The following is a 57671-nucleotide window of genomic DNA, read 5'->3' as shown; positions in this document are numbered from 1 at the left end:
TCCTGCTGCTGGGCCGCCTGCCCCAGATTGCCGACAGCGTGCAATGGGGCGACTGGCGCTTCGAGATCGTCGACATGGACGGCAAGCGCATCGACAAGGTGCTGGCCCAGCGCCTGCCGCCGCAGGAAGGCCCCGAGGAAGAAACCACCGGCTGATGACCGAAGCCGGCCCTGCCGGCGACTTCGGTTCAGGTTGACTGCCGCTGCCGGATTCCGGCGGTGGCGTCAATCGCGGATCACGCCCAACTGCTGCCGCATTGACCCACATCAAACGCAGGTTGCGAACCAGTCACCTTGGCGCAATTTGCGATATCTCACCCTTCCCCTTGGCTTATGATCAGGCTTCGCAGCCCGCATACGGCTGTGGCCGCATGGTGTTGCCATGCTGGCGAACCCTACGGCACCGCGCCCGCGGACTGCCGAAGGACCATAACTAGTACGGGGAGACGCGGGCGTAGCAAGGGCCATAGTCTGGCTGTCCGCAAGACCATCCATGCATCCTGATGCCGACGACATCGCCGCGCCCCCTGCCTGGGGCGCGAGCGGCGCGATGCAGCCGTCCGCCCTGGTGTCCGCGCTGACGGCACGCCGCGCCCGCGCCGGGCAGCCGGCGGCCATCCTTGCCATCCGCCTGGACCGCTTTGCCAGTGCCTGCGAAACCCTCGGGCCCCGGCGCGCGGCCAGGCTGCATGCCATCGTCCAGGCCCGCATTGCCTGCCTGCTGCCGCCGGGCGCCATCATGCACTGGATGGCGGCAGCGGACCTGGCGGTCATCACCGCGCTGCCCGACGGCGTGCCCGACCCTGGCCCGGCAGCCAGCCGCCTGGCCGACGACCTGTCGCGGCCGTTTGCGCTGGATGGCTTCGAACTGTTTATTTCCTGCAGCATCGGCGTGGCCACGGACGATCCGGACATCCCGGCCGAGCGCAGCCTGCAGCAGGCCTTCGACGCCATGCTGCGGGTCAACCGCCAGGGCGGCGATGGCCTCGCGCGCGCCGACAAGCCCGTCGCCCCGCCCGCCGCCCCGTTGCTGGCGGCGCTGCCCGACGCGCTGGAACGCGGCGAACTGAGCCTGCAGCTGCAGCCGCGCGCCGACTTTGCCGGCGCCGCGGTCAGCGGCTACACCGTGCGGCTGCGCTGGCAACACCCGGTTCTCGGCCGCGTGGCGCCGCAGGATTTCCTGCCCGCGGTGGAGTCGCTGGGACTGGTCGGCCGGATCGGCAACTGGCTGCTGGAAAGCGTGCTGCCGCTGGTGCGTGCCGCCGAGGCGATCGCCCCGTTTCAGTTCACGCTGCTGGCCTCGAGCGCACAGCTGCACCGCCCGCAGATGGTGGAAGCCCTGGCCCAGGCACTCGATGCGGGCGGCATTGCGCCGCAGCGGCTGTGTATCGAGTTGCCGGCCAGCACGGTGCCGACCGACGCCGACATCATCGCCCGCTTTGCCGCGCTGCGCCGGCGCGGCCTGCAACTGGCGCTGGGCGATTTCGACGACAGCCCCGCCTGCCGCCAGGCGCTGGCGGCGCTGCACCCGGACAGCGTCACACTGGACGCGCGGGGACTGGGCCATGCGCGCCAGGCCGGCGACCGTGCCGAAAGCCTGCGCGAGGCCTGCCGGCTGGCCCGGCGCGCGCGGGTGTCGGTCTGCGCCAAGGGCATCGAGACCCGCCAGCAGCTGGAAGCGGTGCGCGGCTGGGGCTGCCAGAGCGTCCAGGGCTACCTGCTGGCGCAGCCGTTCCCTGCCGTATGGCTGCTGCAGACCCATGCGGCGATCCAGCAGCGCGCCCGGGAACTGCTGGCGCCACCCGCCTGACCGTTTCGGCGATGCGCCGGGGTCGGACCGTTGCCCCGGTTGCACGATTTACAAATTGGCACATACCAGATTTCAACGCCGCTCACAGCGGCGGTAAAATCTGCGCAAATCCCTAAATCGACGAATCTCTCGATTCTCAAACATCTCAAAAGGAGCCCGGCGTGAAGAAAGGTTGGATCTGGTGCGTTTTGTTTGCCACCCTGTTGGCTGGCTGCAACACGATGGCGGGGCTCGGCCAGGACATTCAGCGCGGTGGCCAGAAGCTCGAAAGCTCGGCGGACCGTCACAAGTAAGCCGCCAGCCCAGTCCGACGCGGCCCGGTCCGCGTCGATATGAAAACGGCACGCCGCAGGGCGTGCCGTTTCTCTTTGTGCCGGCGGTGCTCAGCCCTTGTTACGCAGCGCCCTGGCCTGCTCGGCCAGCGTGCGGATGCGGCCCCAGTCGCCACTGGCGACGGCATCCTTGGGCACCACCCACGAACCGCCCACGCACACCACGTTGGGCAGCGCCAGGTAGGTCGGGGCCAGTGCCGCGTCGATGCCGCCGGTCGGGCAGAAGCGCAGTTGCGGCAGCGGCCCGCCCAGCGACTTCAGCATCGGCACCCCGCCCGCGGCCTGCGCCGGGAAGAACTTGAGGAAGGTGAAGCCGGCTTCGAGCGCCGCCATGGCCTCGCTGGCAGTGGCCACGCCCGGCAGCAGCGAGATACCCGCGCCCTGTGCGCCCTCGGCCAGCGCCGGGGTCAGGCCGGGCGAAACCGCAAACTGCGCGCCCGCATCGCGTACGGCATGCAACTGCTCGACGTTCAGTACCGTGCCGGCACCGACGCAGGCCTGGGGCAGCGCGGCTGCCACCGCCCTGATTGCTTCCAGCGCCACCGGGGTGCGCAGCGTGATCTCGAGCAGCGGCAAGCCGCCGGTAACCAGCGCCTCGCTGACGTGCAAGGCCTCGTCGACCGAGTGGAATTCCAGCACCGGGATCACCGGCACATCGGCAAGGCGTTGAAGCAGCGGGGAAGTCTGGTTTTGCATGGCTGTCTCGGAGTGGATGGGTTTGAGGAAAACAGGGATTCAACGCGACCGGGTCACGCGATGACCGACACCGACTGCGCCAGCCGGGCCAGCACGGTCTGTGCATCGGGGATCGGCGCCACGGCGCCATAGCCGGTGGTCGACAGGGCCGCGGCCACATTGGCATAGCGCGCCGCCTCGAACGGATCGGCGCCCGCGGCCAGGCGCGCGACAAAGCTGCCGCCGAAGCAGTCGCCCGCACCGGTGGCATCCACCGGCTTGACCGGGTACGGCGGCACCAGCGCGCGCGATTCCGGCGTGGCCACGTAGGAGCCCTCCTCGCCCAGCTTCAGCGCAACCAGGCTGATGCCGCATTCGAGCAGGTAGTCGGCGATGGCGTCGCGGTCGTCCAGGCCGGTCAGCACGGTGATGTCGTCCCAGCTCGGCAGGCACACGTCGGTCATCCTGAAGGCCTCGCGCATGATGCCGCGCGCGCGCGCCAGCGACCACAGGCGCAGCCGCAGGTTGGTGTCCAGCGTGACCTTGGTGCCGGCCTTGCGCGCATGCTCCATCGCGTCCAGGCCGGCATCGCAGGCGTTGGTGCTGATGGCCAGGCTGATGCCCGACAGGTGCAGGTAGCGCGCCGCCGCGATCGCGCCCAGCGGCAGCAGCTCATGCTGGTAGCGGCTGGCGGCGGAACCTTCGCGCAGGTAGTCGAAGCGGTGGCCGTGGTTGTCGTGCGAGACAAAGTAGACGCCGGTGGGCGCGCCCGCGTCGATGTGCACGTGGCGGGTATCGACCCGCTCCTGCGTCCACAGCGCGCGCAGCCGTTCGCCGAAGGTGTCGGCCCCTACCGCGCAGATATAGCCGGTGCTGGCACCCTGGCGCGCGGCGGCAATGCAGAAGTTGGAAGTGTCGCCGCCAAAGCCCTGCAGGTAGCGCGACGGATCGTCGGGCTGCTGGTTGAACTCCACCAGCGGCTCGCCATAGGCCAGGATATCGATGCTCATAAGGCCGCCTGCCTCAGAAGAAGGTTTGGACGATGTCAATCACGCGCATGTCGCGGTCCAGCACCGGGATATGGCGCCACTTGTCGAAGGTCAGGCACGGGTGCGAGATATCGAAGGCGATCATGTCGCCGACCTGCACGTCGTCGCCCGGCTTGACCTGCAGATAGGCGTGCTGGTCCATCATGCCGGTGACCTCCCAGTGCGCGGGCACGTCGACCGGCGCCTCGGTGCCGGGGCGGTACAGGCGCGCCGGGATCGGCATGCCGGCGTCGAAGGCCGCATCGCGCTTGCCCATGCCGATGATGACGCGGTCCGGCTCGGGGATCGACTGCACATAAGCCCACAGCTGCAGTGCCGGCAGCAGGCCCTCGCGCATCTTCTGCGCGACTGGGTTGCTGGCCAGGATGCGCTGCTGCGCGGCGCGGTAGATGCCCACGTCGTGCGTCAGGTAGCAGCCCGGGCGCAGCACGATGTCGATCGGCGCGCCAATCTCGGTGCGCGCGAATTCCTCGGCCACCACGTCATACCAGGCCGAGCCCGCGCCCGACATCACCACCGGGCTGCGGCCGAAGCGGCCTTCCTGTGCCAGTTGCCGCGTCACGGCCACCGTGCGCTGCAGGAATTTGCGGATTTCGGCCTCTTCCTTGAGCACGCCCTCGTAGATTTCCACGCCGGCCAGCGACAGCGCATCCGGCCAGCGCGCCAGCGCCTCCAGCACGGCCTGCTGCTGCGCGTCGTCGCGCACGCCGGTGCGCCCACCCTCCACGCCCAGCTCCAGCAGCACCTGCAGCTTCTGCCCGCGTTCCTGGAAGAACTTGCCGAGCTGGTCGACCAGCGCGGCCGAGTCCACCAGCGAGAAGAATTCGAAATCCGGATCGCGCAGCAGGTCCGCGATGATTTCCATATTGCGGCGGCCCACCAGCTGGTTAGCCATCAGCACGCGCTTGACGCCGTGTGCATGCGCGGCGGCGGTCTGGTGCGCCGTGGCCAGGGTGATGCCCCACGCGCCGGCGCCGAGCTGGCGCGCAAACAGCTTGGGCGCCATGGTGGTCTTGCCATGCGGCGCAAGCTGCACGCCGTATTCGTTCATGAAGCGGCGCATCCATTCCAGGTTGTGCGCAAGCCGGTCTTCATAGAGCACCGCGGCCGGCAGGCTCAGTTCTTCCCGCAACAGGTTCCAGCCGGTCTGGCCGGCCGCATCCGGGGCGATGGGGGCTTCCATCCGGCCCAGCGCCTTGTTGAGCGGATCGATCACGCCGGCCTGATACTTTATTTCACGCATGCTTGTCATCATCCTGAAAAAATCTGATTGACGTAATGATAGCCCTGAAAATAAGATATTTCATCCTTGTTATAAAGTAACACGCAGAGGCCCGGAAGGGCTAGCCGGGACGACGCGACGGCCTTACTCCACGGGGCGCCAGTCACTGTTATAGCCCCTGCCCGCGGCCACTGCAGCTTCCGTCACATTTCGATCCGATCCGCCTTTCTGACCCGACCTGCCCACCCATGAACGCGCCCTTCGACATCCTGACCCGCATCGCCGAGCGCGGCCCCGCGCTGCGCCTGGCCGAGCAGAAGGTGGCGCAGGTGGTGCTGGAAGACCTGGCCGGCGCGGCCGCCGCCAGCATCAATGAGCTGGCGCGCAAGGCCGGCGTCAGCGAGGCCAGCGTGACGCGCTTTGCCAAGGCCATCGGCTGCCGCGACGTGCGCGACCTGAAGCTGCGCCTGGCCCAGGCCACTGCGGTGGGCGCGCGCTTCCTGCAGCCCGGCGCGGTCCCGGCCGGTGAAGCCGCCCCGGCCACGCTGGCCGACAGCATCCACGCGGACATTCTGACCGCGCTGGAAGTCAACCGCAGCCTGATGGACACGCAGCGCATTGAAGAAGCCGCGCGCCTGTTGCTTGGCGCACGCATGGTCTACGCTTTTGGCATGGGCGGCGGCTCGTCGTTCATGGCCGACGAGGCGCGCCATCGCCTGGCGCGCCTGGGCCAGCCGGTGGCGAGCTACCAGGACGCCCTGCTGCAGAAGATGGTGGCGGCCACGCTGGGCCGCGACGACGTGGTGCTGGCCTTCTCGGCCAGCGGCCGCGTGCCGGAGATGCTGGCCAGCTGCGATATCGCGCGCGAGTACGGTGCCCGCCTGGTGGCCGTGACCGCGCTGGGCTCGCCGCTGGCAGCGCGTGCCGACGTGCTGCTGCCGGTGCGCACGCTGGAGACGGATTTCATTTTCAAGCCGTCGGCATCGCGCTACGCCATGCTGATGGTGCTGGACGTGCTGGCCACGCAATGCGCGCTGTTGCAGCCGGACCAGAGCAAGGAGCGCCTGCGCCGGCTCAAGTACGTGCTGGACACCCACCGCGGCGAAAGCGGCACCGCCAAGGGCCCCGACAGCCGCCAGCCGCTGGGAGACTGACCATGCCACACCTGTTCGATACCCTGATCCGCTGCGTCACGCTGATCGACGGCTCCGGTGCCGCCGCGCGCCTGGCCGACGTGGCGCTGCGCGACGGCCGCATTGCCCGCATCGACGAGCCCGGCGCGATCGACCCCGATGCCGCCGCGCATGTGGTTGAAGGCGACGGCCTGGTGCTCGCGCCCGGCTTTATCGACGTGCATACGCACGACGACACCAACGTAGTGCGCCAGCCCGAGATGACGCCCAAGCTGTCGCAGGGCGTGACCACGGTGGTAGTCGGCAACTGCGGCATCAGCGCCGCACCGGTGACGCTGGCGGGCGAGCCGCCCGACCCGATGAACCTGCTCGGCAATGCCGACGCCTTCCGCTACCCGGACTTCAAGAGCTATGTCGATGCGGTGGCAGCCGCGCAGCCCGCGGTCAATGTCGCCGCGCTGGTCGGCCATACCGCGCTGCGCAGCAACCATATGGATCGCTTCGACCGCGCCGCCACGCCGGAAGAAATCGCGGCGATGCGCGCGCAGCTGGAAGAAGCGCTGCAGCACGGCGCGCTGGGCCTGTCCACGGGCCTGGCCTACGCCAATGCCTTCAGCGCACCGACCGACGAAGTGCTGGCACTGGCCGAACCGCTGGCCAGGGCCGGCGCGCTCTACGCCACCCACCTGCGCAGCGAGTTTGCCGAGATCCTCGACGCCATGGACGAGGCCTTCCGCATCGGCCGCCACGCGCGCGTGCCGGTGGTGATCTCGCACCTGAAATGCGCGGGCGTGGCCAACTGGGGCCGCAGCACCGAGGTGCTGGACGCGCTCGACGGCGCGCAGCGCTGGCAGCCGGTGGGCTGCGACTGCTACCCCTACACCGCCAGTTCGTCCACGCTGGACCTGAAGCAGGTCACCAGCGACTTCGACATCATGGTGACCTGGTCCGAAGGCGCGCCCGAGATGGGCGGCCGCCTGCTGGCCGATATCGCCGCCGAATGGCAGGTCGACCTGCACGAGGCCGCGCGCCGGCTGATGCCCGCGGGCGCTGTCTACCACTGCATGGAAGACGCCGACGTCGACCGCATCCTGAGCCATCCGGCCACGGTGGTCGGCTCGGACGGCCTGCCCAACGACCCGCTGCCGCATCCGCGCCTGTGGGGCGCGTTCCCGCGCGTGCTGGGCCACTACGCCCGCGACCGCGAGCTGTTCCCGCTGACGGTGGCCGTCAACAAGATGACCGGCATGTCCGCCGAGCGCTTCGGGCTGCACGAGCGTGGCTTCGTGCGCGAAGGCTACTGGGCCGACCTGGTGCTGTTCAACGCCGCCACCATCCGCGACGCGGCCAGCTTTACCGATCCCATGCAACCGGCCGAGGGCATTGCCGCGGTCTGGGTCAATGGCGAGCTGTCATGGCAGCAGCGCCAGACCACCGGCGTGCGCGCCGGCCGTTTCCTGCCGCGTGGTTCGCGGCCCGAGTTCGGCGCAGCCTGACCGGCGCGCCGCCCTCACTTCATTCCCATACCCAACATATCCCAGGAGTACCCATGGACATCAAACGATTCGGCGTCGAAGGCGGCACCGGTACCGGCGGCCAGCACATGCCCTTTGCCCGCGCGGTCGCGGCCGACGGCTGGCTCTATGTCTCCGGCCAGGTGCCGATGGTCAACGGCGAGGTCATCGACGGCGGCATCGTGCCCCAGACCCACCAGGCCATCAAGAACGTGCTGGCCATCCTGGCCGAGGCCGGCTACGGCCCCGAGCACGTGGTGCGCTGCGGCGTGTGGCTGGACGACACGCGCGACTTTGCCTCGTTCAACAAGATCTTCAAGGAATACTTCGGCGCCAACCCGCCCGCGCGCGCCTGCGTGCAGTCGAGCATGGTGGTGGACTGCAAGGTCGAAGTGGACTGCATCGCCTACAAGAAGCCGGTGGCCTGAGCCTGCTGCCAGCGGATTGCCTGCCCCCCTCTCCCAACCGCGGGAGAGGGGGAAAACTAAAAACTAACCCCTGCCGCCACAAGCGGCCTTTTTTCCACAGAAGGAGACAATATGGGTGCCGTCACCGGAACCACGCTCTTGGTGTATGCGCTGATCGCAGTGATCGCACTGGTAGTGCTGATCGCGCGCTTCAAGCTCAACCCCTTCATCACCCTGGTGGTCGTCTCGGTCCTGCTCGGCTTTGCCGTGGGCATGCCGATGGGCGACATCATCAAGTCGTTCGAAGCCGGCGTCGGCGGCACCCTCGGCCATATCGCGCTGGTGATCGGCCTGGGCACCATGCTCGGCAAGATGATGGCCGAATCCGGCGGTGCCGAGCGCATCGCGCGCACGCTGATCGATTTCTTCGGCGAGAAGAACGTGCATTGGGCGATGGTCACCATCGCCTTTATCGTCGGCCTGCCGGTGTTCTTCGAAGTGGGCTTCGTGCTGCTGGTGCCGATCGCCTTCAACGTGGCCAAGCGTACCGGCACGTCGATGGTGCTGGTCGGCATCCCGATGGTGGCCGGCCTGTCGGTGGTGCACGGCCTGATCCCGCCGCACCCGGCCGCGCTGCTGGCGGTGACCGCCTATGGCGCCGATATCGGCAAGACCATCATGTACGCGCTGATCGTGGGCGTCCCGACCGCGGCCATTGCCGGCCCGCTGTTCGCCAAGCTGATGGACCGCTATGTGAAGCTGCCTGACGTCAACCCGCTGGCCGTGCAGTTCACGGAAGAAGACGAAGGCGTCAAGGAATCGCACCAGCTGCCGGGCTTTGGCATCACGGTGTTCACCATCCTGCTGCCCGTGATCCTGATGCTGATCGGCAGCTGGGCCGACCTCATCACCACGCCGAAGACCTTTGCCAACGACTTTCTCAAGCTGATCGGCAACTCGGTGATGGCGCTGCTGATCGCCGCGCTGGTGAGCTTCTACACCTTTGGCAAGGCGCGCGGCTTTAACCGCGAAATGATCCTCAAGTTCACCAACGAGTGCGTGGCACCCACGGCCATCATCACGCTGGTGGTTGGCGCGGGCGGCGGCTTCGGGCGCATCCTGCGCGACTCGGGCGTCTCCAACGCCATCGTGGACGTAGCCACCAACGCGCATGTCTCGGTGCTGCTGCTGGGCTGGCTGGTCGCGGTGATGATCCGCATCGCCACCGGCTCCGCCACCGTGGCCATGACCACCGCCGCCGGCATCGTCGCGCCGATCGCCGCCAGCGTGCCGGGCACGCGTCCGGAACTGCTGGTGCTGACCACCGGCGCCGGCTCGCTGATCCTGTCGCACGTGAACGACGGCGGCTTCTGGCTGGTCAAGGAGTACTTCAACATGACCGTGACCCAGACCTTCAAGACCTGGTCGGTCTGCGAAACCATCATCTCGGTGGTGGCACTGCTGCTGACGCTGGGCCTGGCCACGCTGGTCTGAGCGCTCCCGCCCGCGCCCCCGCCCCGGGGGCGCGCCGGGCGGCCCCGGCATCCCGGTATCAGCCGGGATTGCCTTGCCTGCACCGCCCCCCTACACTGCCTTCTCGATGCGGCCGCCAGCGCCGCGCGCCAACCGAGGAGACCCGCCCATGACCATCGCCCCGCTGCTGCGCGCCATCGCGGCCTGCAGCCTGCTTGCCCTGCTGCCTGCCGCCCAGGGCGCCGAACCGGTCAGGATCGGCCTGATCGCGCCCTTCTCGGGCAGCTTTGCCGACTACGGCAAGCAGATGGAAGGCGGCGTCAAGGCCTGGCAGAAGCTGCACGGCGACACCGTGGCCGGGCGCAAGGTGGAGATCATCATGAAGGACACCACCGGCCCGGCGCCGGACGTGGCCAAGCGCCTGGCGCAGGAACTGGTGGTGCGCGACAAGGTGGACATGCTGGCGGGCTTCGGCCTCACGCCCGAGGCCCTGGCGGTGGCGCCCATCGCCGAGCAGGCGAAAAAGCCGATGGTGATCTTCAACGCCGCCTCGTCGATCATCACCACCAAGTCGAACTACATCGCACGCGTGTCGATGACACTGCCGCAGATCTCCGCGCCGATGGCCACCTGGGCGGTCAGGAACAATGTGCGCAAGGTGGTCACGCTGGTGGCCGACTACGCCCCCGGCATCGATGCTGAAACCGCCTTCAAGACCAACTTCATCGGCGGTGGCGGACAGGTGATCGAATCGATCCGGGTGCCGCTGCGCAACCCGGAATTCGCCCCCTTCATCCAGCGCATCAAGGACGCCAAACCCGAGGCAGTTTTCCTGTTCCTGCCAGCCGGCGAACAGGGCGTGGCCTTCATGAAAGGCTTCCGCGAACGCGGCCTGGCCCAGGCCGGCATCCGCGTGATCGCCACCGGCGACCTGACCGACGACCACGTGCTGCCGGCGATGGGCGATGCCACGCTGGGCGTGATCACCTCGTTCCACTACTCGATGGCGCACGACTCGCCCGAGAACAAGGCGTTTTTAAAGGCGTTTGCCGAAGCCAATCCCGGCGCCGGCCGTCCCAACTTCATGGCCGTGGCCGCCTTCGACGGCATGGGTGCGATCTATGAGGCCCTGAAGAAGACCGGCGGCGCCACCGACGGCGACAAGATCATCGGCGCGCTCAAGGGCATGAAGATCAAGAGCCCGCGCGGGCCCATCACCATTGATCCGGCGACGCGGGACGTGGTGCAGACGGTCTATATCCGCAAGGTCGAGAAGGTCAACGGTGAGTTGTACAACGTTGAGTTCGACAAGTTTGCGGAGGTGAAGGATTCCGGAAAATAAGCCTTGCCGCAGGAGGCCCGGGGCTGAAGCGCCGCAGCATCCGGCCGGCTGTGCCCGCGGCATCGGAAACCGCTGTTCGTATTCGTCGAACACCCGGTCGTTCTCGCGGATCTTCGAGCCACGCTTGCTTGGGTCGCCGTCCAGACCGGTGGCGGATTTGAACTGCTGGAAAGTCGTGCGGATTCTCATGTCCACCCCGTAAGCGCGTCGCTTGCCGTGCGGAATTGCCGCCGGCCAGCTCCTGGAAAATGACTGCCGTATCGGTGGAGTAAAGCATCGCCGTTCGCGAGCGTCCATCCCGGATATCAGGCAATTTTTCAAGAGTCGGCGGTATCGGGGCCCCTTTCATGGCGTCAAACTTCGCCGGCTCCTCGAAATGCGACGTCTCTCATCGATTCCCCGGCACCGACAGCAAATACTGGTGACGTCATCGAATCACCGATGATCGGGTGTGGAAGGCCCGGATGTCTGACGAGGACAGGCGTTGCGCTCGCAGCATGCAACGCCTGTGTGCTCGCATGCTTCCATGGCGGGCCGGGCGAGGCAGCCGCAAGGCTGGCCGGTTCCCCACCTTAGACCGGTCTTTCCACCGCTAACTTCACCAAGAACAAATCTGCTCACCGCGAGCCGGTGAGCGGCTAGACTTGTTTCCCGCAGGGGTCACGGTGCCCCCGCTTGGCCCTCGCGGCATTTTGCCGCGGGACGTTCCGACCTTTCGCGCTACAGACGTATTCTTCTGTGCGGCAACGATTGCGCGCCGGAACTTACCCAGAGCCACGTGGAGCTCATCCCAGGATGTGCCGCCGCCTTCCGCGCGATTCCTTGCAGGTAGCTGGAAGAGGACGGTCACACCCTTGACCGAAACCGGTGTCGATTTCAGCCTTGGAATGCACTCCTTGTAGCCCTGCGACCGCCGGGCAATTACGCCCGCAGCCGCTTTATGCACGCTTAGCCCGCGTGGCTTCGCGTATTTGATCTGCCCGGCCAGCGAGGTGAAGGCCGGATTCACCTTGATCAACTCCACCCCGCGTCGGTGGCACTTCGACGCGAGCAACTGTTGATACTTTGCATAGGACAGGCCTGACAGCGCCCGCGCTTGCGCCGGGCTCATCGTCGACATGTCCTTTTTCTTGTCGGTGAAGTCGAGGTCTTCGGCCGCAATGGGCTTTCCCGCTTGCAGCGCATGCTCGACCACGCCCTCCAGGGCATCCGACAGCAGGGCCGCGCGCTGGCCCGTGCTCTTGTCCTCCAGCGGCAGCTCGACCCGCCAAGACTGGATCATGTTGCCGCCGGGGTCGGTCTCCGTGACAGCCAGATGGTCCGCATTGAAGTCAATCCCGATCGCACCAAACTTGGCGCTGAGCGTGGAGATGGGCGCGGCCGGGCGGGCGAACGACACCATCAGCCGATAGCCCTTGTGGTCCTTGTGGATCAGCCACGAAAGCGGCTTGCCCTCACGCAGGGCCCAGCGCAGCGCGGGCTCATCGTACGGGAAGGAAAGGCCGCCGAGCACCAGATACTTGTCCTTGCCCGTGGGCTTCTCCACGGGACTACCATCGCATTCAGACTTTTCTTTGCCCGCAGCAATCACCGCATCGGGCAGTCGAATCCGAAGCGCGAGCAGTCCATCCTCGCCCACCGAGAGCGTGCAAGATTGATTGCCGCCAGTCTCGTCGCCGGAGCCGAGGAAGAAGCATTGGTGATCCCGCGCCGCGCGCCAGTCGGCCAGCCACTCGGCGCGATTCCTGTAGCCGTTCTCCGCTAGATTAAACTGCTTCTGGAAAAGCTTTCGAGAACCAAAGCAGATGCCCGGGACATTGGCTTCTAGGCGCCGCTGAAGTTCCGCGATCTTGCCCTCCAGGCGCTTGACCTTCAGTTGCAACTTGCGCTGCTGCGCTGTCCAACGTCGGAATACCTTCGTGGTAACGGCAATCCGCTTCGCGTCGAGATCCGCGAACTTCTTGTCAAAACCTGCGACTCGCTTCTTCAGCTTTTTGAGCGCAGAATTTCTGTCCTTGACGTTTTGCTTGAGCAACTCGCACACGCTGTCGATGGAGCCTTGCAGATCGTTCGCAAGACCGTTGAAGTATCGAGCGGTGATGCCGTGGGCCTTGCAGAACTCAGTCTTGTGATTCTTCACCTTGCCGCCCTTGGCGGCCACCACCGCATACAGCTTGCGCAACTGCATCCCGTAATGACCGACGAGCCTGGCCAGCACGAGGGCTGCCTCAGGCGTGATGGTCGGCCGGGTCTGGGTAGTGAGTTGCACGAAGTGAGCAATGGGGTAAAGGTGACCGCAATTATGCCTATGACGCAAGTGCGCGCAAGTTTTTACGACTGCGTGAGCCGTATCACCTTGACGAGAACACGGTGAGGATCTCAACGAGGTCTGCCGTGAGTTGTTGCTCTTGCGGGATATCTTCGTCCGCATCCAGAATCACGACCTCGACGCCGCGTATCGCGCAGATGCGGAACAGCAACTCCGAGCCAAAGCGCAGCAGACGGTCCTTGGTCACCAGCACGAGGCGCCGTCACGGTGATGAAGGATCTCGGTCAGCAGCTTCAGTAGACCCTTCTTCTTGTCGTTGAGGCCTGAACCTAGATCGGTGATGACTTCGACGCCGTCCCATTTCTGGGCCTCGCAATGTCGCCGTAGGCAGATGCAGTAGCGGCTCGCAGGTGTGGCGGTGAACGATCCGTCGCACCCGCGAACAACCTTGCAAGGATGCTATTTTTGATGCAATATGACATCCAATATGAAGCAAGGAGCATGGTATGCGCACGACCGTCACGATCGACGACGCCCTGTATGAACAAGCACTAGAGGTAGCTGACCCTGGCATGGACAAATCTGACCTCTTTCGTGAGGCAATCAAGACTTTCGTTCGGGTACAAGCAGCCAAGCGCCTCGCGGCACTGGGTGGCGCCGCCCCCGCCATGGAAGATGTGCCACGTCGCCGCAAGGAACCTGAAGCCAAATGAGCGTGCTCGTCGACACCTCTGTGTGGGTAGATCATTTCAAGAACCGCAATGACGCACTGGTCAGCTTGCTCGTGTCGGATCAAGCACTGACCCACCCCATGGTCCTGGTTGAATTAGCTTGCGGGACGCCGCCGGCACCGCGTGCCCGGACACTCGGCGACATCCGCTTGTTGCAGCCTGCAAGGCAGGCGAGCCTGGCAGAGGTCATAGCGTTCATCGAGCAAGAGAAACTGTATGGACTGGGCTGCGGCCTGGTGGATGTCTCATTGCTGGCTTCCACTTTGATCACGCCAGGCGCACTGCTATGGACACTGGACCAGCGTCTCAACGACTTGTCAGCGCGTTTTGGTGTGGCACATCGATCCAAGCTTCACTAGGTCACGCGGCCACGTCACGCCCCGCCCACGCTCACCAGCGCATCCAGCCGCGCCTTGTCCGCCAGCAGCGCAGCGCTGTCCGAGGCATGCACCACCTTCCCCCGGTCCAGCACCATCGCGCGCTGCGTCATCGCCAGCGCCAGCCGCGCATGCTGTTCCACCACGATCACCGCCATGCCAGACTGGCCGATCAGTTGCCGGATCACCCGCTGCAGTTCCTGCACGATGATCGGCGCGAGGCCTTCCATCGGTTCGTCCAGCAGCAACAGCGCGGGGTTGAGCACCAGCGCGCGGGCGATCGCCAGCATCTGCTGTTCGCCTCCGGATAGCTGGTTGCCCAGGTTGCGGCGGCGCTCCTGCAGGCGCGGAAAGACCTCGTACACGCGCGCGGCGTTCCAGTGCCCGGGCCGGGCCACCGCGCTCAGGTGTTCTTCCACCGTCAGCGACGGGAACATCCAGCGCTCCTGCGGCACCCAGCCGATACCGGCCTGGGCGCGCTGGTGCGGCGCCAGCCGGGCCAGGTCCCGCCCCTGCCAGCGCAGCGTGCCACCGCGCAGCCGCGTCATGCCCATCAGCGTGGCCAGCAGCGTGGTCTTGCCCACGCCGTTGCGCCCCAGCAGCGCCAGGCTGTCGCCGGCGTCCAGTGCCAGGTCAATGCCGTCCAGCACCACGGCATCGCCATAGCCCGCGCACAGCCCCTGTACGCACAGCAGCTCAGTCATGCGCGGCCTCCCCGAGATAGACTTCCTTCACGCGCGCATCGGCGGCGATCTCGACGGGCGTGCCTTCGGTCAGCACCTTGCCGCCGACCAGCACCGTGATGCGCTCGGCAAAGCGGAACACCAGGTCCATGTCGTGCTCGATAAACAGGATGGTGATGTCGCGCGGCAGCGCGGCGATGACTTCGAACAGCTCGGCGCTGTGCGCGGCCGGGATGCCTGCGGCGGGCTCGTCGAGCAGAAGGATCGACGGCCGGGTTGCCAGCGCCAGTGCGATCTCCAGCAGCCGCTGCTTGCCGTAGGGCAGCTGGCGGGTCTCGGTATCGGCCTCGGCGTCGAGCCGCAGGCTGGCCAGCACGGCCATGGCTTCGTCGGCCAGCGCACGCTGCGAGGCCACGGTGCGCGACCAGACCCGCACGGCGCCGGTACGCTCGGCCACGGCCAGCACCACGGATTCCAGCACCGTCAGGCCGGGAAACAGCGTGTTGATCTGGAACGTGCGCGTCATGCCCAGACGCACCCGCGCATGCTGCGGCAGCCGCGTGATGTCCTGCTCCCCCAGCCAGATCCGGCCCGCCGTGGGCGCGATGGCCCCGGTCAGCAGGTTGATGAAGGTGGTCTTGCCGGCGCCGTTCGGGCCGATCAGCGCCTGGCGCGCGCCCGGTGCGAAGCTCAGCGAGATCTCGCTGTTGGCGGCAAACGCGCCCCAGTGGCGCGACAGGCCTTCGGTACGCAGCAGTTGCGTCATGGCGTCTCCCCGTGCCTGCGTCGTGACGCAAGCCAGTTGCGTACCGTATCCACCGCGCCCATCACGCCGCCACGCGCGAACAGCACCATCACCACCAGCAGCAAACCGATCCAGAACTGCCAGTACACCGGGTTGATGCCGGCCAGCACGTCCTGCGCGATCATGAATAGCGCCGCGCCGGCGAGTGCGCCATACAGGCGTCCGGCCCCGCCCAGCACCAGCATCACCAGCAGTTCCGCCGAACGCGGGAAGCCCAGCACATCCAGCCCGACGAACTGCGTGGTCTGCGCCAGCAGCCCGCCCGCCACGCCCGCCACCGCCGCCGACACCGTAAACACCGCACCCAGCCTGCGCGGCACATTGGCGCCCAGCGCCGGCATGCGCCGCGCGCCTTCGCGGATACCGCGCAGCGACAGCCCGAACGGCGACTGCGTCAGCCGCCTGAGCAGTACGAACAGCACGAAAGTCACGGCCAGGCTGTACAGGTAGGCGGTCTTGCCAAAGAGGTCGAATTCGAACACGCCCAGCAGCTTGTCCATGGCCACGCCGGACAGACCGTCCACGCCGCCGGTCAGGAAGGCTGCCTTGTTGGCGGCCTCGAACAGCATCAGCCCGATGCCCAGCGTGACCATCAGCCGTGTCAGGTCGCCACCACGCACCACCAGGAAGCCCGACAGCCAGCCCGCCAGTCCCGCGACAGCGGCGGCGGCAACCAGCCCGGACAGCGGCTCGCCCCAGCCATGCGCGGCGAGCAGCCCCGCCGTATAGGCGCCCAGCCCGAAGAACGCCGCATGGCCCAGCGAAACAATGCCGGCATAGCCAAGGATCAGGTCCAGCGACAGCGCGAACAGCCCGGTGATCAGCACCTGGCTGCCCAGGATCAGGTAGTCCGGCAACAGGAAGAACACCGCCACCGGCGCCAGCCAGAAGACAAGCTCGGCAAGGTGCCAGCGCCCGTCAGGCAGCGGGTGCCGCGTGCCGGCCTGGGACGCCGACGCACGCATCGACCGGATCAGCGCCTTCATGCCCGCCTCCCGTACAGCCCGGCCGGAAACAGCACCAGCAGCACCACCATCATCGCGTAGATAACGAACGCTCCCACCGCGGGCACGTAGTACTTGCCGGCCACGTCGGCAATGCCCAGCACCAGCGCCGCCAGCAACGGCCCGCGGATGGTGCCGGCACCGCCCACCGCCACCACCAGCAGGAAATACACCATGTACTTGAGCGGGAAGGACGGATCGAGACCCAGCACATCGATCCCCAGGCCGCCACCCAGCCCCGCCAGGCCAGAGCCCAGCGCAAAGGTCAGGCTGAACACGCGGCTGACGTTGATACCCAGCCCCCGTGCCGCCTGCTGGTTGTCCACGGCCGCGCGCACCTGCGCGCCGAAGCGCGTGCGCGACACCAGCCAGCCCAGCGCCAGCGTGATCACGATCACCACGCCGACCAGGAAGAGCCGGTAGGCGCCAAGTTCCAGCGTGCCCACCCGCACCTGCCCGCGCAGCATCTCCGGCAACTCCACCGGCTGCTGGCCGGGGCCGAACACGTAGGTGGCGCCGGCCATCGCCATGAAGGTCAGGCCGATGGAAAACAGCACCTGGTCCAGGTGGCTGGCCTGGTAGAGCCGGCGGTACAGCGTGCGCTCCAGCAGCCAGCCCACCGCGGCCGCGCCCGCGAACGCCACCGGCAGCGCCAGCAGGAACGGCACGCCCGCACGGTTCATCAGCACCACCGCGACATAGCCGCCCAGCATGGCAAAGGCGCCATGTGCGAGATTGACGAAGTTCATCAGGCCCAGGGTCACGGACAGGCCTACGCTGATCAGGAACAACAGGCTGCCGTAGGCCACGCCGTCGAACAACACGCCAAGAAGACTCGCCATGCGCGCAGAGGCTCCGGGTAAGAGATGGAAACAGCGGTGATGAAAACAGCGCCGGCAAGGCATTCCCGGCGCCCCGCAGTGTCGCACGCTGTGTACCATGATGCACGGCGCGGCTTTGTGCGCTGGCATCAACGCAACGGTTTACAAGGCCCCGCACACGGCCTAAGGTCAACCAGTCAGTGACTTGCCGGGAACCACCCCATGTCGATCGACCGCCGCTCATTCCTCAGCCTGGCCGCCGGACTGGCGGCCACCGGCCTCGGCCCGGTGCTGCCGGCCCATGCCGCCACCGTCGCCGCACCCATGCGCCGCAACATCCCTGGCACCACCGACGCCCTGCCCGTGATCGGCATGGGCACCGCCGACACCTTTAATGTCGGCACCAGCGCCGATGAACGCAAGCCGCTGGCCGAGGTGCTGGGGCTGCTGCTGCAGACCGAGGGTTCGGTCATCGATACCGCGCCCAGCTACGGCAGCGCCGAAGCCGTAACGGGCGATTTGCTGAGCGCGGCCAATGCCCGCAACCGGGTGTTCCTGGCTACCAAGATCTCGGCCCGGTCCGGCGCACCGGCGCAGGCGCAATGGGCGCACTCGCTCGCCGACCTGCACGTTGACAAGATCGACCTGCTGCAGGTGCATAACCTGATCGACTGGCAGGTCAACCTGCGCTGGCTGCGCGAACTGAAGGAACAGGGCCGCATCCGCTACCTGGGCATCACCCATTACCGCGAGGACGCGCACGAGGCGCTGGAGAAGATCGTGCGCAGCGAGCGCGTGGACTTTGTCCAGGTCAACTACTCCGTGGCCGAGCGCAATGCCGAACGCACGCTGCTGCCGCTGTGCGAAGCGCGCGGCGTGGCGGTGCTGGTCAACCGGCCGTTCCAGGACGGGCGCCTGTTCCGTGTGGTCAAGGACCACCCGCTGCCGGAGTGGGCCGGCGATATCGACTGCGGTTCGTGGGGGCAGCTGTTCCTGAAGTTCATCGTCAGCCATCCCGCCGTGACGGCGGCGATCCCGGCTACCTCCAAACCGCGCAACATGGCCGACAACCTGGGGGCCGGGCTGGGCCGCATGCCTGACCCGGGCCAGCGCGAGCGTATCGCCGCGCTGCTGCGCTGAGCGCTATCGATCGTGGACGATCCCGCGCGCGATGCGCCTGGCAGCGGACTGGCCCGGTTGCGGCGCGGCTTAGGCATCCGCCCCGGCGAGGCCGGCGCCGTGGTGGCCGGCTTCCTGTTCTTCTTCTGCCTGTTCGCCAGCTATTTCATGCTGCGCCCGGTGCGCGAGACCATGGGCATTGCCGGCGGCGTGAAGAACCTGCAGTGGCTGTTCACCGCCACCTTTGTCGTGATGCTGGCCGCGATCCCGGTGTACGGCGCGGTCTGCGCCTGGCTGCCGCGGCGCCGCTTCGTGCCCTGGGTGTACGCCTTCTTTATCGCCAACCTGCTGGGCTTTGCGCTGGCCACGCGCGCCCTGCCCGACAACATCTGGCTGGCGCGCGTGTTCTACGTCTGGCTGTCGGTGTTCAACCTGTTCGTGGTATCGGTGGCATGGAGCCTGATGGCCGATGTATTCCGGCCCGAGCAGGCGCGCCGGCTGTTCGCGCTGCTGGCAGCCGGCGCCAGCGCGGGCGGGCTGACCGGGCCGGTGCTGGGCGGCTGGCTGGTGCCGCGGATCGGCCTGACCGGGTTGATGCTCCTGTCAGCCGCGCTGCTGGCCGCAACACTGCCGGGCGTCGGCTGGCTGTTTGGCTGGCGCCGCCGCGCCGGCGCAGGCGCGGTGCAGGCGGGCGAAGCCGCCGCCGGCGCGTTGCAGGATCCTGCCAACCCGATCGGCGGCGCGCTGCTGGCCGGGCTGTCGCTGCTGCTGCGCTCACGCTACCTGCTTGGCATCGGCCTGTTCGTGATCCTGCTGGCCACGGCCAGCACCTTCCTGTATTTCGAGCAGGCGCGACTGGTGGCCGAGGCTTTCCCGGAGCGCACCCGCCAGACCCAGGTCTTCAGCGCGCTGGACGCCGCCGTACAGGCGCTGACCATCCTGGTCCAGCTCTTCTTCACCGGCCGCATGGCGCGCCGCTATGGCGTCGCGGTGCTGCTGACCGCCGTGCCACTGGCAGTCGCCGCGGGCTTCCTTGTGCTGGCCCTGCTGCCCACCTTCGGCGTGCTTGCCGGCGTGATGATCCTGCGCCGAGTCGGCGAATACGCGCTGCTGCGCCCGGGGCGCGAGATGCTGTTCACCGTGGTCGACCCCGAGACCAAGTACAAGGCCAAGAACGTGATCGACACCGCCGTCTACCGTGCGGGCGATGCGGTCAGCGCCTGGGTCAAGACGGGGATCGATGCCTTGTCGGGCCATCCCGCCACGGTGGCGCTGGCGGGGGCTGTACTGGCGCTGGTGTGGGCGGGGCTGGGATGGTGGCTGGGGCGGCGCCATGAGGGGCAGTTGGGGCCGTCAGCCGGCCCGCCGCCGGGCCGGGCAACTGCCGCCTAGCAGCGCTGTGCCCTGCGTGCAGCCAGTAAGCGGCCCGGGAGCCCAGGCGCTTCGCCGGTTCAGTGGCGCGACTTGTTCGCGACCGGCAGCATCTCGCCGGAATTCGCCAGCGAGGATTCGATGCGACGGATCTCGCGGCGCAGCTTTTCAAGCTGGGCGCGGGCGGCACGGCTATCGAGCTCGGCAGTCTGCACCTCGGCACGCGACGTCTTCTGGTCTTCCACCATGCGCAGGCGCTGCGCCTGCACCAGGCGCATGTCATTGTTGAGCGCTTCGGCGCGCACCTGTGCATCCTCGATGGCACGCTCATACTGGCGTATCTGGGTTGCCAGCAATTGCCGCCGGATGGTGTCGCCGGCAATGGCGCCATTCTGCTTGCTGGCATTGCGATAGGCTGCATCGGCTGCGCCAAGGTTATCGAACCGCAGGACGCGCCATATCTTGTTCTGGTAAAGCAGCGTTACATAGCAGAGCACTTTGTCGTCGGCCAGCAGCAGCGCCGTGCCGTAGTCGCCGTCGACACTGGCGCGCAGCTCCCTGACTGAGGCATCCTCGATGCGCCGCTGCAGTTCCGCGATGAGACTCTGCGACGACGGATCCACTGCAGGGCCGGCATCGGCGATAAAGCCTGGCGTCGGGACGGGATCCGGCTTCGCCAGTACTGCGGGGGCGCAAACAAACAGTTGGATGGCAAGGATGCCGGCAAGCAGGCGGGTATGGGACGGATTGTCTGTCATGCTCTTGTTCTGGAATGGGGGCAAGGCCTCAGGCAATGCGCCTCGGGACCAGACGACAATGACGACCCCATGGCGGTTGCTCCGCGGCCGCGGCGGTGCGACCGCCGGATCTTACGGCAAAGGCTGGCAGGATCGAATACCTCCTTTTGGGTAATTGACCTGGCAGTCCGGCTGGCGGTGGGCAGCCAGATGGTCGTATAGTCATGGCCTCGGGCGCGCAAGCACTGCCCAGACATTCTTTCCCCGGAGGACTCCCCCAATGAAAACCAAAGCCGCCATCGCCTGGAAAGCCGGTGCCCCGCTGACCATTGAAGACGTGGACCTGGAGGGCCCCCGCGCAGGCGAAGTGCTGGTGGAAGTGAAGGCCACCGGCATTTGCCATACCGATTACTACACCCTGTCCGGCGCGGACCCGGAAGGCATCTTCCCCGCGATTCTGGGCCACGAGGGCGCGGGCATCGTCGCCGACGTCGGCCCGGGCGTGACCTCGCTCAAGCCGGGCGACCACGTGATCCCCCTCTACACGCCGGAATGCCGCCAGTGCAAGTTCTGCCTGTCGCGCAAGACCAACCTGTGCCAGGCGATCCGCGCCACCCAGGGCAAGGGCCTGATGCCGGACGGTACCTCGCGCTTCTCGATCGACGGCAAGCCGATCTTCCACTACATGGGCACCTCGACCTTTGCCAACCACATCGTGGTGCCGGAGATCGCGCTGGCCAAGATCCGCCCGGATGCGCCATTCGACAAGGTCTGCTACATCGGCTGCGGCGTCACCACCGGCGTGGGCGCGGTGCTGTTCACTGCCAAGGTGGAAGCCGGCGCCAACGTGGTGGTGTTCGGCCTGGGCGGCATCGGCCTGAACGTGATCCAGGCGGCCAAGATGGTGGGCGCCGACAAGATCATCGGCGTGGACCTGAACCCGGGGCGCGAGGCGATGGCGCGCAAGTTCGGCATGACGCATTTCATCAACCCGAAGGACGTGGAGAACGTAGTCGACCACATCATCCAGCTGACCGACGGCGGCGCCGACTACTCATTCGAATGCATCGGCAACACGCAGGTCATGCGCCAGGCGCTGGAGTGCTGCCACAAGGGCTGGGGCAAGTCGATCATCATCGGCGTGGCCGAGGCCGGCGCGGAGATCTCCACTCGCCCGTTCCAGCTGGTCACCGGGCGCGAGTGGAAAGGCTCGGCCTTCGGCGGCGCGCGCGGCCGCACTGACGTGCCGAAGATCGTCGACTGGTACATGGAAGGCAAGCTCAATATCGACGACCTGATCACGCACACGCTGCCGCTCGATCGCATCAACGAGGGCTTCGATCTGATGAAACGCGGCGAGTCGATCCGCTCGGTCGTGCTGTACTAAGGACGGCGCCGACATGGAACTGATCTCGCAACACGGCTGCCATGGCGGCGTGCAGCGCTTCTACCGCCATGACTCGGCGGCCATCGGGCTGCCGATGCGTTTCTCGGTCTACCTGCCGCCGCAGGCGCAGGCGGGCGGCACGGTGCCGGTGCTGTTTTACCTGGCCGGCCTGACCTGCACCGAGGAGACCTTCATGATCAAGGCCGGCGCGCAGCGTTTTGCCGCCGAACACGGCCTGATGCTGGTGGCACCCGACACCAGCCCGCGCAACGCAGGCCTGCCGGGCGAGGCCGATGCCTGGGACTTCGGCGTGGGTGCGGGCTTCTATGTCGATGCCACCGAGGCGCCGTGGAACCAGCATTGGCGCATGGAGAGCTACGTCGCGGACGAACTGTTCGGGCTGGTCACCACCGCGTTGCCTGGCGACGCCGGCCGGGTCGGCATCTTCGGGCATTCGATGGGCGGGCACGGGGCGCTGGTGCTGGCGCAGCGCCATCCGCAGCGCTTCCGTTCGGTGTCGGCGTTTGCGCCGATCGCCGCGCCGTCGCGCTGCCCGTGGGGTGAGAAAGCCTTCACCGGCTACCTGGGCAGCGACCGCGCCGCCTGGGCCGCGCACGACGCCAGCGAGCTGATGGCACGCCAGCAGGGTGCGCCCTTCCCGGCCGGCATCCTGGTCGACCAGGGCCTGGACGACCAGTTCCTGCCAAACCAGCTGCACCCGGAGGCATTCGCCGCGGCCTGCCAGGCAGTCGGCCAGCCGCTTACGCTGCGCCGCCACAGCGGCTACGACCACGGCTATTACTTCATCACCAGCTTTATCGCCGACCACATCCGCCACCACGCTGCGCAGCTGTAGTCGCGCAGCTTCAACCATCCGCCAACCGGCGGTAGGCCCCCGGGCGCGATCCGGTCCAGCGCCGGAACGCCCGGTGGAACGCGCCCGGCTCGGCAAAACCGAGCTCGGCCGCGATATCCGCGACCGGGCGCCCGGAATGGCTCAGCGCCTCGATCGCCAGGTCGCGCCGCAGCGCATCCTTCAGGTCCTGGTAGCTGACGCCCTCTTCCATCAGCCGGCGCCGCAGCGATGATGCCGACAGGTTCAGGCTGACGGCCAGATCTTCAAAGGTGGGCCATTGATCCGGACGCTGGTTACGCAGCAGCCGGCGCACGCGCGCGCCCACGCTGGCGCGGTCGGAGTACTTGACCACCACGTTGTGCGGTGCGTCGCGCAGGAAGGCCTTCAGGCTGCGCTCGTCCTGGCGCACCGGCTGCTCCAGCAGCGCGGCATCGAACACCAGCGCCGTCGCCGGCTGCCCAAAAGCCAGCTGGCGCGAATACATGACGCGGTACTCGGCGCTGTACGGCGGCTCGTCGTAGTCGAAGGCCGCCAGCCGCACCGGCACGCGCCGCCGCAGCAGCCAGCTCATCAGGCCATGCAGCATGATCAGCATGGTTTCCTTGGCAAACACGCCCGGCTGCCGCCCCAGGTGCGCGCACGGCGCGGTCAGCACCAGCGCGGCCTCGTCGCCGTGGCGCTCCAGCCGCACGCCGATATCGTCCAGCAGCAGCCGGAAGTACCGCGTGATCCGCTCCAGCCCCTGCGCGAGCGTGCGGCTGCCGGCCACCGCGTGGCACAGCATGGCAAAGCTGCCGCACTTCATGCTGCGTGAGTCCTGGCCGAAGAATTCATCGTCCAGCGCCGCCGCCACGGCCAGCCACAGCTCGCTGTAGCTGGCGGACGAGACACGCGCCTGCGGCACCGCCAGCAGCGCCGGCGCAATACCCGCGCTGCGCAGCACCGGATCGGGGTCGATGCCGCGCGCGCGCAGCCCCGCAATGGCGTGGTGGACGAAACAGATGGCGACACTGCCTTTTTCCATGGCGCTGGCGGGTGGCAAACGAGTTCACGAAGATTGGCGGATTTTGGCATAGGAGCCCGCCCCTGGCGTTCCTACACTGGCCGCAGGTCAAAACACCGAGCGCGCATTCTGCCTGACTTGCAGCGCGGCTCCAAACGCCCCACCCCAATCTGCCATGCACAGCGACTACACCGAAGAGCAAACCATGATCCGCGACAGCGCGCGCGCCTTTGCCACCGAACGGCTGGCCGTGGGCGCCGCGCAATGGGACCGCGACGGCCGCCTGCCCGACGAAGTGGTCGCCGAAATGGGCGCCCTGGGCCTGTTGGGCATGATCGTTCCCGAGGAATGGGGCGGCACCTATACCGACTACGTCGCCTATGCGCTGGCCATCGAAGAGATCGCCGCCGGCTGCGCCGCCTGCGCCACCATGATGAGCGTGCACAATTCGGTCGGCTGCGGGCCGATCCTGCATTACGGCACCGATGCGCAGAAAGAACAATACCTGGCACAGCTGGCCAGCGGCGAGATGATCGGCGCGTTCTGCCTGACCGAGCCGCAGGCCGGCTCCGAGGCGCACAACCTGCGCACGCGCGCCCGCTTCACCGACAACGGCTGGGTGCTCAACGGCAGCAAGCAGTTCGTCACCAACGGCCAGCGTGCCGGCGTTGCCGTGGTGTTTGCCTCGACCGAGCCCGAACGTGGCAAGAAAGGCATCTCGGCCTTCCTGGTGCCGACCGGCACCCCGGGCTTCATCGTCCACGCCCCCGAGAAGAAGCTGGGCATCCGCGCCTCGGACACCTGCGCAATCACGCTGGAAGACTGCACCGTACCGCACGACGCTCTGCTCGGCGAGCCCGGCGAAGGCCTGCGCATCGCGCTGTCCAACCTGGAAGGCGGGCGCATCGGCATCGCCGCGCAGGCAATCGGCATTGCGCGCTCGGCCTTCGAGGCCGCATGCCGCTATGCATCGGAACGCATACAGTTCGGCCGCGCGCTGCGTGAACATCCGCCCATCGCCAACATGCTGGCCGACATGGCCACCGAACTGAACGCCGCGCGCCTGCTGGTGCACCGCGCCGCGCGCATGCGCAGCGAAGGCGTGCCGTGTCTGTCCGAAGCCTCGCAGGCCAAGCTGTATGCGTCGGAACTGGCCGAGCGCGTTTGCTCCAAGGCGCTGCAGATCCACGGCGGCTACGGCTACCTCGAAGACTACCCGGTCGAGCGCCATTACCGCGACGCCCGCATCACCCAGATCTACGAAGGCACCAGCGAGATCCAGCGCATGCTGATCGCGCGCAGCCTGTAGTCCCACCTTCCCATGCCATCAGAACCAGACCTTCCGGAGACAACCATGACTGCCGTGCCCAAGACCGACAATGCCGTGCCGACCGTGCCGCTGCTGATCAACGGCGAATGGGTGGATTCGTCCGCCACCGAATTCCGCAACGTGGTCAACCCCGCCACGCAGGAAGTGCTGGCACGCGTGCCGCTGGCCACTGCGAGCGAAGTCGCCGCAGCCGTCGGCGCCGCGCATCGCGCCTTTGCCACGTGGCGCCATACACCCATCGGCGCGCGGCTGCGCGTCATGCTGCGCTTCCAGGCACTGATCCGCGAGCACAGCAAGCGCATCGCCGCCATCCTCACCGCCGAGCAGGGCAAGACCCTGGCCGATGCCGAGGGCGACATCTTCCGGGGGCTGGAGGTGGTGGAGCACGCCTGCTCCATCGGCACCCTGCAGCAAGGCGGCTTTGCCGAGAACGTGGCCGCCACCGTCGACACCTACACGCTGCAGCAGCCGATCGGCGTCTGCGCCGGCATCACGCCGTTCAACTTCCCGGCGATGATCCCGCTGTGGATGTTCCCGATGGCGATCGTGTGCGGCAATACCTTCGTGCTCAAGCCCTCGGAGCAGGATCCGCTGTCCACCATGGAGCTGGTCAAGCTGGCGCTGGAAGCCGGCGTGCCGCCGGGCGTGCTGAACGTGGTGCATGGCGCCAAGGACGTGGTCGATGCGCTGTGCACGCACCCGGACATCAAGGCCGTGTCGTTCGTGGGCTCGACCGCCGTTGGCACCCATGTCTACAACCTGGCCGGCGCCCACGGCAAGCGTGTGCAGTCGATGATGGGCGCGAAGAACCATGCGGTGGTACTGCCCGATGCGCATAAGGAGCAGACGCTGAACGCGCTGGCCGGTGCAGGCTTCGGCGCGGCCGGCCAGCGTTGCATGGCCACCTCGGTGGTGGTGCTGGTGGGAGCGGCACGCGACTGGGTGCCCGACCTGGTCGAACGCGCCAAGACCCTGAAAGTCGGCGCCGGCGCGGAAGCAGGCACCGATGTCGGCCCCGTGGTATCGGTGGCGGCAAAGGAACGGGTCCTCGGCCTCATCGCCGCCGGCGAGCGCGAAGGCGCGACGCTGGTGCTGGATGGCCGCGGCGTGGAAGTGCCGGGCTATCCGCAGGGCAACTTCATCGGCCCGACCATCTTTACCGATGTCCGTACCGACATGTCGATCTACACCGAGGAGATCTTCGGGCCGGTGCTGGTGGTGATCGGCGTCGATACGCTGGACGAGGCCATCGCCCTGGTCAACCGCAATCCGTTCGGCAACGGCACCGGCGTGTTCACGCAGAGCGGCGCCGCGGCACGCAAGTTCCAGAGCGAAATCGATGTCGGCCAGGTCGGCATCAACATCCCCATCCCGGTACCGGTGCCCTACTTCAGCTTCACCGGCTCGCGCGGCTCCAAGCTGGGCGACCTGGGGCCGTATGGCAAGCAGGTTGTGCAGTTCTACACGCAGACCAAGACGGTGACGGCGCGGTGGTTTGACGACGCGACGGTCAATGATGGGGTGAATACCACCATCAGCCTGAAGTAATCGGGCGTCATTCAAGAACGACACGGAAGGAGACCCCATGCATATCGCCTTCATCGGCCTGGGCAACATGGGCGCGCCCATGGCGCGCAACCTGCTCAAGGCCGGCCACACGCTGACCGTATTCGACCTCAACGCCGCTGCAGTGGCATCGCTGTGCGCCGAGGGTGCCGCCACCGCGGATTCCGCCCGCAAGGCGGTTGCCGAAGCCGACTTCGTCATCACCATGCTGCCGGCCGCCGCCCACGTACGCAGCGCCTACCTGGGCCCGGACGGCGTGCTGGCCGGCGTGCGCCCGGGCGTGCCGCTGGTGGATTCCAGCACCATCGACCCCGCCACCGTGCGCGAACTGGCGGCTGCCGCCGAGGCGCACGGTAATGCGCTGGCCGATGCCCCCGTCTCCGGCGGCACCGTCGGCGCGCAGGCCGGCACGCTGACCTTTATGGTCGGCGCCACCGAAGCGCTGTTCGCCCAGGTGCGCCCGGTGCTGGCCGGCATGGGCCGCAACCTGGTCCATTGCGGCGGCACCGGCACCGGCCAGGTCGCCAAGATCTGCAACAACCTGATCCTCGGCATCTCGATGATCGGCGTGTCGGAGGCGATGGCGCTGGGCGTCAAGCTCGGCATCGATGCCAACGTGCTGGCCGGCATCGTCAATACCTCCACCGGCCGCTGCTGGGCCTCCGACACCTGCAACCCCTGGCCCGGCGTGATCGAGACCGCGCCGGCCGGGCGCGGCTACAGCGGCGGCTTTGGCGCCGACCTGATGCTCAAGGACCTGGGCCTGGCCACCGACGCCGCGCGCAGCGTGAAGCAGCCGCTGTTCCTGGGTGCGCTGGCGCAGCAGGTCTACCAGGCCGTGAGCCATGCCGGCGACGGTCAGCTCGACTTTTCCGGCGTGATCCGCCAGTACCTGTCCGCCGCGGACAAGGAGGGCAAGCAATGATCGAGTTCGCCCTGCAAGGCCACATCGCCACGCTGACGCTGAGCCGCCCGCCCGCCAACGCCTTCACGGCCGAAGGCCTGCAGCAGTTGCGCGAGCTGGTGGCAAGGATCGACGCCAACCCCGAGATCCGCGCCGTCGTCGTCACTGGCGCCGGCGAGAAGTTCTTCAGCGCCGGCGCCGACCTGAACGGCTTTGCCGAAGGCGACCGCGCCCACGCCCGCGTGATGGCGCAGCAGTTCGGCACCGCCTTCGAGGCCCTGCAGAACGCGCGGCCCGTGGTGATTGCCGCGATCAACGGCTATGCCATGGGCGGCGGACTGGAATGCGCGCTGGCCTGCGATATCCGCATCGCCGAGGAACAGGCGCAGATGGCCCTACCCGAAGCCGCCGTCGGCCTGCTGCCGTGCGGCTGCGGCACGCAGACGCTGCCCTGGCTGGTGGGCGAAGGCTGGGCCAAGCGCATGATCCTGACCAATGAGCGCGTGGATGCCGCCACCGCGTTGCGCATCGGCCTGGTGGAAGAAGTCGTGCCGCGCGGCCAGTCCCTTGCCACCGCGCTGGCGATGGCCGAGCGCGCCGGCAACGTCAGCCCCCGTGCCGCCGCACACAGCAAGCGGCTGGTGCACCTGGCGCGCCAGGGCGTGCCGCGCCAGGCCGCGCTGGCGCTGGAGCGCGAGCGCTTTGTCGACCTGTTCGACGATGCCGACCAGCGCGAAGGCGTCAACGCCTTCCTCGAGAAACGCACGCCGCAATGGCGCAACGCCTAGGAACCCGCCATGCGCCTGACTGAAGAGACCAAGGCCGCCAACCTGGATGCCGCCGAGCCGGAGGTGCTGTTCCAGGTCGTCAACGGCGTCGGCATTGCCACGCTGAACCGGCCGCGCCAGCTCAACGCCCTGTCGTATCCGATGATCGTCGCGCTCGGCGCGCAGATGGAAGCGTGGGCGCAGGACGACGCCGTCCGCGCCGTGGTGCTGCGCGGCGCCGGCCCCAAGGCCTTCTGCGCCGGCGGCGATATCCGCGCGCTGACTGACAGCTACCGCGACGGCACGCCGCTGCACCGGCGCTTCTTCATCGACGAATACACGCTGGACTATCGCCTGCACCGCTTTCCCAAGCCGCTGGTGGCGCTGATGGACGGCATCGTCATGGGTGGCGGCATGGGGCTGGCGCAAGCCGCGCACCTGCGCATCGTCACTGAACGCTCGCGCGTGGCCATGCCGGAAACCGGCATCGGCCTGGTGCCCGACGTGGGCGCCAGCCATTTCCTGTCGAAGCTGCCGGTGCAGCTGGCCCTGTACCTGGGGCTGACCGGCGTCACCATCGGCGCGGCCGACGCGCTGCTGTGCGGGCTGGCCGATGCCGCGGTCGACAGCGCCACGCTGGCCGGCCTGGAGCAGACGCTCGCCGGCATCGCCTGGGGCCCGGACACGCTGGCAGACCTGCACCATGCGCTGGTGCGCGAGCCCGTGACCAGCGCCGCCGACGCGCCGCTGCTGCAGGTGCTGCCGGCGCTGCTGCAGCATTTCCCGGCGCACGCAACGCTGCCCGAGATCCTGGCCGGACTGGCCTGCCAGGACGACCCGGCCTACACCGCGTGGGCCACCCGCACCATCGACGTGCTGCGCACCCGTTCGCCGCTGTCCGCCTGCGCCACGCGCGAACTGCTGCTGCGCGGCCGCCGCATGGACCTGGCCAACTGCTTCCGCATGGAACTGGCGATAGTGGTCAATACGTTCGCGCAAGGGGATTTCATCGAAGGCGTGCGCGCGCTGATCGTCGACAAGGACAACACGCCGCACTGGCGCATCGCCAGCTATGACGACGTGGATGACGCCACCGTGCAGGCGCTGTTCCAGCCGTGGTGGGCGCCCGGCGAACAGCCGTTGCCCCTCGCCTTGCCTGCCTGAACGGATGTGGCACCGTGAGCCTCGACGCGCTGCTGGCGCGTAGCCCCTGGGCAATAGCACTGACCCCGGAGCAACGCCAGCGCGTGCGCGCCGAACTGCGTGAACGTGCAGTGCCGCAAGGCGCCTATGTCAGCCGCAAGGGCGACCTGGCGGACAGCTGGCTCGGCATCGCACAGGGCCTGGTCAAGGTGCATTGCGCATCGCCCTCGGGCAAGCGCGCGACCCTGACCGGCGTGCCGGCCGGTGGCTGGCTTGGCGAAGGCTCGCTGCTCAAGCGCGAAGCGCTGCGCTATGACGTGGTGGCCTTGCGCGATTCACGCATCGCCTGCATGCCCGCGGCGATCTTCCGCTGGCTGCAGGAGACCAGCCTGCCCTTCAACCGCTATCTGCTCGACCAGCTCAATGAACGACTGGGCTTGTTTATCGCTACGGTCGAGCATGAGCGGCTGCACGGCATCGAAGGACGCGTGGCACGGGCGCTGGCTACGCTGTTCCATCCCGTGCTGTGTCCGCTGGACAGCGAGAATGTGAGCCTGCACCTGACGCAGGAAGAAGTCGGCCTGCTGGCCGGCATCTCGCGCCAGCGGGCCAATGCTGCTCTCAGGGTGCTGGAGGATGCAGGCTTGCTGGCGGTCGAGCACGGCGCGGTGCACGTGCTCGACCTGGAGGCGCTGCGCCGCTACTGAGCGCAGCGCGCGTTCATGCCTGCGCGGCCGACGGCGGCTTGACCAGCCCGTCCGCGCGGAACATCGCCTTGATGCCCCGCACCGCCTGCCGGATGCGCGATTCGTTTTCGATCAGGGCAAAGCGCACGTACTCGTCGCCATAGTCGCCAAAGCCGATGCCCGGCGACACCGATACCTTGGCCTTGGCCAGCAACTGCTTGGAGAACTCCAGCGAGCCCAGCGCGCGGTATGGATCAGGAATCCGTGCCCAGATATACATCGACGCCTTCGGGATCTCGACCGGCCAGCCCGCTTCGATCAGCCCGCGCGCCAGCACGTCGCGGCGCGACTGGTACTGCGCGGCGATCTCGCTGACGCATTGCTGGTCGCCCTCCAGCGCGGCGATGGCCGCGATCTGCAGCGGCGTGAAGGTGCCGTAGTCGTGATAGCTCTTGATGCGCGTGAGCGCCGCCACCAGGTCCGGGTTGCCCACCATGAAGCCCACGCGCCAGCCCGCCATGTTGTAGCTCTTGGACAGCGTGAAGAACTCCACCGCGATGTCCTTGGCGCCCGGCACCTGCATGATCGACGGCGCCTTCCAGCCGTCGAAGACGATGTCGGCATAGGCCAGGTCGTGCACCACGAAGATATCGTGCTTGCGTGCCAGCGCGATGACCCGCTCGAAGAAGTCCAGCTCCACGCATTGCGCGGTGGGGTTGGACGGAAAACCCAGCACGATCATCTTGGGCTTGGGATAGCTGCCGCGGATAGCGCGCTCCAGCTCGGCAAAGAAGTCGATGCCCGGCACCAGCGGCACAGAGCGGATATCCGCGCCGGCAATCACCGCACCATAGATATGGATGGGGTAGCTGGGATCGGGCACCAGCACCGTGTCGCCGCGGTCCAGCGTGGCCAGCATCAGGTGCGCCAGGCCTTCCTTGGAACCGATGGTGACGATGGCCTCCGTATCCGGATCGATCTCCACGTCATAGCGCTCGCGGTACCAGTGCGAGATCGCGCGGCGCAGGCGCGGAATGCCCTTGGAGGCCGAGTAGCCGTGCGTATCGGGCCGCTGCGCCGCTTCCGTGAGCTTGGCCACGATATGCGCCGGCGTGGCGCCATCGGGGTTGCCCATGCTCATGTCGATGATGTCCTCGCCACGGCGGCGGGCGGCCATCTTAAGCTCGGCGGTGATATTGAAAACGTACGGAGGAAGGCGATCGATGCGCGCAAAGCGGCGCTTGCCAGAAGCGGCAGTCATGAGAGGGTCCTTTACGTAAGCGCCCGGAACCGTCCGAGCGACGTCGGCAGCCGTTGTCTCGGCTGCCGGGGACTTATGTTAGCGTGGAAACTGATGCTGCACAACGGGCTGGGTAGGCCTATCGTTCGACGCGGACGCCGTGTTCGCCAATTGCGCTACTGCGCTACGATAATTGATTACAACCCGCGAGCCGCTGGATGAGTCAAGCACACAATTAGCGACGATCACGTGGAAGGGGACGACGCACGGTACAGCCGCCGCCAAAGTACGGCGTGCGTCATAAAAGCTTATTGGCATATGGCCTTCACCATTGAAGTTCGAGTTCAATGCAGCTGAGCCGATATGATTGACACCGGCGCATGCAGCGGTGCTCTACGTGCGAGAGAATTGCCAAAAGGCTATGAGGCAACTCACTCTTCGGCATCTTTTTCGCGACATTGACACCTGAAACTCCGTCTACGGCGCTCCTCCCGCTCCCTCTCCTCCGCACGTAGACCATTCCGGGCAACCCAGATAAAAAATGCCGCGACCGGAACTCCCACCATCAAAACGGCTAAACCGATCGTCATAACGCCCCCCTCTACTGCAGTGTGTGATGTGTGTGGTGGTCTAATTTCCTCGGACAGGTCGATAGGAGGACAATCCGGAATCGACGAGGAAGGAAGATAGATGACAAGAAGGCGCCGACAATTTGACGCCAGCTTCAAGCTGGAAGTGGTACGGATGGTGCGAGACCAAGGATTATCGGTCAGCGAGGTTTGCCGGTCGATGGAAAGAGCTTGGCTCAGGCCAAGCTGGCGTTAGACAAGATCGGCGAGCGGTTCCGCGAATGCGGGCTCGAGTTGCACCCGGGCAAGACGAGGATCGTCTACTGTCGGGACGTCAATCGGCGGTAAGCACATCCTGATGTCCAGTTCACCTTCCTGGGATACACCTTCCGGCCGCGCAAAGCGGTGGACAAGTATCAGCGGGTCTACGTGAACTTCGCCCCGGCGGTCAGCCGTGACGCCCTCAAGGCGATGCGGCAGACTATTCGGGGATGGCATTTGCAACTGATGTACGACCGCGAATTGGGCGACCTGGCGGCGATGTTCAATCCGATTCTAAGGGGGTGGCAGCAGTACTACGGCCGCTTCCATGGCTCGGCGATGTCGGTGATCTGGAAACACATGAATGACTACCTGGTGCGCTGGATGATGCGCAAGTACAAATCTCTCGCTCGCCATAAAACGCGGGCGAGACACGCCCTCGGGCGGCTTGCGCGTCAATTCCCGACTGCCTTTGCGCATTGGGGAATGGGATGTCTTCCTGCGGTTGGATGATGGGAGCCGGATGAGTCGAGAGGCTCACGTCCGGTTCTGCGAGAGGCTGGGGGTGAAACTCCCCCGGCCTACTCACCCCTATATCCGCACGGCCCAAGGCTGGCTGTATCTGGCGGTCGTGCTGGACTTGTACTCGCGCAAGGTCGTGGGCTGGTGGTGATGTCGGCACTGACCATGGCTCTGCAGCGATTCGCAACTGATGAGGCGCTCATCCACCCCCTCCCTGCTCAGCCTTCGGCGGGCCTACTCGCGATCCTTGCTTGAAAACAGCCGCACCCGGGGTCTTCCCCCTGTGACAGGAAAAAAGTAGTAATGCACGTGCTGAATATTTATTATTCATGCGTTCCATAACCAGCGCTTGCGCGCCTGATGCTCTTATAGCCAGCCAATTGCGCCGAACCCGCTGAAGTCCAAGCTTCATGCCGGCGGCGCCCCATCAGTTTCCACCAACCAATTTACCCAAAGACCTGTGGAGTGAGCAACTCTGCGGATAGCAACGCATCCGACATGGGACAAAGGTTTGGCGGGGCTGCGACTTGCAAAAGTCGATGTCGCATATTATGCTAATACCACTTCTCGCCCTCTGGGCATCGACCTTGGCGCTGCGCGCCACAAGCCGTACGCGGCATGACTTCCTCCGGCCAGGCACTTATTACTGTGTTCGCCGTCTAAGCCATAACGCGTTCATTTTTAGGGCCTTTGGCTGGGCTCTCTAAGTGCGTCCACGCGTCAACTGGCCAGATTTCGATAAGCCTCCTTCCGCTTCTTACCGAACGTGGCGGCGCAACCTTTTATTTTCGTTGCGTACGCCGCCCCAGGTTTTTTGTCTAGACAGACCTTAACTGACATAGTGGGCGCACTCAGGACAGGAGGCAGGCTACTTAGCATCTGCCGACTCTCAATCGAAGAATGTCCTGCTGTCCTTCGAGTTAAGAAATCCACGCCTGTGTAAAAGTCGAACGCCGCATATTACGCGGATAACACTTTCCGCCCCCTCTGGGCAGCGGCATTGCGCGCCCCAAGCTGAATGGATTAAATGGTTGTAAGGGGTGAACTCTTTGGTTCCCATCTTGGGGTTCGACCTGCGTCGCGTGCGCAAACGAGCGGGGAACCGCGTCCATCCCGAGCGATCCCACTGTCGTTCCGGTTATGGGTCGATCGCTGAAGCGCCCCATCGACTTTAAGCCTTTCACAGGCACCCCAATTTTCCCGGACCATGGCTGAAGGCCTACCAAGCCTTCATGCCCATACATTTCCCTTCCAGAGTATCTCAAGTACTGAATCTCCCTTTGGAGCTTTCGCACACCTGAAAGGCTCGCCACTGAGATTCCTCCTCATGAAACACGCTAGGCATCTCCCGATCCCGCCGGGCCTACAAGGCTGAACATTTCGTCAACATAGGGGTGCCCGGCATACCCATTTCTTTCATTTCATTCTTAAGCGGTTATTCATCTCGTTTGCAGTATTGCACCAACTTCACATTACTTGAAGTGATTTCGTAAACTAACTCCACAACAACGAAATGCCATTTGCTTTTCGCAACTCTTTCCATCCCCTCCCGTTTCCCTGAGCGATAGCCAACGGTTTACATTGGCTAAACGGCATATCTACTTTTCCATCACATTAATCCAGCCCTTCTTATCAACTAGAGACGCCTTTACCCCCTTTCTTCCTGCGTATTTTCCTCAGGCCATCCTGAGCATAGCCGAAGCATCTTCGGCGAGTTCGCCCGCACTCTAAAAGCGGACATCCAGCACTGCAATCAGTTGTCCATTGGAAAGCAATGGTGGCGGAGGTAGGTTTCCGCCTCACGTAGGCCCGGCATGTCGTCGCCAACACGTCTGTACGTACCCCAAGCGGGACGCACTGGCCTTGATGGTGATGCCGAGGCTGGCGGCTGTACCCGTACCGCGCCCCGAGGGGCACGGTGCCAGGACTGGTTTCAGCCAGTCGCATTAATCACTGACCAGAATTGACACAGACCAAAATGAGGGAGCGGAATGAAGATCGATATCTTTATTGACCTGATGCGGTTGGTAAAGCGCAATCGTGATGGCTCGTATGCGACGCAAGCTGCTCGGAAGTACGTGCTTGCACAAGTGGCTCATGACCTCAAAGACATGGGTTATCGAACGCTTCCTGCGACCGGCTTAAAGCCAAAGCACGTTGATGCCCTGGTGGCACGATGGAAAGCTAGCGGCATTACGGCAAGCACCATGAAGAACCGTATGTCACATGTACGGTGGTGGGCGGAAAAAGTCGGCAAGCAGAACTGCGTGCCACGTAGCAATGGCGAACTGGGAATTGCGAAGCGCCGCTATGTCACAAATGTTTCAAAAGCACTGACTATTCATGATGAATATCTTGAAAAAATTTCAGATGAACGCCTGAGGTGCTCTATCGAATTGCAGTTCGCCTTCGGACTGCGGCGTGAGGAATGCTTGAAGTTTCAGGCGAAATATGCGCTATCAGGCCTGCCAGTGAATGAGGTGCATGAGATCAAACTTAAGCCGTCTTGGTGCAAGGGCGGGCGCCCACGTACTGTGCCAATCACGAATGAACATCAGCGAACAGTCCTCGCACGTGCCATTGCACTCTGTGGAAACGGCTCCATGATCCCCAAACATCTCAGGTATATCGATCAGCTTCGCCGCTATGTCCGGGCTGTAAAGAAAGCTGGTCTATCCAAGTTGCATGGGCTTCGACATCAATATGCCCAGCGACGATACCAGCAACTCACGGGCTGGCTCGCCCCGGCGGCTGGAGGCCCGATCGCAGCCCAGCTCACCCCGCAACAGCGAATCATAGATCGTGTAGCCCGACTGCAGGTGTCTTCGGAATTGGGCCACAACCGTGAGGAGATCACAGCGGTGTATCTGGGCCGCTAAGCATACTGCCGCAATGCAAGGAAATCGTGACGTCACGTCTCATTTAAATAACGGCGTTCATTTCTACTAAGCCAATTTCTTTACTGAAGGAGAAAAGCCTTGACCGACCTCTTTGAACATCAACTCATTGCCATGCTGGAGCGCGGTTTAGTGGTATTCGTGGAGATATTGCCGGCATCGGAAGGATGGTATGTGCGCATTAATGGATACCATTGGTTGCGATCGCGTCGTCAATGCCCACATCTCTTTACTAGAGGCCCGGAGAAACTTATGTACTACCTGCGCGATTTAGGTTGCATGCGTGTGACGGTGGATCTCACCGTGTGGCCAGAGACCAAAAGTCTTTAGTAATCAAACTGATCGTGCGAGGTCTATTGAAGCCCAACGCCGCCTACAGCCTGCCGCCCGGTAATTGTGTTGACCGGTTGGCCGGCAGGTTGCGCACTATGCAGTCCAGCGCGGGCGCATCGGAGCGCCCGCCCAGCGCCGCGCTTGTCGAATTGCGGTATTCCTTGACCGAGATGCGCTGGTAATACAGCCGCGAGGTCTGGTCCAGCCAGTAGACATAGTTGCTGTCATCGCTGTCGCCACTGGTGCGCAGCCATTCGCTGATATTGCTCGAGCCCATGACCATGTTCGGACACGCGGTCTTCAGCGAATCGAGATAGGCGTTGAAGTCCTTCGCCTGGAAATTGCGCACCGAGTCAGGCGCACAGGCGGCAAGGACAACCGCACTGGCGGCCAGCGCAAGGCGCAGGCTGGATGGGAGGCGGCAAGACATGGCGGCGTGCGGCACGGCGAGTCCTCCTGAGGGCGCGATGGCCCTAATCTTAGGCCATCGCGACCATCGCGTACATGGCGGCCCCGGTATCCTGTACCGCCAACTCGCGGCGCTCCGCCTCAGTCGTCCAGCGTCTCATGCACCGCCACATCGCCGCACTTCCAGTACGCCGACGCGCGGATGCGGCGCTTGTCGATGCCGCGCTCGCCGACCAGATATTGGCGCACAGCCTTCATCGCGGCGGCTTCACCGGCGGCCCATACATAGCCTTCGCCGCACGGCAGCGTGAGCTTGCGCATCGCTGCTTCCAGCAGGCTGCCTTCCGGCGCATCGCCACGATGCAGCCAGTGGATATCGCATCGCGCTGACGTCGGCAGCGGGATCTGCGCGGCGGCATCGCCCACTTCCACCACGACGATGGCATGCGTATCCGCGCCAAGCTCTTCCAGGCGCCGGCCGATTGCCGGCAGTGCGGTGTCATCGCCGATCAGCAGGTGCCAGTCGAACGCCGCAGGCACCACGAACGAGCCGCGCGGACCGCCCACGCCCAGGTACTGGCCCGGCTGCGCCTGCGCCGCCCACGTCGACGCGGGGCCATCGCCGTGCAGCACGAACTCGATATCCAGCTCCCGCTTCGCCGCATCGTGGCGGCGCGGTGTGTAATCGCGCGCGGCCGGACGCGGCTGGCCTTCGGGGAAGGTGATGCCGTCCGGACTGACCTGCGGCAGCACCGGCTTGTCGGCACCATCCACCGGGAAGAAGACCTTGACATGGTCATCGAACGACGCCGAGACAAAGTCTTCCAGGTCAGCGCCGCCCAGCGTGACGCGCAGCAGTTGCGGCGACACCTGCGTGGTACGCACCACCTGCAGCAGGCGCATCTTGAGCGCATGGCGCACGCGCTGCACAGTCAGGTCGCGTGTGGATGCCTGGTTGTTTTCACTCATGTTGGAATTCCCTGGGTTCAAACCCGGTACCTGCCGGGTCAGGTTGCCGATGGCCGCGGCCAGCGTCAGTGCCACGTATCAGGCCTTGCGGACCGCTTCGATCTCGGCCGCGGCGAGCAGCAGGATCTCGGCAATGCGGCGCTGCTCGTCGGCCCCCGCGTCGCTGCGCAGCGCAAGCGCACGCTTGATCGCGGCGCGGGCCTGCATCAGCTCGGGCAGCCAGCCGCCCTGCTCCGGCTCGGGCTGCGGCTCACCGCTCATGGCGCGCCGCATCCACTCCACCTTGCGCGCCACGTGGCGCAGTTTGGCGATCATCACCTCGACCCGCTCGCGGTTGGCCGCCAGGTGAGCCTTGCCGGTCTCGGACAACTGGTAGCGCTTCTTGTTGCCTTCCGTATCGACAGTGGCGTAGCCGACTTCTTCCAGATAAGTCAGGGCTGGATAGACCACGCCGGGACTCGGCTTGTAGAAGCCATTGGTGCGGGTCTCGATCGCCTTGATCAGTTCGTAGCCGTGGCTCGGCTTCTCCTCGAGCATGGCAAGCAGCAGCAACTGCAGATCATCCGCGCTGAACTTGCGGCCACGGCGCCAGCCTTCACCGTCGAAGCTGCCGGGACCATCGGGGCCGCCCGAGCCGAAGCCATCGTCATGGCCGCCGCCCCAGAAGCCGCCGCCGTGGCGGCCCATGGCGTGGCGGACGAAATGGCTTTCGAAGTGCGGTGCAAGGCCTATCAGCAGGTGACGGCCGTGGCCTGAGAAAGCAAAAAGATGGGAATGATGGCGCATGACAACCTCGGATATATCGCAAAACATATCTTACGATATATATCGTACGAGTCGATGTCAAGCGATCCGCGGCACAAGCGGGCGCGTGGACACGAGGCTACTCGGCAGTCCGCACACGGAATTGCTTCATTCGCGATATCACCTGCGAGCGAGTGCGCAAATCAAGCCGCAGAAGGATGGCCGACACATGTTCCTTGACGGTGTTTATGGATAAGCCCAGGTTTCGAGCGATGACCTTGTTGGGCAATCCCTCCAGCAACTGGACGAGCACTGCGCCCTGGCGTTGGGTCAGACCGAGTTCTTCCGGCGTGATTGAGACGCTCTGCGCAGGCTTGAACGATCGATCATGCTCATTGAGACGATTCATCCACGGTATCACCTGCGAGCGAGTGCGCAAATCAAGCCGCAGAAGGACGGCCGACACATGCTCCTTGACGGTGTTTATGGATAAGCCCAGGTTTCGAGCGATGAGCTTGTTGGGCAATCCCTCCAGCAACTGGACAAGCACCGCACCCTGGCGTTGGGTCAGACCGAGTTCTTCCGGCGTGATTGGGATGCCCTGCGCTGGCTTGAACGATTGATCACGCCTGTTGCGCGCTTTGTCGCCCCCCGGCACCTCGTGCGCTGCGGCAGTGGCGGCGCTGGCGTCCAGAAGCCTGTCAACGAGATCGCGAGCGTTGAGCGCGGAGACGCCTCCGCAGGTCTCTATGTTCGCCGCCGAAAGCTCGCTGACCTCTTGCCTCGCCGAAACGACGCTCGACTCATGCTCAACAACATCTTGCGGCAACAGATCGTACTGGAAAAAGGCGGTGCCAATAAGGATGTCGGCCCTTTCAGCAGCACTCCCCGCCGTCAAGCTCTTCTCGATGCAGCGTTTATCGGTGTGCCATTCGCCTTCCTGCCCGAGCCGAAGACTTGTGGCCCCTTTGGCTGCGCCCCAGGACTTGCCAGTATCGCGGTAAAGCGTTCGCTGGCGCTCGGCCTGCTTGCTGCCGTGCCAAACGTGCCTGCTAGTGTATTGACGAGTGAGAAGTGGCTGACCTGTCTCGACCGATGGGTTGCGGATACCTTCGGCGCGCATCCTGTCCAGCATAGCCTGCAATGTTTCAAGCTGAGGCGTTGTTAAGCTCGCCAATGCCGTAAGAATTTCCCCGAACTGCTCTGAAAACATTATTCTTCTACCACTTTTTCCGGGCCAACCGCGCAGCTCGCAGCTCTGCGATGAAACCATGCAAGCGCGGACTTGCTGAGGCTTCGCCGTGAATCTGCCTGAGTGCGTACCGCAGATTCCTCTAACTGCCGAACCGATATTTAAGTGATTACTTTACATTGCACAGCAAGGTGTTGGAAAAAGGCCGCAAACGGAAATAGTCGATTGCGGAATGGTCAGGGGCGCTACTGTGGCGAGAACGACGCTTAGCCACGCAACATGAACATGCCGGGGATTTCACTTTTACTTCTTCAGGCGCGCCATGGAACACTTACATTCAAATTTACGTGCTTCTTACATCACTCGACAGGAAGCTCTGTCATCGCGTACCCGCTGTTGAAGCCCAGGCGGAACCCGCTTTGAATGTATCTGAAATACAACAAAAACGGTCGTGAGAGATGGGCATCCTTCCATGAATGAGTAAGCCACGAAGCAATGCCGTGCGGTGATCGATGCGATCGCTCGCGAACACGCAGGCTTTATCTGGGCGATCGGTCAGCAGGCAAGACCCGCTGCGGGCCTTGGCTGATCAACTCCGCTCGAATCTGAAGGGCGTAACTCGACCGCCCCCCAGAGGCTCTCCGGAATCCCGAACTCAGAATCCCGAGAAGCGAATGCCGATCGAGCCGTAGCCGTAGTAGCGGTCCATCTTGCCAGCGGTCGCGGCGTTGTAGAGGAACGGGATGGTGCCGACGAAATTGTGCAGGGACGCCTGGCCGCGCAGGAACACTTCCATGTTCTTCACTACCGCATACGAGAGTTCCATCCCCAGCGTATGGTTCGAGCGTATCGGCGAGTAGCCATAGGTTTGCGCACGGCTATCGACATTGCTGCGCAGCAGGTACTGGAACTGGTAGCCCAGCCGCGCCGCGAAGTTCTCGTACTTCCAGCGCCATGAGCCGCCCAGGTTCAGGTAGCCGGCCGTGTAGTTGAAGTCGTCGTTGATATTGAGCCCGAACTGGCTGGCGTCGACCGCGAACGAGGCCGACTGCAGGTTGACGTTGCCTGCACGACACGGTGCGGCCAGCGCGCCGTTGGCAATGTTGTCCGAGCCGATGGAGACATTGAAATTGCAGTTGCCCCGTTGCAGGCGCGTATTGATGCCGCCAATGGTCACACTGCTGAACCCGAGCCCGAAGAAGCCCGTGAGCTGGTTGCGCTCAGTCAGCTCGCCCGAGAAGATCACGTCGGCCTGGCCCTGGATATCGTTGGCGTTCTTTACCGTGATGCTGTTGAACGTAGTGTTGCGCACCGTCAGCGGCGACGAGCGGTTCAGGCTGCCACCGTGGTCTCCCCACAGCGAGAAGCGCATCATGATCCGATCGCGGGCGCCCGGCTCCGCCAGCGGGTCGTAATGCAGGGCCAGCATCCAGCTGTCGATCTGGTTGGTGTCCGGGCCATAGTCGATATCGCGGCGCCAGTAGGTGGCCGAGCCCGACCAATGCGGCGAGAACTTGTAGCCCAGCATAAGCTTGCCGCCGCGATAGTCGCCGGCATTGTCCGGCACGCTGCCCTGGCTCTGGCGCAGGTTGAAGACGTCCACCGTGCGATTGACCATGTCGTAGCTGGCCTCGACTCGCACCGAGGTGAATTCGCCCGTGGCGGGCTCTGCCTGCATGAATACGTCGTCCGGGGCGGCGCTGGCCACGCCTGCGCACGATAATCCCAGCATCAGGGCGCCGGCATGGGCGAGCTGGCGCTTGCGATACAACTGCATAGAGACTCCGAGACCAAGGCCGGCCTCAGGCATGGCGCGCGGCGGACCCCGGGGCCCGCCGCGCGCGGACAAAAAGAAGCCGGTCACCCGCTGCAGCGCCCCTCAGGGCGGGCATCAGGTGACCGGGCATGGCATGGTCCTCCCCAACCAGGCAGAGGACGCGACTACGCGCCGGACATTAGTTGAGCGTGACCGTCGTCTTGATGCCGTCGCCGCTCACCGTTGCCACGGCGGTCTGCACCGACTGCCGCTTCGCGTTCTGCGCGCTGCCGTTGACCAGCGTACCCAGTTTCACCGCCTTGCCGCCCAGGCCTGTCACCGCGAACGTCACGGGGAAGGTGCTGACCGCCTTCGGCGTGAGCGAATCGATCTGCGTCTGGCTCAGCGCGCCGGCGTTCTTGAGCTTGGCGAGGAACACCGTGAACGGCAGGTTCAGCGAACCGCCATTGGCGCTGTCGTACAGGCCGTCCGCCGCGGCGTTGGTCAGGCTTGCAGCGGCCGACACGTTGCCGCTGATGCGGAACGAGTAGGTCGTATTGGCCGGCACCACCGCGTTGATCAGTTGCGTACCGCTGAAGGTCAGCGTGATGTTCTCGATGATGACGTCGACCTGGTTGCCACCGTAGCTGTAGCTCAGGCCGGCGCGTACTTGCGATGCACCACCCGCAAAGGCGTCACCGCTCTCCGTGACCGCTACCTTGATCGAGCTCAGCGTGCCGCCCGTGACCGACACCGTATCGGCGATCGGGTACGACAAGCCGTTGATCGTCAGGTTCGCCAACTGGATGTAGTTATTCGGCTTGACCGCATCCGCCACCTTGTTGACGGCGGTGCTGTCCACTGCGCTGCCCAGGTCGGAGGCCGCCTGCTGGATCGCGGTGGCGTTGCCGGTTGCCACGGCGCCGCCGAGCTTGCCCAGCTTGGTGGTGTTCGACGCATCGGTCAGCGCGGCCGGCGTCACCGCCGCTACCAGCGCCGTGGTCGTTGTCGACTTGGCGCTGTCGACCACCGCGTTCAGCGAACCGCTCGACTTCAACTGCGATAGCGTATCGGCCGGGCTGCTGCCCAGCGTCAGGGCGTTCAGTGCCGTGCTCACGCCCGACACCTGGTTCGCCACCGCCGGAGCGGCTAGCGCAGCCACGTTGGCCGCCACCGCGGCAATGTTCGACTGGAGGCTTGCCGGCAGGCCGGCCGAGGCGTTCTGCACAGCGGACGACACAACGTTCGTCACCAGCGTGGTGCTGGTGAGGTCTGCCGTGCCGGACGCATTTGCCACCGCCGTGGCAACTGCCTTGGCCGCCGCGGCGGCCGCATCCGCGGCGCTCAGCGTGCCGCCCGTGGCCAGGCCCGTCAGCGTCTTGGCGACCTGGTCCACCAACTGCTGCACGACCACCGCCGCCTTGAGCACGGCTGCATCCTGCATCGGGTCCAGCGTGGTCAGGTCCTTGCCCCCAAGGCCGAGCTTGGTCGCCAGCGCCGCGGCCTGATCCGCGCCGAGTTGCGCCACCAGCGTGGTCAGGGGCGAGATCACCGGCGTCACACCCGCCTTGTATTCCACCGCCGGTGCTTGCAGCACGCCGGTGAACGGCTGGTTGGTGCCAATATCGGTGCCGCCGGAGACCTTGAGCGCGCTCTTCGTGCAACCGGCCGGGAAGGTGAAGTCACCCGTCGCATTGGTCGTCACGGTCTTGTTTGCGCAATCGAGGAAGGTGACCGTCGCGCCCGACAGGTAGAAGTCAACGGCCTTGCCGCTCACGGTGGCAGCAGGCTGGGAAGGCGTCGAGGGAGAATCCGAGCCGCCCCCTCCGCAAGCAACCAGCGCTGCCGCGGCGGCAGCCATCATGCCAAGGGTAAAGAAATTCCGGGTATTGGTTTGCACGCTTCTCTCTCCTGAGATCGATACTTCGATACGTCGATTTATGGTTTATGGTCTGGCGATCCTGCGACCGTCTGCCGCCTCGCCCCATCCTGCGGCAGTAACTTGCATTTCGTGCCAGCCCACTTGATAAACAATCCTCACATCGGCGTCATCCCTACTTGGCGGGGGAAAGCCTGCGCTTGCAGACAGTCCGTGGGACCGGTCAGCGGCATCATCGATGCACGCCAGCCCGCCCTGGCTGGCTACTAGCCCGCTCGCCTTTGCGCCAGCTGCGTCAATGCCAACTCAGGAAAATCCCCTGGTACCAGCCAGCCTGCAAGGAACTGCCCCATCGCGTCGAGCAACACGTCCGACGTCAACCCTGATGCGCCGGCCAGCGCCGGACAGATGATCCACGTGGTGCCGTCGTGCTCCAGTACGCGCAGGGTCTTTTCCTGGTCAGCGGGCTGCAGGATGTAGTTGGCGACGCTCACGTCCTCAAGCGCAAAGGCCTGCACGAAGTCGTCGAAGTGCCGCCCGCCAAGGCAGATCACCACCTTAGGCCTCCAGTACTGGCGGATGCTATTGATGAAGACGAAGCGCTCACCGTCGCGGCAAAGCGCCAGGTAGCGCTGTTTTGGCACCAGTTCCGGCTGGCCGCGAAACGCCTTTGACCACGGCGTCTGTCCAATCAGATGCGCCGGCAGGGGAAACAGGCTGAGCTTGAACTCGGCGCCGTCCGGCGCGTACAGCTGATGGTCGAAGTAATGCTTCCAGTCCGGCTCACCTGCTGCCATGCCGAGGACATGCGCACGCGCCGCAGCCATGATCCGGGCAATCTTCTTGTGCGACTGCCAGCGCTCCATGTGGTTGCGGTGCTTGTCGCGGTAAGCGGCATCCCATGCGTTCGGCCCCATGTGCGGGACCAGCGGCGCGACCAGCGACTCTTCCCTCGGATGCGGCGCGCTATCACAAAACCACACTGCCGCCCCCGGATTTCCCCCATCCATACCCACGTAAGACGCGAAGAACCTGTCCAACTGCTCACGTGTAAAGACCGCTTTCTTTTCTCTTTCCATGCCTCTACCGCTTTGGTGGATTAAAAGTTACCCAAACGCCGAGGCTTGTATACATTCGGGCGAAACACTAAGTGACGTTCAAGGATTTTGCGTGTGAATCGCGCTTTCTTTTCCCCACTTAGGGAGTATTCGTTGTCATCACGTTTCCCTACATGAGAGGGGTAACATTCCATGCGATGGCACCACTACGCCGCGCGCCGCCCATGGCGGCAACGGCAAGTGCGCATGCATGAAAACCGTTCGTTTTGGATCGCAGCCCTGGATTAGCGTAAACTTCGTGTCTCAACACTCTGTACCGGCCTGAGCCCGCTCCCCTGCCGATCGTGCCAAACTCCACAGCCAGATCGCGCCGCGTCCGCCCCACTCGAAGCGAACCCGAACGCCTGCCGCATAGCCACTTTGAGGTAGGTACGGGTGGATTGCAGGCCCCCAAGGGCCAGATCCTTGCATGGCGAGAACGCGTCGGGCACATCATGGATCTGGAAGTCACGCGCGAAAGCATTCGCGCGCCCTTCCAGGGCGCCATTGACCGCTACCTTGTCGGGGACATGTCTTTCACCGACTGCCGCTGTGATGGCGTCACGCTGCAACGCAGTCTCGCCCGGATTTCGACGGATTCCGTACGGCACCACGTGATACAGGTTTTCGTCGAAGGCAATGTCGGCGTAGTTTCGGGGGCCCGAGGCAATCCACGGCCAGTTCAAGGCGGAATCCTGCTGACTGACCTCGGCCAGCCTATCCAGATGCGGCGCAAGGCGTCGCGTGCGCTGTCGTTCTTTGTGCCGCGCGCGATAATGGATGGAATCTTCATGGGAGCTGAGGCCGCTCACGGGCGAATCGTGGAGATAAACACGCCATTGAGCCGCCTGGCAGTCGCGCATGCCATGGCACTCAATATTGATCTCCCCACAATGTCACCAGAAGCTGCCGTGGACGCGATGCGCACCGGCGTGGAACTGCTTGCAGCGGCCTTCCGGCGGGAAGCCGGCCTGGACGGCAGTACTCGCGCCGCTGCCCGCAGCGCCCTCCTCGCACGCGCCCGCCGGCTGATCGACGCCAATCCCGGCCAGGCTGAACTGTCACCTGCCACGCTACTCGAAAAGCTGGGAATCTCGCGAGCTACCCTTTACCGCTTGTTCGAACCGGAAGGCGGGGTGCAAGCCTATATCCGCAGGAGCCGGCTGTGCGCCGCCGCGCTGGACCTGGTGCATTATCCCCAACTACCCGTGAACGATATTGCCTACGGGCTGGGTTTCAACAGCCCGTCCGACTTTACGCGCGCCTTCCGCCGCGCGCTCGGCATGTCACCCAGTGACCTGCGCGCCTACGCTACCGACGCCGACAACCGTGCCTTCTGGCAAGCCGCGAACGCAGCCCAAGGCGAAGATTTCAGGCAATGGCTACTGCGCAGCAGCCCGTGAGGGCGCGCCGGCCGCGCCGGCAGATTGCCGTCACACCGTGGCTTTGGGTGCTTCCCATCGATGCCGATCGGGCTCTTCCGGCCGCATCTGGAAGTCGGCGATCGTCAGCCACTGGCTGATAAAACGCCCCATCGCCGTCAGCAGTACGTCCGACGCCAGTCCGGCCGCTCCCGCCACCGCGGGGCAGATAACCAGATGTGTGCCCTGGTCCCGATAGACGCTGAGTGTCCGCGCCTGATCGGCCGGCTGCAGAACATGCTCGGTGCACCGCAGGCCGCGCATGCCGAAGGCGTGCAGATAATCTGCCTCGTGGCGCTCGCCCAGGCAGATCACCACCTTGGGGCGCTGGCGGCGGCGCAAAGCCTCGATGAAGCGGAACCGCCCGCCATCGCGGCACAATGCCAGGTAATTGGTCTTGGGATTGAGTTCGGGCTGCGTGCCATACAGCCGCTTCCAGGTCGGTCCGTTGTCCGCGCGAATTGGCAGCGGGAACAGGCTCAGCTTGAATTCCCATCCACGCGCACGGTACAGATATTCAGACAGATAACGGTGCCAGTCGCCTGTATCGTGCCGGCCGAACAACACCATTTCCCACGCTGCCGACATGATGCGCGCGAGGCGCTGGTGCGTCTGCCACCTTGCCATATCCCGTGCATGGACGGCACGGAAGTTCGCGTCCCAGGCGTGCGGCACTCGCTCTGGAACCAGTGGCGCCGCTAGCGGCGAGCCTGCCGTGGTGGGCGCGGGATCGCAAATCCAGACAGCCGCCGCCGGATTCCCCCCCTCCATGCCGACGAAAGAAGAAAAATAGGTATCGAGCTGATCGCGGGTAAAGACGTTTCCTTTCATTTCCTGCTACTTCTTGCTGGGGTGAGGGGCCTTAATATCGGCCTGAGACCGGCAATGCTTTAGTGCTGCATGCACGCGGCAGACTGTAGCCGTGCTTCCCCTTCGCACTTAACCGTGCGTCTCAGAACGGCAGCGCATGATGCAAAGCTGCCACACGATCATCCCGCACATTCCCTTCTTATGCAGGGTACCGACGAATCGCGCTGCGCCGCATTATCCGGCCCTGATTAAACGAAGCACACCGGCGCCACCAGCGTGCCGGCAGTAAGAGAGCGTTGCAGTTCCAGAGATCGTCCTAAGCGGACGCTGCTGGTGGGGGTCACCACCTGAGCGCAGTCATACCCTGGAACCGACTGCCGCGGAAGCAGTCCTGCACGACTTTGCTTTGTCCACGCCAGGAAGCATGCGCAGACAAGACGCGTGCTCCTGGCGAGCCGGGCCGCCAGAGAGGCGGCCAGCTATTTAGGCCGGGGAAAAGCATGGGCACTCGCATGAGTGCCCGTTACGCGAATGCTTCGGGGGAAGTCAGTGGGTGTCTATCGAGATATGTTTGCCAGGCATCACGATCAGCTAGCGCTGATGGTGCGCCTGCTCGACGCCGGCGCCATCTGGCTTGCCGCACTGCTGGCCAGCGAACTGCGCTTTTCCACCGCGCACGCGCCGATACACCAGTTCGTCCAGTACTTTGGTTGCGCGGTCGCTTTCATCATACTGCCCGCGTTTGACCTCTATGGATCCTGGCGCGGCCGCAGCTTTCTCTCTCTCGTCACGCGCCTGGTGTCCGCCTGGACACTGGTCTGGCTGATCAGCCTGCTGCTGAGCTACCTGCTGCACCAGACCGACACCCTGTCCCGCTTGTGGATGATCTACTGGTACGCCTTCTCACTGGCCGGCCTCCTGGCCCTGCGCGTGGCCAGCCGTGCCGTGCTCAACGCGGTGCGAGGCACCGGCGCCAACTTCAAGCGTGTGCTGATCGTTGGCTATGGCCGCACCGGCCAGGAGATGCACCGCCGCGCAAACACCAGCCACACCACGGGATTCAAGATCAGCGGCATCTATGCCCTCGAAGGCGAGCCCACACCACCGGGCTGCCACCGCGTCACCGACAGCGCCGAGATCGCCGACTTTGCACGGAAGCACGATATCGATGAAATCTGGCTCACCCTGCCGATGAGTGAGTTCCAACTGATGCAGGACATCAACTTCTCCCTGCGCAATGACTTCATCGACATCAAATGGATGCCGAGCCTGCTGGACTTCGACCTGCTTAACCACAAGGTCGGCAATTTCCTCGGCATGCCCGCCGTGGAAATGAACAGGCCGCCCTCGCTCGGTGTACGTGGCACCGTTAAGGCCATCTTTGACCGCACCTTTGCCGCGCTAGTCCTGGTCACCCTGTCGCCGCTGTTCCTGATCATCGGCATCATGATCAAGCGCAGCTCCCCGGGCCCTGTCCTCTTCAGGCAGGAACGCCTCGGCCTGGATGGCCGCGTCATCCACGTCTACAAATTCCGCAGCATGAAGGTCCACGCCGAGCACGGCACCGTCACACAGGCCACCAAAGGCGACACCCGCATCACGCCGATCGGCGCCTTCCTGCGCCGCACCAGCCTGGACGAACTGCCGCAGTTCATCAACGTGCTCAAGGGCGAGATGAGCGTGGTAGGCCCCCGGCCGCATGCCATGGCCCATAACAATATGTACAAGGAGCAGCTGGACTTCTATATGCTGCGCCACCGCGTTAAGCCCGGGATCACCGGCTGGGCGCAGATCAACGGCTACCGGGGAGAGACCGACACCCTGGACAAGATGGCCAAGCGGGTGGAGCACGACATCTTCTATATCCGGAACTGGTCGTTCTGGATGGACCTGCGAATCATCTTCTGGACTGCGTTCAAAGGCTGGACTGGGCAGAACGCGTATTGACTGTACTCACCAATTCAGCCCCAAAAAGCCATCCGTTTATTGACAGCTAGTTGCTGGCACATCGAAATGATTCTAGAAAGTAGAAAGGTCGAGTTGTTTGGCGTCCATGCGCACGCATTGAGCATGCAGGAGACGCTGGAGGTCATTGACCGCCGCCTCTCCGCTGGACAGTTCACCCAGCACGTTGTCGTCAATGTGGCCAAGGTTGTCAATATGCGCAGCGATCCCGCCCTTGCCGAATCCGTAAAGGCCTGTGACATCGTGAATATCGATGGCATGGGCGTTGTTTGGGGCGCTCGCCTGCTCGGTCACGCTGTACCGGAGCGGGTTGCAGGCGTGGATCTCTTCATTGAGCTCGCCGCATTGTCTGCTGAGAAGGGATACCCGATCTATCTGCTCGGAGCCAAACAGGCGGTGGTGGACAAGGTCGCAACGAACCTGCGCAAGCAGCACCCAACGATACGCATCGCCGGCTGGCACCACGGCTACTTCTGGGATGACGAACCGGCTCTGGTAGAGAAGGTCAAAGCGTCTGGCGCCCGCCTACTGTTCGTAGCAATCACGTCCCCAAAGAAAGAGAACTTCATCAATCGTTGGAAAGATGAGCTGGGTGTCGACTTCGTCATGGGTGTCGGTGGAACTTTCGACGTGGTTGCCGGCGAGGTCAGTCGTGCTCCGGTCTGGATGCAACGCTCAGGCCTCGAATGGCTATATAGAGTGATTCAGGAACCACGCCGCATGTGGAAGCGCTATCTCCTCACAAACTCTCTGTTTTTACTATTGATTCTACGGAACCTGGTAACTTCCCCTCGAACCTAGCCACAAAGTCGCCTTCATAGACAAATATAGATTTCCCCTCCTTTTTATAAAGGAATGGACGACTCTGCTATATGAGCGCAGTCGCGATAGAGGTCCCTAATTGCCCCCGCGAGGTGTCCAACAACGACACCGCAGTCGTAGATTGTCTCTCGTTACTGCCCCCTCCGGACCGCAGTGCCAGTTATGCCCCCCAAGCGGGCACAACTGCCACTTTCTCATCGACGAGCGTTCGCAGCACATTCGATAACGCATCTATTTTGACGCGGACGTCTCCGCCGCACTACAAGCGCGGAGTGTCACATCACTCAAAATTACGGCGCAGTAAGAACTAAGAATTCCGATCCAATTCAACGCGTAGTAAGCATGAGCAATATATAGGCACCCAGCATACTCACGCAAACATCCGCTCCGCTAGAATTGGCATCACTCCCCCGCCTCATCTTATAATTATTGCACCTTGCATAGACACGCCGTTTTTCTATGTAGCCTCTCTGCACATCAAAAAACAATCGAGGATCCACCCATGGACGACAAAAGGCGTGCCGCAGTCACAGCGTTGATTGGTCTCGGTATAATGCAACACGCGCACTCCATGACAATCGGCAAAGACGGACAATCGCGCGAACCACAGCCACAGGAGCAATTGGAAGATTATGCGAAACTGCGCGCGTACTCGGGATCTGCAAACTGTATCCATGTCATAGGCACTATGAGCCCGCCACCGGGAATTGGCGGCAGATTTATACGTGACCCGCACGATGCCAGTAGTATCGATAACGGCGGGACGATAATCGTTAGCACCAGCGGAGTCCGTTGGAAACGAATCTTCTCCGGCGCGCTGAATGTTCGTTGGTTTGGAGCGAAAGGCGATGGAGTATCAGATGACACAGCCGCCAGCCAGGCTATGGCAGATGCGGCGGTCAGAGATCCCGCCAGGCCAATTCCAATGTATTATCCCTCTGGAATATACAAACACTCAGGTGATATAGTAATAAACTCTCGGGATAGCAATATCACATCAATGAATCCCGCTCAACTTCTTATATTCGGAGATTCCGGGCGAGGAGATGCAAATGCGGAGAAATGCGGAACTACAATTCATTTCGCGAGCGGTCGGGGAACAATACTTCGGATCTGTGAGGAAGAGGATGGGGCCTATCCGGGCGGTGGCCTTAGCAACGTTGTCAGGCCGTTAAGCTATCTACGCTCGATTGTTGTTCGGGATATTAATTTTGCCGGAAACTCCAATGACCCAATGGCGGTCAATGGTATTACTGGCCGCGGAATATTCGCCTCGGTAGTCGAGCGTTGCGGCTTTATTAACTTGAACTACGGCCTACGCTTTGGAAAAGCCGAACATAACATAGCAGCCGAAGCATCAAAAATAGAAGGCATCAGCATCGATTATTGCGAGCGCAACAGAATATCAAACTGCTCCTTCCGAAATGTCCAATATCAAATACACATTATAAATCCAGACATCACGGTCATCGAAGGGAACATGCTGTCTGGAACCGTCAATGCACGCGGCCACCTCATTTATTGGGCGGGAGGTAATGATTTTCTCGATATTCGCAACAACATTTTTCACCCAGTCGTATTTAGAACATCAGAGGAAATAGAGAAAGCCATCGTCTTTTTTTCTGTTCGTGGCGTCGATTTTCATGACAATCACTGCGAATACGTCAGTTCGGACTTCTTTTTCGGCAGCGGAATCGAATATCTTCGAGCCAGGAGCAATCTTTTTACAGCGAAAACGGCTCCTGTACAAGTATTCAACTTGGCCGCGGCCAGTCACGCAATAATTGACATCGACGGCAATTCTATTGCGATGCCTCAACCGAGAGCATTCTTCATTAAGATCCTAGTTCCTGGGGACGATTCAAACTTCACAAAGCTTCGAACTGTTAAAACTTTCTACTCCCAGAATCGAGCGGTTTCATCCTTGGGCGGAGAAACACCGATTGACATCAGATCGAATATAGAGAAAATTAAAATATTATCAGAGAAGCTCAGCCACCCTAATAAAATAGGGACCATTTATGTTTGGGCCGACATAAACAATAAGTTGCGCCTAAAGCCGATTGCAGCCGGTCGCATAGAATCCGACTTAGATGGACTGGCGCTTCAGACAGATGCGAATGGCCCAACCGTAAATCGCCCCAAGACGACAAATAAGGGAGAGATGTATTTCGATACATCACTTGGCAAACCCGTATGGTGGAATGGAAAGGCATGGACAGACGCGCTAGGCAACCCTGCTTAGGTGCCGACATAACGTCCTCCTCCACATGCTTCCTCTAAAACCGAGATTTGCCCCATCCTGCTAGCCGGCAGAGCCGAGCCCTCTCCCACACGGCACCCACCGAAAGAGCCTTATCTATGGCACTCGATCGCCTCGCAATTGGATTTGACTTAGGATTGCACCTTCGCTAGCCGCTCACTGGCAGCGAAGGCGCTGCAGCGACGAGTTGTCAGGAATGCGCTTAACTCTCCAGCCGTTTGGCGATACTACGGAGAGTCCCTTTCACGACATCCGGGTGATAGCGCCGCAGGGCATATTCGCGCGCGGCTACTCCAAATCGCTGTCGCTTTGAGCTACATGCAAGGGAAGTAACAGCAGCACCAAGCCTCTGGCTCAAGTCACTGCTATCCGCACGAACAACATAGCCAGTCACACCATCCTCAACGACCTCGGCGTTACCCCCATGATCGATTGTCACCACAGGCAACCCCAGACACATTGCTTCGACAAAGCCGGTGCATAGTGCGTCCGCCCTAGTCGGCAGAAAGAAGACATCACTAGTCGCGAGCCTTCTCCATTTCTCGGGACCTGTCAGCCAACCTGCAAACTGGATGTTCCTGAGACTGCTGTCATTTTGCACTTGCGCGGCTAGCACTTCCCCAAGTGGGCCGGTACCGCCGATAACGAACTCGACATTGCCTCCAACATGCCGCGCGACGCTAGGAACGTACTCCGCCCCCTTTCCTTCCGCCAAACGACATAATGTAATCACCTTCATCTTCACATCCGTTGTCGAGCATTCGTGCTGGACTCTTGACACCAGAGCGAACTCCAACAGTTCCTCCGTAAGGGGATTGGGTACTACTACCACCTTTTCTCCATAGACAGCGGCAATCTGCCGCGCATGATAGTTGGTAAGAGCGGTAACGACGTCTGCCCTTCGCAGTCCCCATCGCAAGCAAGCCCTCTTCCAAGCCGAAACTTCACGATACACCTCCCACTGGGGTGCATGACAATGAAGTATCGTCTTAGCGCCCGCTAGTCCAGCAACGAGCAAAAGAACGCACTTTCTCACCAACGATGGCCACTCCCCCGCGTGGGCGTAGACGACGAGCCTCTTCCTATGAACGCAAGCTTCATAGAGGACGGTGAGGACAGCGAAAAGAAATGTACTCAGCTTCCCATACAACGAACCGGCACGATGGGTAGCAACAAATCGAACGCTTGAATGCACACTCTGCAAACAGGACTGATAAGCAGGCAGCACCGCCGCGATTCCTCCGCTAAGCAACCTCAGGTCCGTACCAATCAGAAGCGCCCTAGTTCCAACACGGCTTTCTGCGCTTTGATCTTTAAAGATCGACGTCATCGAGCCACCACCACACGCATCGTTGCTCTTGACGAACTCTGCCCACTCCGTAAAACCCGAAGGGCAGACACTCCTGTCGCAACATAGATAAAAAACTCAGAGAACTCAAGCATTACCGGAGAGTAAAGCAAGATCACAATTATATAAAAAAAACAAAATCTCCCCCAGAAATCAGATCCAAATGCCCTAACCAGCAAACCGATAATCAACATCACATAGGCAACACCGAGAAAACCCTGCTCGACGATTGGGACAAATAAGGCAGATAGCCCGTAGGGTGTGGCTGCCTTAAAATACTCCCCATAGACAATCATAGTTTCTGGAATACCACGATACAGTGGCGTTGAGAAAAAATTCGCCGCTCGACTAACGAATGAGCCCAGTCCCGTACCCATGAATCCACTTTCCATCAAAGCGTCAGCACCATATTTGTACAGAGCAAAGACACCACTTACAGGATCGAAGTATCTCGCATAGTTGTACATCAATAGCATTGATAACTCGTGATTATCGAATGATTGCTGAATTAGCCAATCGGCAAAAATCTTCGAGCAGATCACGGCCAGGCCAATACTAACCACACCGACGATTGGTCGTCGGAACATATACGACAGCAGCAAGGCACACGTTACAAATCCATACGACGCATATGAGTGCCCTAGATAGGCCGATACGCATACGGGGATCGCCACCGCCACCCAGCGGAAATATTTTCTCTCGAGAACGGATATTGCCGAAAACAGTACCAGGAAAAAAGCCAAAATTCGGCTCTTATTATTGGCGATAAGAAATGTTCCTGCATACCAATCCTGCGGATCAATGCGATTTTTTTGAGGAAGCAATACATCGAATACAAGTTGCAGCAGTGCGAAGAACACTATGAGACGCCAAACTTGCACTCCGTACTCCTCACATTTCCGCGTCAGGAGTAGGGCCGATCCAACAAAGGAGATATATATTATCAACTGCAATGAACTTTCGAACACCCATCCCCTTAGCACCCCTATCACAGTCGATGCGACAAGCAAAAGGACGACCCACCATACCCTACTTTCACTAACGCGCCTTCCCGCTAGAAAAATCAATGCCCCAACAAAAAAGAACCCAATCTCGACAGCCGCTGCACCGGCGTACAGAAATCGACTAACGAACCCAACGAGAAATGCCACCGACACCAATATACAAATATATACCAGTGAGGTACGAGCCCTCCCAGAGGAAGACGTGCGCTGAAATGTTCCCACATTAAACAAGTGCAAGCTCCGGACGATATTCCACTGCCTTCGATCCTAAAAATCTCTCACACCAAATTGCGATCGAAAGCAGTAAAAATAGCTGTTTCGAGCAATCCTTCGATCCTTGCAGGTGACCTCTCCAAATTGTGGCAATCGCCTCCCTATCCAAATGATCGTGTATAGCCGCTCCGGGTTGAAGTAGAAAGTCTTCAGCTGCGCTCTTCCAGGTCGTACGAAGCATCCGTGCCATTGGGACTTCGAACCCCCGCTTCACTCGATGCACAATCTCCAATGGAACCAGCTTCTGGGCGACAGCCTTATGGAGGCGCTTCGCCTTCCTCAACTCAACTCGAAACCCAATCGGCAACGACTCAACAAAGGCGGCCAGTTCAAGATCCAGCATAGGAACACGCATCTCGATGGAAGATGCCATAGAAATCTTGTCACTGTAGAGTAAGAGATCATCGGACAGATTCAACCGCGCATCAATTCGCATCATTGAGCTAAGAGGTGGCGAAGCACTCGAGTCCCTCAACCAATTTAACCAGTAGGCAATCTCGGTCCGAGGCCTATCTTCCAATACGCTCCCCTTAAGCAAGGCTCGACGAGTTCCCGCATCCATGAATTCGTATGCAGAAAAAAAACGAGCTTCCAAATCATCCTGCCCCAGGGATTTGATCGCACGATACACCGCGCTGCCCGTCGCACCGCTGGCAGCGGTCCCCAGACGACGACAGAGCGGCCCCACAATGGGCATCGCAAGTGTCATTCGCTGACGAAGGGCCTCAAGTTGATACCTACGGTATCCTCCATGAAGCTCATCGGCTCCTTGTCCACTGAGCACAACCCTGTGCGATTTGCCAACACTCCTCATCAAATGCCACATCGGCAAGATCGACGTCGTTCCTGCAGGCTCCTCCATATGCCGAATCGACAAGCTTAGGGCGTCCCACATGTCACGGTCCGAAACCTTGATTGAGGTATTACTTAACCCCAAGACCCTGGCACTCTCCGCCGCGTCGGCCAGCTCGCACACCGCGCCGCCGTCATCGAACCCAACGGAGAAGGTTTCGAGTTTTGCTCCTGCGTCAACCGCCAAAGCGCCAATCAAGGCCGAATCGATTCCGCCGGACAGCAGAAGGCCTACAGGGACATCCGAAAGCAACTGGCGATCAACGGCGCGCTTCAACAGTCGCTCATATTCCACCTGGGCGTCTTCATAGCTACCGGAGTTCGAGATCCCGATGGGCTTGACGTAAGTTCTTTCGGCCTTTGTTAAAGTTCGAATATCGATGGTGACATAATGGCCGGGCCGTACCTTCACGATCTCACGGAAAAGCGTGTCTGGAGCGGGAGAAAATCGAAGTGCCAGAATCGAACTTAGTGCCTCATACGAGAGTTGAGCCGGCTTCCCGGCGAGCTTGAGTACCCCAGAAACCTCCGAGGAGAACACTACTCCTCCTCCATTAGAGGTGTAGTAGAGTGGCTTTATTCCAAAGGGGTCACGTACAAGATGAACCACCTGATTCAGGTGATCGATCGCGCCGAATGCGAAAATTCCATTTATTAGACTTATTGTTTTCTCAATGCCAAATTCAGCCAATAACTCCACCAATGTTTCCGTATCCGAACCACTGACACAAGAAATATTATACCGGAGACGCAACTCGAGATGATTATATATTTCACCGTTGAATATAATCGTCCAACGCTTATCCCGACTTTGCATTGGTTGCGCACCGAGCGGAGACAATTCCTGAATTGCCAGTCGAACGTGCCCTAGCCCGACCCTGATATTTCCGAAATCACACACAATTCCCCCCCTACCATCAGGTCCCCTGTGTGCAATAATCTCCAAGGATGATTGGAGCGCCTCCATGGAGCCGTTTCCCACAAACCCTACGATTCCACACATCCAATCTTCTCCCGCGCAGATTCAAATCGAGCCAATTGCAATTCAAAAGGAGCAATACCCCATCTAATAAACTCAGCGCCCCACTTCCGCCCGAGGCAGTCGATACGACAATGCAATACTCCTTTCCTGGAGAATCTTCCTAAGACCAATGTTTGGAATGTCGAAGCTTCATCAAGCAAGCCAAAATCCACCAGGAGCCCGAGATACTCAGCCTGATCATATATCTCGTACTTAAATAGCCCGCTCCCTTTTCCCTGATGGAAGCGCTTCACGAGTCCAGATTTATCGATCATCGTTTCTCTGAACCAGTTCCAACAACGAAAAACAGCAGGTTCAATATCTGACTGCAGCTCCGGTAAGATTGCACTTACCTTTATCAAATTCTTCATGATGAAACAGGTGTGAAATCCATCCACAAAGTTACCGGGCAAGTTATCAGCGTAGTAGCGCCAGTAGCCCTCTGCACTCTGCTCCCGCAGGAGCCATCTCACTATCCGTTCAACATGATCTACACACCGCGCGCGCTCAAGCTCTGGCCCCTGCACCGCAAGCAATGCGTAGGCCAGTGCAGAGTAAGAATTCGCGTTCGGCACGACGCGGTCTTCCGCAGCTATTGCGTAGGACAGTGCGAGGAGTTCATTTGTATCAACTTGACGAGGAAGAGCGTCAAAAAACGACAACGTATTATTTAAGATTCGCTTCGCATCCGCAGAATTCTCTGGACAACTCAAGATTATTCTTGACAGCGCCTCCATCACATATGGAGTATTTGTCGAAAATCCGGATCCCGCTGGATAATATCCGTTCTTCGAAAACCAGTCGAATGGAAGTCCCCACCCTGCACAGCCGTCGTGATGCCGTTCAACCGAGCTGATTTCGGACAGAAACCAGGAATAGACTGCGCTCCCTCTATCAACTTCGGTCAGGGCTCTTATTTCCATTCTCATAGCTATTACATGAGCTGGAAATAGGGCGGGCTTCACGCCAAGAAGTCGACGAAAGAAAACAGGGGCCACGAAGTCGAGAAGCACGACTATCGCGCAGATGAGTAGACCGAACGCACTACCTTTATAGACAGCCCGCTTTGAATTCCCAATCCATCGGAGCCCCCAAATATCATAAAGATCATACGATTTTTGCCAGTTCATTAGCATCTCGATATCTTATTATCTTCGCAGGAACTCCGGCCACAATTGCGTTCTTCGGCACATCTTTAGTAACTACAGAGCCAGCTCCAACGATTGCTCCGTATGCAATACGAATACCCGGCATCACAATAGCGTTCTGCCCGATCCATACATCGTCCTCAATGATCACCGATTTGAACTTCTTGACGCCTTGCATAGACATCGGCTTACTGAGGGAAGCAAAGTTGTGCTGCCGATCAAGAATCACAACTCCCGGCGCAATCATAACGTCTGCACCCATCACGACGTTATGCAGTTCAGCGTTGCTGTTTATTTGGCAGCGATCACCGATCGCCAATTTCGGCCTCAAGCCAACGTATATATTTGGCTCTATCTCGCAA

Annotated in this window: 51 protein-coding genes and 4 pseudogenes (1 of these 55 only partly in view); 28 read left to right on the top strand and 27 right to left on the bottom strand. The window is 62.7% G+C overall.

What is annotated here, in order from left to right:
* The 3 genes from DN412_RS09745 to DN412_RS09735 form a co-directional block, all read left to right on the top strand.
* Positions 1-155: the end of a hemolysin family protein gene (locus tag DN412_RS09745; RefSeq protein WP_078200005.1), read on the top strand. 1159 nt of this gene lie to the left of the window's left edge; 155 of the gene's 1314 nt are visible here — the last part of the coding sequence; the start codon falls outside the window, past its left edge; its stop codon occupies positions 153-155.
* 337 nt (positions 156-492) lie between these two features.
* Positions 493-1809, top strand: coding sequence for a GGDEF domain-containing protein (locus DN412_RS09740; protein WP_115014370.1), 1317 nt, complete (start codon positions 493-495; stop codon positions 1807-1809).
* A gap of 161 nt (positions 1810-1970) precedes the next feature.
* A complete protein-coding gene (locus DN412_RS09735) occupies positions 1971-2102 on the top strand; it encodes an entericidin A/B family lipoprotein (RefSeq protein ID WP_010814145.1) in 132 nt (43 codons plus the stop codon).
* Between the two features lie 90 nt (positions 2103-2192).
* Here the strand turns inward: DN412_RS09735 and DN412_RS09730 are convergent, their stop codons facing one another.
* From DN412_RS09730 to DN412_RS09720, 3 genes are read right to left on the bottom strand one after another with little or no spacing between them, the layout of a single operon-like run.
* The gene (locus tag DN412_RS09730; RefSeq protein ID WP_013952849.1) at positions 2193-2837 is read right to left on the bottom strand and encodes a bifunctional 4-hydroxy-2-oxoglutarate aldolase/2-dehydro-3-deoxy-phosphogluconate aldolase; all 645 of its coding nucleotides are present in this window, start codon (positions 2835-2837) and stop codon (positions 2193-2195) included.
* Positions 2838-2890: 53 nt separating this feature from the next.
* The gene (locus DN412_RS09725) at positions 2891-3826 is read right to left on the bottom strand and encodes a sugar kinase (protein WP_115014368.1); all 936 of its coding nucleotides are present in this window, start codon (positions 3824-3826) and stop codon (positions 2891-2893) included.
* Positions 3827-3839: 13 nt separating this feature from the next.
* A complete protein-coding gene (locus tag DN412_RS09720) occupies positions 3840-5108 on the bottom strand; it encodes an amino acid deaminase (protein WP_115014495.1) in 1269 nt (422 codons plus the stop codon).
* A 227-nt stretch (positions 5109-5335) separates the two neighbouring features.
* On the opposite strand from DN412_RS09720, the gene DN412_RS09715 reads away from it, so the two are divergent.
* The 5 genes from DN412_RS09715 (at position 5336) to DN412_RS09695 (ending at position 10956) form a co-directional block, all read left to right on the top strand.
* Positions 5336-6241, top strand: a complete 906-nt coding sequence (locus tag DN412_RS09715; protein WP_115014366.1) for a MurR/RpiR family transcriptional regulator — start codon at positions 5336-5338, stop codon at positions 6239-6241.
* 2 nt (positions 6242-6243) lie between these two features.
* Positions 6244-7716: an N-acyl-D-amino-acid deacylase family protein gene (locus DN412_RS09710; protein WP_115014363.1), complete on the top strand. Its 1473-nt coding sequence runs from the start codon at positions 6244-6246 to the stop codon at positions 7714-7716.
* Between the two features lie 53 nt (positions 7717-7769).
* The gene (locus tag DN412_RS09705) at positions 7770-8162 is read left to right on the top strand and encodes a RidA family protein (protein WP_115014361.1); all 393 of its coding nucleotides are present in this window, start codon (positions 7770-7772) and stop codon (positions 8160-8162) included.
* 111 nt (positions 8163-8273) lie between these two features.
* On the top strand, positions 8274-9635 hold the full coding sequence (locus DN412_RS09700; protein ID WP_115014358.1) for a GntP family permease: 1362 nt from the start codon (positions 8274-8276) through the stop codon (positions 9633-9635).
* A 148-nt stretch (positions 9636-9783) separates the two neighbouring features.
* Positions 9784-10956 (top strand): ABC transporter substrate-binding protein, encoded by a 1173-nt coding sequence (locus DN412_RS09695; RefSeq protein ID WP_115014356.1) that lies wholly within the window; start codon positions 9784-9786, stop codon positions 10954-10956.
* A gap of 598 nt (positions 10957-11554) precedes the next feature.
* On the opposite strand, the gene DN412_RS09690 is transcribed toward DN412_RS09695, so the two are convergent.
* Positions 11555-13225, bottom strand: coding sequence for an IS200/IS605 family accessory protein TnpB-related protein (locus DN412_RS09690; RefSeq protein WP_115014353.1), 1671 nt, complete (start codon positions 13223-13225; stop codon positions 11555-11557).
* Positions 13226-13307: 82 nt separating this feature from the next.
* Positions 13308-13573: pseudogene (locus DN412_RS44445) on the bottom strand (recombinase family protein); the annotation flags it as partial.
* Positions 13574-13731: 158 nt separating this feature from the next.
* Between DN412_RS44445 and DN412_RS09680 the strand changes: the two are divergent.
* Together DN412_RS09680 and DN412_RS09675 are read left to right on the top strand one after the other, a co-directional pair.
* Positions 13732-13938: a type II toxin-antitoxin system VapB family antitoxin gene (locus tag DN412_RS09680; protein WP_115014352.1), complete on the top strand. Its 207-nt coding sequence runs from the start codon at positions 13732-13734 to the stop codon at positions 13936-13938.
* Entirely contained in the window at positions 13935-14315 is a 381-nt protein-coding gene (locus DN412_RS09675; protein WP_115014350.1) for a type II toxin-antitoxin system VapC family toxin, read from the top strand. The genes DN412_RS09680 and DN412_RS09675 overlap by 4 nt, the downstream gene beginning before the upstream one ends.
* A 14-nt stretch (positions 14316-14329) precedes the next feature.
* Here DN412_RS09675 and DN412_RS09670 read toward each other — a convergent pair whose 3' ends face one another.
* Genes DN412_RS09670 through DN412_RS09655 form a run of 4 tightly spaced genes read right to left on the bottom strand, consistent with a single transcriptional unit; the run spans position 14330 to position 17667 of the window.
* Positions 14330-15037 carry an ABC transporter ATP-binding protein gene (locus DN412_RS09670; RefSeq protein WP_115014347.1) on the bottom strand — a complete coding sequence of 236 codons (708 nt, stop codon included), beginning with the start codon at positions 15035-15037 and terminating at the stop codon, positions 14330-14332.
* Positions 15030-15782 carry an ABC transporter ATP-binding protein gene (locus tag DN412_RS09665; RefSeq protein WP_115014345.1) on the bottom strand — a complete coding sequence of 251 codons (753 nt, stop codon included), beginning with the start codon at positions 15780-15782 and terminating at the stop codon, positions 15030-15032. Before DN412_RS09665 ends, DN412_RS09670 begins: the two co-directional genes overlap by 8 nt.
* Entirely contained in the window at positions 15779-16807 is a 1029-nt protein-coding gene (locus DN412_RS09660) for a branched-chain amino acid ABC transporter permease (protein WP_115014342.1), read from the bottom strand. Before DN412_RS09660 ends, DN412_RS09665 begins: the two co-directional genes overlap by 4 nt.
* Positions 16804-17667, bottom strand: a complete 864-nt coding sequence (locus DN412_RS09655; protein ID WP_115014339.1) for a branched-chain amino acid ABC transporter permease — start codon at positions 17665-17667, stop codon at positions 16804-16806. Before DN412_RS09655 ends, DN412_RS09660 begins: the two co-directional genes overlap by 4 nt.
* Positions 17668-17868: 201 nt before the next feature.
* On the opposite strand from DN412_RS09655, the gene DN412_RS09650 reads away from it, so the two are divergent.
* Both DN412_RS09650 and DN412_RS09645 read left to right on the top strand, forming a co-directional pair.
* Positions 17869-18786, top strand: coding sequence for an aldo/keto reductase (locus tag DN412_RS09650; RefSeq protein WP_115014337.1), 918 nt, complete (start codon positions 17869-17871; stop codon positions 18784-18786).
* 12 nt (positions 18787-18798) lie between these two features.
* On the top strand, positions 18799-20157 hold the full coding sequence (locus tag DN412_RS09645; protein WP_115014335.1) for an NTP/NDP exchange transporter: 1359 nt from the start codon (positions 18799-18801) through the stop codon (positions 20155-20157).
* A gap of 59 nt (positions 20158-20216) precedes the next feature.
* Here DN412_RS09645 and DN412_RS09640 read toward each other — a convergent pair whose 3' ends face one another.
* Positions 20217-20894, bottom strand: a complete 678-nt coding sequence (locus DN412_RS09640) for a DUF2968 domain-containing protein (protein WP_115014333.1) — start codon at positions 20892-20894, stop codon at positions 20217-20219.
* A gap of 259 nt (positions 20895-21153) precedes the next feature.
* Between DN412_RS09640 and DN412_RS09635 the strand changes: the two genes are divergently transcribed.
* On the top strand, positions 21154-22260 hold the full coding sequence (locus DN412_RS09635) for an S-(hydroxymethyl)glutathione dehydrogenase/class III alcohol dehydrogenase (RefSeq protein ID WP_115014331.1): 1107 nt from the start codon (positions 21154-21156) through the stop codon (positions 22258-22260).
* 13 nt (positions 22261-22273) lie between these two features.
* Positions 22274-23116: an S-formylglutathione hydrolase gene (fghA, locus tag DN412_RS09630; RefSeq protein WP_115014329.1), complete on the top strand. Its 843-nt coding sequence runs from the start codon at positions 22274-22276 to the stop codon at positions 23114-23116.
* Positions 23117-23126: 10 nt separating this feature from the next.
* Here the strand turns inward: fghA and DN412_RS09625 are convergent, their stop codons facing one another.
* Positions 23127-24140, bottom strand: coding sequence for an AraC family transcriptional regulator (locus DN412_RS09625; RefSeq protein ID WP_115014327.1), 1014 nt, complete (start codon positions 24138-24140; stop codon positions 23127-23129).
* Positions 24141-24294: 154 nt separating this feature from the next.
* On the opposite strand from DN412_RS09625, the gene DN412_RS09620 reads away from it, so the two are divergent.
* Genes DN412_RS09620 through DN412_RS09595 form a run of 6 tightly spaced genes read left to right on the top strand, consistent with a single transcriptional unit; the run spans position 24295 to position 30536 of the window.
* On the top strand, positions 24295-25428 hold the full coding sequence (locus DN412_RS09620) for an acyl-CoA dehydrogenase family protein (protein ID WP_115014325.1): 1134 nt from the start codon (positions 24295-24297) through the stop codon (positions 25426-25428).
* Between the two features lie 45 nt (positions 25429-25473).
* Positions 25474-26997 carry a CoA-acylating methylmalonate-semialdehyde dehydrogenase gene (locus DN412_RS09615; protein ID WP_115014322.1) on the top strand — a complete coding sequence of 508 codons (1524 nt, stop codon included), beginning with the start codon at positions 25474-25476 and terminating at the stop codon, positions 26995-26997.
* Positions 26998-27034: 37 nt separating this feature from the next.
* On the top strand, positions 27035-27940 hold the full coding sequence (gene mmsB, locus DN412_RS09610) for a 3-hydroxyisobutyrate dehydrogenase (protein ID WP_115014320.1): 906 nt from the start codon (positions 27035-27037) through the stop codon (positions 27938-27940).
* On the top strand, positions 27937-28707 hold the full coding sequence (locus DN412_RS09605) for an enoyl-CoA hydratase (RefSeq protein WP_115014318.1): 771 nt from the start codon (positions 27937-27939) through the stop codon (positions 28705-28707). The genes mmsB and DN412_RS09605 overlap by 4 nt, the downstream gene beginning before the upstream one ends.
* Positions 28708-28716: 9 nt before the next feature.
* Positions 28717-29850: an enoyl-CoA hydratase/isomerase family protein gene (locus DN412_RS09600; protein ID WP_115014315.1), complete on the top strand. Its 1134-nt coding sequence runs from the start codon at positions 28717-28719 to the stop codon at positions 29848-29850.
* 14 nt (positions 29851-29864) lie between these two features.
* Positions 29865-30536 carry a Crp/Fnr family transcriptional regulator gene (locus DN412_RS09595; RefSeq protein WP_115014313.1) on the top strand — a complete coding sequence of 224 codons (672 nt, stop codon included), beginning with the start codon at positions 29865-29867 and terminating at the stop codon, positions 30534-30536.
* 13 nt (positions 30537-30549) lie between these two features.
* Here DN412_RS09595 and alaC read toward each other — a convergent pair whose 3' ends face one another.
* Entirely contained in the window at positions 30550-31776 is a 1227-nt protein-coding gene (alaC, locus tag DN412_RS09590; RefSeq protein ID WP_078199983.1) for an alanine transaminase, read from the bottom strand.
* Positions 31777-32445: 669 nt separating this feature from the next.
* Between alaC and DN412_RS09585 the strand changes: the two genes are divergently transcribed.
* The 4 genes from DN412_RS09585 (at position 32446) to DN412_RS43005 (ending at position 36334) form a co-directional block, all read left to right on the top strand.
* Positions 32446-32580: a transposase gene (locus DN412_RS09585; RefSeq protein ID WP_115014311.1), complete on the top strand. Its 135-nt coding sequence runs from the start codon at positions 32446-32448 to the stop codon at positions 32578-32580.
* Positions 32581-32729: 149 nt separating this feature from the next.
* Entirely contained in the window at positions 32730-33098 is a 369-nt protein-coding gene (locus tag DN412_RS44010; RefSeq protein ID WP_208647585.1) for a group II intron maturase-specific domain-containing protein, read from the top strand.
* Between the two features lie 2000 nt (positions 33099-35098).
* On the top strand, positions 35099-35986 hold the full coding sequence (locus tag DN412_RS09575; protein WP_115014308.1) for a phage integrase N-terminal domain-containing protein: 888 nt from the start codon (positions 35099-35101) through the stop codon (positions 35984-35986).
* Positions 35987-36085: 99 nt separating this feature from the next.
* Complete coding sequence (locus DN412_RS43005; protein ID WP_133303041.1) at positions 36086-36334, top strand: hypothetical protein; 249 nt, start codon at positions 36086-36088, stop codon at positions 36332-36334.
* A 43-nt stretch (positions 36335-36377) separates the two neighbouring features.
* On the opposite strand, the gene DN412_RS09570 is transcribed toward DN412_RS43005, so the two are convergent.
* The 8 genes and pseudogenes from DN412_RS09570 to DN412_RS09535 form a co-directional block, all read right to left on the bottom strand.
* Positions 36378-36767 (bottom strand): hypothetical protein, encoded by a 390-nt coding sequence (locus DN412_RS09570; RefSeq protein ID WP_115014493.1) that lies wholly within the window; start codon positions 36765-36767, stop codon positions 36378-36380.
* A gap of 119 nt (positions 36768-36886) precedes the next feature.
* Entirely contained in the window at positions 36887-37714 is an 828-nt protein-coding gene (locus tag DN412_RS09565) for a siderophore-interacting protein (RefSeq protein WP_115014490.1), read from the bottom strand.
* A gap of 78 nt (positions 37715-37792) precedes the next feature.
* Entirely contained in the window at positions 37793-38500 is a 708-nt protein-coding gene (locus tag DN412_RS09560) for a PadR family transcriptional regulator (RefSeq protein WP_115014307.1), read from the bottom strand.
* Between the two features lie 97 nt (positions 38501-38597).
* Positions 38598-38828 (bottom strand): annotated as a pseudogene (locus DN412_RS45635) (response regulator transcription factor); the annotation flags it as partial.
* Between the two features lie 30 nt (positions 38829-38858).
* A pseudogene (locus tag DN412_RS46230) lies at positions 38859-39062 on the bottom strand (response regulator transcription factor); the annotation flags it as partial.
* Between the two features lie 1243 nt (positions 39063-40305).
* Positions 40306-41427: a hypothetical protein gene (locus tag DN412_RS09545; RefSeq protein ID WP_115014305.1), complete on the bottom strand. Its 1122-nt coding sequence runs from the start codon at positions 41425-41427 to the stop codon at positions 40306-40308.
* 178 nt (positions 41428-41605) lie between these two features.
* The gene (locus DN412_RS09540; RefSeq protein ID WP_115014303.1) at positions 41606-43306 is read right to left on the bottom strand and encodes a hypothetical protein; all 1701 of its coding nucleotides are present in this window, start codon (positions 43304-43306) and stop codon (positions 41606-41608) included.
* A gap of 245 nt (positions 43307-43551) precedes the next feature.
* Positions 43552-44364, bottom strand: coding sequence for a transcriptional regulator (locus DN412_RS09535; protein ID WP_115014301.1), 813 nt, complete (start codon positions 44362-44364; stop codon positions 43552-43554).
* 473 nt (positions 44365-44837) lie between these two features.
* Between DN412_RS09535 and DN412_RS09530 the strand changes: the two genes are divergently transcribed.
* The gene (locus tag DN412_RS09530) at positions 44838-45785 is read left to right on the top strand and encodes a helix-turn-helix domain-containing protein (protein ID WP_244222603.1); all 948 of its coding nucleotides are present in this window, start codon (positions 44838-44840) and stop codon (positions 45783-45785) included.
* 30 nt (positions 45786-45815) lie between these two features.
* Here the strand turns inward: DN412_RS09530 and DN412_RS09525 are convergent, their stop codons facing one another.
* A complete protein-coding gene (locus DN412_RS09525) occupies positions 45816-46634 on the bottom strand; it encodes a transcriptional regulator (protein ID WP_115014297.1) in 819 nt (272 codons plus the stop codon).
* Positions 46635-47180: 546 nt separating this feature from the next.
* Between DN412_RS09525 and DN412_RS09520 the strand changes: the two genes are divergently transcribed.
* The 3 genes from DN412_RS09520 (at position 47181) to DN412_RS43000 (ending at position 51645) form a co-directional block, all read left to right on the top strand.
* Positions 47181-48560 carry an undecaprenyl-phosphate glucose phosphotransferase gene (locus tag DN412_RS09520; protein WP_115014295.1) on the top strand — a complete coding sequence of 460 codons (1380 nt, stop codon included), beginning with the start codon at positions 47181-47183 and terminating at the stop codon, positions 48558-48560.
* Between the two features lie 123 nt (positions 48561-48683).
* Positions 48684-49379 (top strand): WecB/TagA/CpsF family glycosyltransferase, encoded by a 696-nt coding sequence (locus DN412_RS09515; RefSeq protein ID WP_279635167.1) that lies wholly within the window; start codon positions 48684-48686, stop codon positions 49377-49379.
* 523 nt (positions 49380-49902) lie between these two features.
* A complete protein-coding gene (locus tag DN412_RS43000; RefSeq protein WP_133303040.1) occupies positions 49903-51645 on the top strand; it encodes a glycosyl hydrolase family 28-related protein in 1743 nt (580 codons plus the stop codon).
* A gap of 220 nt (positions 51646-51865) precedes the next feature.
* Here DN412_RS43000 and DN412_RS44435 read toward each other — a convergent pair whose 3' ends face one another.
* The 6 genes and pseudogenes from DN412_RS44435 to DN412_RS09500 all read right to left on the bottom strand — a co-directional run bounded on the left by DN412_RS44435 (position 51866) and on the right by DN412_RS09500 (position 57628).
* Positions 51866-52402, bottom strand: a complete 537-nt coding sequence (locus DN412_RS44435) for a glycosyltransferase family 4 protein (protein WP_244222602.1) — start codon at positions 52400-52402, stop codon at positions 51866-51868.
* An 81-nt stretch (positions 52403-52483) separates the two neighbouring features.
* Positions 52484-52993, bottom strand: a pseudogene (locus DN412_RS45830) (glycosyltransferase family protein); the annotation flags it as partial.
* A complete protein-coding gene (locus DN412_RS42995; RefSeq protein ID WP_133303039.1) occupies positions 52990-53892 on the bottom strand; it encodes a hypothetical protein in 903 nt (300 codons plus the stop codon). The gene DN412_RS42995 and the pseudogene DN412_RS45830, both read right to left, overlap by 4 nt.
* A gap of 346 nt (positions 53893-54238) precedes the next feature.
* Positions 54239-56107, bottom strand: a complete 1869-nt coding sequence (gene asnB / locus DN412_RS09505; RefSeq protein WP_161563992.1) for an asparagine synthase (glutamine-hydrolyzing) — start codon at positions 56105-56107, stop codon at positions 54239-54241.
* A gap of 20 nt (positions 56108-56127) precedes the next feature.
* Positions 56128-57291 carry a hypothetical protein gene (locus DN412_RS42990; protein ID WP_133303038.1) on the bottom strand — a complete coding sequence of 388 codons (1164 nt, stop codon included), beginning with the start codon at positions 57289-57291 and terminating at the stop codon, positions 56128-56130.
* A complete protein-coding gene (locus DN412_RS09500; protein WP_208647584.1) occupies positions 57269-57628 on the bottom strand; it encodes an acyltransferase in 360 nt (119 codons plus the stop codon). The genes DN412_RS42990 and DN412_RS09500 overlap by 23 nt, the downstream gene beginning before the upstream one ends.
* Between the last annotated feature and the right edge of the window lie 43 nt (positions 57629-57671).

The organism is Cupriavidus lacunae, from assembly GCF_003353055.1.
GTDB classification, from domain to species: domain Bacteria; phylum Pseudomonadota; class Gammaproteobacteria; order Burkholderiales; family Burkholderiaceae; genus Cupriavidus; species Cupriavidus lacunae.
Note: the sequence above shows the minus strand (reverse complement) of the source record. Positions and strands in the feature narration are given on the sequence as shown.

Coding starts and splice junctions, on each gene's coding strand:
- DN412_RS09740 (WP_115014370.1), top strand. CDS start 493: ATGCATCCTGATGCCGACGACATCGCCGCGCCCCCTGCCTGGGGCGCG.
- DN412_RS09730 (WP_013952849.1), bottom strand. CDS start 2,837: ATGCAAAACCAGACTTCCCCGCTGCTTCAACGCCTTGCCGATGTGCCG.
- DN412_RS09725 (WP_115014368.1), bottom strand. CDS start 3,826: ATGAGCATCGATATCCTGGCCTATGGCGAGCCGCTGGTGGAGTTCAAC.
- DN412_RS09720 (WP_115014495.1), bottom strand. CDS start 5,108: ATGCGTGAAATAAAGTATCAGGCCGGCGTGATCGATCCGCTCAACAAG.
- DN412_RS09715 (WP_115014366.1), top strand. CDS start 5,336: ATGAACGCGCCCTTCGACATCCTGACCCGCATCGCCGAGCGCGGCCCC.
- DN412_RS09710 (WP_115014363.1), top strand. CDS start 6,244: ATGCCACACCTGTTCGATACCCTGATCCGCTGCGTCACGCTGATCGAC.
- DN412_RS09705 (WP_115014361.1), top strand. CDS start 7,770: ATGGACATCAAACGATTCGGCGTCGAAGGCGGCACCGGTACCGGCGGC.
- DN412_RS09700 (WP_115014358.1), top strand. CDS start 8,274: ATGGGTGCCGTCACCGGAACCACGCTCTTGGTGTATGCGCTGATCGCA.
- DN412_RS09695 (WP_115014356.1), top strand. CDS start 9,784: ATGACCATCGCCCCGCTGCTGCGCGCCATCGCGGCCTGCAGCCTGCTT.
- DN412_RS09680 (WP_115014352.1), top strand. CDS start 13,732: ATGCGCACGACCGTCACGATCGACGACGCCCTGTATGAACAAGCACTA.
- DN412_RS09675 (WP_115014350.1), top strand. CDS start 13,935: ATGAGCGTGCTCGTCGACACCTCTGTGTGGGTAGATCATTTCAAGAAC.
- DN412_RS09670 (WP_115014347.1), bottom strand. CDS start 15,037: ATGACTGAGCTGCTGTGCGTACAGGGGCTGTGCGCGGGCTATGGCGAT.
- DN412_RS09665 (WP_115014345.1), bottom strand. CDS start 15,782: ATGACGCAACTGCTGCGTACCGAAGGCCTGTCGCGCCACTGGGGCGCG.
- DN412_RS09660 (WP_115014342.1), bottom strand. CDS start 16,807: ATGAAGGCGCTGATCCGGTCGATGCGTGCGTCGGCGTCCCAGGCCGGC.
- DN412_RS09655 (WP_115014339.1), bottom strand. CDS start 17,667: ATGGCGAGTCTTCTTGGCGTGTTGTTCGACGGCGTGGCCTACGGCAGC.
- DN412_RS09650 (WP_115014337.1), top strand. CDS start 17,869: ATGTCGATCGACCGCCGCTCATTCCTCAGCCTGGCCGCCGGACTGGCG.
- DN412_RS09640 (WP_115014333.1), bottom strand. CDS start 20,894: ATGACAGACAATCCGTCCCATACCCGCCTGCTTGCCGGCATCCTTGCC.
- DN412_RS09635 (WP_115014331.1), top strand. CDS start 21,154: ATGAAAACCAAAGCCGCCATCGCCTGGAAAGCCGGTGCCCCGCTGACC.
- fghA (WP_115014329.1), top strand. CDS start 22,274: ATGGAACTGATCTCGCAACACGGCTGCCATGGCGGCGTGCAGCGCTTC.
- DN412_RS09625 (WP_115014327.1), bottom strand. CDS start 24,140: ATGGAAAAAGGCAGTGTCGCCATCTGTTTCGTCCACCACGCCATTGCG.
- DN412_RS09620 (WP_115014325.1), top strand. CDS start 24,295: ATGCACAGCGACTACACCGAAGAGCAAACCATGATCCGCGACAGCGCG.
- DN412_RS09615 (WP_115014322.1), top strand. CDS start 25,474: ATGACTGCCGTGCCCAAGACCGACAATGCCGTGCCGACCGTGCCGCTG.
- mmsB (WP_115014320.1), top strand. CDS start 27,035: ATGCATATCGCCTTCATCGGCCTGGGCAACATGGGCGCGCCCATGGCG.
- DN412_RS09605 (WP_115014318.1), top strand. CDS start 27,937: ATGATCGAGTTCGCCCTGCAAGGCCACATCGCCACGCTGACGCTGAGC.
- DN412_RS09600 (WP_115014315.1), top strand. CDS start 28,717: ATGCGCCTGACTGAAGAGACCAAGGCCGCCAACCTGGATGCCGCCGAG.
- alaC (WP_078199983.1), bottom strand. CDS start 31,776: ATGACTGCCGCTTCTGGCAAGCGCCGCTTTGCGCGCATCGATCGCCTT.
- DN412_RS09585 (WP_115014311.1), top strand. CDS start 32,446: ATGACAAGAAGGCGCCGACAATTTGACGCCAGCTTCAAGCTGGAAGTG.
- DN412_RS09575 (WP_115014308.1), top strand. CDS start 35,099: ATGAAGATCGATATCTTTATTGACCTGATGCGGTTGGTAAAGCGCAAT.
- DN412_RS09570 (WP_115014493.1), bottom strand. CDS start 36,767: ATGTCTTGCCGCCTCCCATCCAGCCTGCGCCTTGCGCTGGCCGCCAGT.
- DN412_RS09565 (WP_115014490.1), bottom strand. CDS start 37,714: ATGAGTGAAAACAACCAGGCATCCACACGCGACCTGACTGTGCAGCGC.
- DN412_RS09560 (WP_115014307.1), bottom strand. CDS start 38,500: ATGCGCCATCATTCCCATCTTTTTGCTTTCTCAGGCCACGGCCGTCAC.
- DN412_RS09545 (WP_115014305.1), bottom strand. CDS start 41,427: ATGCAGTTGTATCGCAAGCGCCAGCTCGCCCATGCCGGCGCCCTGATG.
- DN412_RS09535 (WP_115014301.1), bottom strand. CDS start 44,364: ATGGAAAGAGAAAAGAAAGCGGTCTTTACACGTGAGCAGTTGGACAGG.
- DN412_RS09530 (WP_244222603.1), top strand. CDS start 44,838: ATGGATCTGGAAGTCACGCGCGAAAGCATTCGCGCGCCCTTCCAGGGC.
- DN412_RS09525 (WP_115014297.1), bottom strand. CDS start 46,634: ATGAAAGGAAACGTCTTTACCCGCGATCAGCTCGATACCTATTTTTCT.
- DN412_RS09520 (WP_115014295.1), top strand. CDS start 47,181: ATGTTTGCCAGGCATCACGATCAGCTAGCGCTGATGGTGCGCCTGCTC.
- DN412_RS09515 (WP_279635167.1), top strand. CDS start 48,684: ATGCAGGAGACGCTGGAGGTCATTGACCGCCGCCTCTCCGCTGGACAG.
- DN412_RS43000 (WP_133303040.1), top strand. CDS start 49,903: ATGGACGACAAAAGGCGTGCCGCAGTCACAGCGTTGATTGGTCTCGGT.
- DN412_RS44435 (WP_244222602.1), bottom strand. CDS start 52,402: ATGAAGGTGATTACATTATGTCGTTTGGCGGAAGGAAAGGGGGCGGAG.
- asnB (WP_161563992.1), bottom strand. CDS start 56,107: ATGGAGGCGCTCCAATCATCCTTGGAGATTATTGCACACAGGGGACCT.
- DN412_RS42990 (WP_133303038.1), bottom strand. CDS start 57,291: ATGAACTGGCAAAAATCGTATGATCTTTATGATATTTGGGGGCTCCGA.